General features: G+C 52.1%; 43 protein-coding genes and 1 pseudogene (2 of these 44 cut by a window edge). 12 read left to right on the top strand and 32 right to left on the bottom strand.

Translation table 11 applies throughout. From position 1 onward, the window contains the following. Positions 1 to 974, top strand: a pseudogene (gene ppk1 / locus SK36_RS04165) (polyphosphate kinase 1); its annotated part reaches 1,090 nt to the left of the window's first position; the annotation flags it as partial. Between the two features lie 131 nt (positions 975 to 1,105). Next, positions 1,106 to 2,647, top strand: a complete 1,542-nt coding sequence (ppx, locus tag SK36_RS04160; RefSeq protein ID WP_045446089.1) for an exopolyphosphatase — start codon at positions 1,106 to 1,108, stop codon at positions 2,645 to 2,647. On the opposite strand, the gene SK36_RS04155 is transcribed toward ppx, so the two are convergent. Further along, positions 2,627 to 4,897: a bifunctional diguanylate cyclase/phosphodiesterase gene (locus SK36_RS04155; RefSeq protein WP_048220836.1), complete on the bottom strand. Its 2,271-nt coding sequence runs from the start codon at positions 4,895 to 4,897 to the stop codon at positions 2,627 to 2,629. The genes ppx and SK36_RS04155 overlap by 21 nt on opposite strands. Before the next feature lie 355 nt (positions 4,898 to 5,252). Between SK36_RS04155 and SK36_RS04150 the strand changes: the two genes are divergently transcribed. After that, positions 5,253 to 5,444: a YfgG family protein gene (locus SK36_RS04150; RefSeq protein ID WP_048220835.1), complete on the top strand. Its 192-nt coding sequence runs from the start codon at positions 5,253 to 5,255 to the stop codon at positions 5,442 to 5,444. Between the two features lie 257 nt (positions 5,445 to 5,701). Here SK36_RS04150 and guaA read toward each other — a convergent pair whose 3' ends face one another. Beyond that, the gene (gene guaA / locus SK36_RS04145; protein WP_045446095.1) at positions 5,702 to 7,279 is read right to left on the bottom strand and encodes a glutamine-hydrolyzing GMP synthase; all 1,578 of its coding nucleotides are present in this window, start codon (positions 7,277 to 7,279) and stop codon (positions 5,702 to 5,704) included. A 63-nt stretch (positions 7,280 to 7,342) separates the two neighbouring features. Beyond that, positions 7,343 to 8,809 (bottom strand): IMP dehydrogenase, encoded by a 1,467-nt coding sequence (gene guaB, locus SK36_RS04140; RefSeq protein ID WP_045446098.1) that lies wholly within the window; start codon positions 8,807 to 8,809, stop codon positions 7,343 to 7,345. Between the two features lie 161 nt (positions 8,810 to 8,970). Between guaB and xseA the strand changes: the two genes are divergently transcribed. After that, positions 8,971 to 10,344: an exodeoxyribonuclease VII large subunit gene (xseA, locus tag SK36_RS04135; RefSeq protein ID WP_048220834.1), complete on the top strand. Its 1,374-nt coding sequence runs from the start codon at positions 8,971 to 8,973 to the stop codon at positions 10,342 to 10,344. Between the two features lie 18 nt (positions 10,345 to 10,362). Here the strand turns inward: xseA and SK36_RS04130 are convergent, their stop codons facing one another. The 16 genes from SK36_RS04130 to SK36_RS04055 all read right to left on the bottom strand — a co-directional run bounded on the left by SK36_RS04130 (position 10,363) and on the right by SK36_RS04055 (position 39,062). Continuing rightward, complete coding sequence (locus SK36_RS04130; RefSeq protein WP_048220833.1) at positions 10,363 to 15,897, bottom strand: adhesion domain-containing protein; 5,535 nt, start codon at positions 15,895 to 15,897, stop codon at positions 10,363 to 10,365. Positions 15,898 to 16,007: 110 nt separating this feature from the next. Further along, positions 16,008 to 16,973 carry a SinI family autotransporter-associated protein gene (locus SK36_RS04125; RefSeq protein WP_048220832.1) on the bottom strand — a complete coding sequence of 322 codons (966 nt, stop codon included), beginning with the start codon at positions 16,971 to 16,973 and terminating at the stop codon, positions 16,008 to 16,010. A gap of 55 nt (positions 16,974 to 17,028) precedes the next feature. Further along, positions 17,029 to 19,215: an intimin-like inverse autotransporter SinH gene (gene sinH / locus SK36_RS04120; protein WP_048220831.1), complete on the bottom strand. Its 2,187-nt coding sequence runs from the start codon at positions 19,213 to 19,215 to the stop codon at positions 17,029 to 17,031. A gap of 218 nt (positions 19,216 to 19,433) precedes the next feature. Then, positions 19,434 to 19,649, bottom strand: a complete 216-nt coding sequence (locus SK36_RS04115; RefSeq protein WP_045446115.1) for a zinc ribbon domain-containing protein — start codon at positions 19,647 to 19,649, stop codon at positions 19,434 to 19,436. Positions 19,650 to 19,700: 51 nt separating this feature from the next. After that, complete coding sequence (locus SK36_RS04110) at positions 19,701 to 20,783, bottom strand: Gfo/Idh/MocA family oxidoreductase (RefSeq protein ID WP_048220830.1); 1,083 nt, start codon at positions 20,781 to 20,783, stop codon at positions 19,701 to 19,703. Positions 20,784 to 20,846: 63 nt separating this feature from the next. Then, positions 20,847 to 22,388 (bottom strand): peptide MFS transporter, encoded by a 1,542-nt coding sequence (locus SK36_RS04105; RefSeq protein WP_045446122.1) that lies wholly within the window; start codon positions 22,386 to 22,388, stop codon positions 20,847 to 20,849. Positions 22,389 to 22,686: 298 nt separating this feature from the next. Next, a complete protein-coding gene (der, locus tag SK36_RS04100; protein WP_045449743.1) occupies positions 22,687 to 24,159 on the bottom strand; it encodes a ribosome biogenesis GTPase Der in 1,473 nt (490 codons plus the stop codon). Between the two features lie 117 nt (positions 24,160 to 24,276). Continuing rightward, a complete protein-coding gene (gene bamB, locus SK36_RS04095; RefSeq protein ID WP_045446125.1) occupies positions 24,277 to 25,455 on the bottom strand; it encodes an outer membrane protein assembly factor BamB in 1,179 nt (392 codons plus the stop codon). Between the two features lie 10 nt (positions 25,456 to 25,465). Next, positions 25,466 to 26,086 (bottom strand): YfgM family protein, encoded by a 621-nt coding sequence (locus tag SK36_RS04090; RefSeq protein WP_045446128.1) that lies wholly within the window; start codon positions 26,084 to 26,086, stop codon positions 25,466 to 25,468. Between the two features lie 13 nt (positions 26,087 to 26,099). Further along, positions 26,100 to 27,374, bottom strand: coding sequence for a histidine--tRNA ligase (gene hisS, locus SK36_RS04085; RefSeq protein ID WP_045446131.1), 1,275 nt, complete (start codon positions 27,372 to 27,374; stop codon positions 26,100 to 26,102). A 110-nt stretch (positions 27,375 to 27,484) separates the two neighbouring features. Beyond that, positions 27,485 to 28,603, bottom strand: a complete 1,119-nt coding sequence (ispG, locus tag SK36_RS04080; RefSeq protein WP_048220829.1) for a flavodoxin-dependent (E)-4-hydroxy-3-methylbut-2-enyl-diphosphate synthase — start codon at positions 28,601 to 28,603, stop codon at positions 27,485 to 27,487. A 26-nt stretch (positions 28,604 to 28,629) separates the two neighbouring features. After that, entirely contained in the window at positions 28,630 to 29,628 is a 999-nt protein-coding gene (gene rodZ / locus SK36_RS04075; RefSeq protein ID WP_045446137.1) for a cytoskeleton protein RodZ, read from the bottom strand. A 283-nt stretch (positions 29,629 to 29,911) separates the two neighbouring features. Further along, positions 29,912 to 31,078, bottom strand: coding sequence for a dual-specificity RNA methyltransferase RlmN (locus SK36_RS04070; RefSeq protein ID WP_045446140.1), 1,167 nt, complete (start codon positions 31,076 to 31,078; stop codon positions 29,912 to 29,914). A 169-nt stretch (positions 31,079 to 31,247) separates the two neighbouring features. After that, positions 31,248 to 31,679 (bottom strand): nucleoside-diphosphate kinase, encoded by a 432-nt coding sequence (ndk, locus tag SK36_RS04065; RefSeq protein WP_045446143.1) that lies wholly within the window; start codon positions 31,677 to 31,679, stop codon positions 31,248 to 31,250. A 138-nt stretch (positions 31,680 to 31,817) separates the two neighbouring features. Beyond that, positions 31,818 to 34,130 (bottom strand): peptidoglycan glycosyltransferase PbpC, encoded by a 2,313-nt coding sequence (gene pbpC / locus SK36_RS04060; protein WP_048220828.1) that lies wholly within the window; start codon positions 34,128 to 34,130, stop codon positions 31,818 to 31,820. Further along, positions 34,131 to 39,062, bottom strand: a complete 4,932-nt coding sequence (locus tag SK36_RS04055; RefSeq protein WP_048220826.1) for an alpha-2-macroglobulin family protein — start codon at positions 39,060 to 39,062, stop codon at positions 34,131 to 34,133. Positions 39,063 to 39,268: 206 nt separating this feature from the next. Between SK36_RS04055 and sseA the strand changes: the two genes are divergently transcribed. Together sseA and timP are read left to right on the top strand one after the other, a co-directional pair. Beyond that, entirely contained in the window at positions 39,269 to 40,120 is an 852-nt protein-coding gene (gene sseA, locus SK36_RS04050; RefSeq protein ID WP_048220825.1) for a 3-mercaptopyruvate sulfurtransferase, read from the top strand. A gap of 345 nt (positions 40,121 to 40,465) precedes the next feature. Further along, positions 40,466 to 40,594 carry a small toxic inner membrane protein TimP gene (timP, locus tag SK36_RS25200; RefSeq protein ID WP_442854982.1) on the top strand — a complete coding sequence of 43 codons (129 nt, stop codon included), beginning with the start codon at positions 40,466 to 40,468 and terminating at the stop codon, positions 40,592 to 40,594. Positions 40,595 to 40,630: 36 nt separating this feature from the next. Here the strand turns inward: timP and sseB are convergent, their stop codons facing one another. The 11 genes from sseB to trmJ all read right to left on the bottom strand — a co-directional run bounded on the left by sseB (position 40,631) and on the right by trmJ (position 49,352). Next, positions 40,631 to 41,407 carry an enhanced serine sensitivity protein SseB gene (gene sseB / locus SK36_RS04045; protein ID WP_048222551.1) on the bottom strand — a complete coding sequence of 259 codons (777 nt, stop codon included), beginning with the start codon at positions 41,405 to 41,407 and terminating at the stop codon, positions 40,631 to 40,633. 70 nt (positions 41,408 to 41,477) lie between these two features. Next, the gene (pepB, locus tag SK36_RS04040; RefSeq protein ID WP_048220823.1) at positions 41,478 to 42,761 is read right to left on the bottom strand and encodes an aminopeptidase PepB; all 1,284 of its coding nucleotides are present in this window, start codon (positions 42,759 to 42,761) and stop codon (positions 41,478 to 41,480) included. A 53-nt stretch (positions 42,762 to 42,814) separates the two neighbouring features. After that, positions 42,815 to 43,015: a Fe-S cluster assembly protein IscX gene (iscX, locus tag SK36_RS04035; RefSeq protein WP_045446157.1), complete on the bottom strand. Its 201-nt coding sequence runs from the start codon at positions 43,013 to 43,015 to the stop codon at positions 42,815 to 42,817. Positions 43,016 to 43,026: 11 nt separating this feature from the next. Next, positions 43,027 to 43,362, bottom strand: coding sequence for an ISC system 2Fe-2S type ferredoxin (gene fdx / locus SK36_RS04030; protein WP_042317595.1), 336 nt, complete (start codon positions 43,360 to 43,362; stop codon positions 43,027 to 43,029). 1 nt (position 43,363) lies between these two features. Continuing rightward, positions 43,364 to 45,214 carry a Fe-S protein assembly chaperone HscA gene (hscA, locus tag SK36_RS04025; protein WP_048220821.1) on the bottom strand — a complete coding sequence of 617 codons (1,851 nt, stop codon included), beginning with the start codon at positions 45,212 to 45,214 and terminating at the stop codon, positions 43,364 to 43,366. Between the two features lie 14 nt (positions 45,215 to 45,228). Further along, positions 45,229 to 45,744 carry a co-chaperone HscB gene (hscB, locus tag SK36_RS04020; protein ID WP_048220820.1) on the bottom strand — a complete coding sequence of 172 codons (516 nt, stop codon included), beginning with the start codon at positions 45,742 to 45,744 and terminating at the stop codon, positions 45,229 to 45,231. A 108-nt stretch (positions 45,745 to 45,852) separates the two neighbouring features. After that, the gene (iscA, locus tag SK36_RS04015; protein WP_003037681.1) at positions 45,853 to 46,176 is read right to left on the bottom strand and encodes an iron-sulfur cluster assembly protein IscA; all 324 of its coding nucleotides are present in this window, start codon (positions 46,174 to 46,176) and stop codon (positions 45,853 to 45,855) included. 20 nt (positions 46,177 to 46,196) lie between these two features. Next, positions 46,197 to 46,583: a Fe-S cluster assembly scaffold IscU gene (iscU, locus tag SK36_RS04010; RefSeq protein ID WP_002913991.1), complete on the bottom strand. Its 387-nt coding sequence runs from the start codon at positions 46,581 to 46,583 to the stop codon at positions 46,197 to 46,199. Positions 46,584 to 46,606: 23 nt separating this feature from the next. Then, complete coding sequence (iscS, locus tag SK36_RS04005) at positions 46,607 to 47,821, bottom strand: cysteine desulfurase (RefSeq protein WP_045446170.1); 1,215 nt, start codon at positions 47,819 to 47,821, stop codon at positions 46,607 to 46,609. A 112-nt stretch (positions 47,822 to 47,933) separates the two neighbouring features. After that, positions 47,934 to 48,425, bottom strand: coding sequence for a Fe-S cluster assembly transcriptional regulator IscR (gene iscR, locus SK36_RS04000; RefSeq protein ID WP_003037674.1), 492 nt, complete (start codon positions 48,423 to 48,425; stop codon positions 47,934 to 47,936). Positions 48,426 to 48,620: 195 nt separating this feature from the next. Further along, a complete protein-coding gene (gene trmJ / locus SK36_RS03995) occupies positions 48,621 to 49,352 on the bottom strand; it encodes a tRNA (cytosine(32)/uridine(32)-2'-O)-methyltransferase TrmJ (protein ID WP_048220818.1) in 732 nt (243 codons plus the stop codon). A gap of 118 nt (positions 49,353 to 49,470) precedes the next feature. Between trmJ and suhB the strand changes: the two genes are divergently transcribed. Continuing rightward, complete coding sequence (suhB, locus tag SK36_RS03990) at positions 49,471 to 50,274, top strand: inositol-1-monophosphatase (RefSeq protein ID WP_045446176.1); 804 nt, start codon at positions 49,471 to 49,473, stop codon at positions 50,272 to 50,274. Between the two features lie 58 nt (positions 50,275 to 50,332). Here the strand turns inward: suhB and SK36_RS03985 are convergent, their stop codons facing one another. Both SK36_RS03985 and SK36_RS03980 read right to left on the bottom strand, forming a co-directional pair. Beyond that, positions 50,333 to 51,313, bottom strand: coding sequence for a nickel/cobalt transporter (locus SK36_RS03985; protein ID WP_048220817.1), 981 nt, complete (start codon positions 51,311 to 51,313; stop codon positions 50,333 to 50,335). Continuing rightward, positions 51,304 to 51,942 (bottom strand): DUF1007 family protein, encoded by a 639-nt coding sequence (locus SK36_RS03980; RefSeq protein ID WP_048220816.1) that lies wholly within the window; start codon positions 51,940 to 51,942, stop codon positions 51,304 to 51,306. The genes SK36_RS03985 and SK36_RS03980 overlap by 10 nt, the downstream gene beginning before the upstream one ends. Positions 51,943 to 52,364: 422 nt before the next feature. Here SK36_RS03980 and SK36_RS03975 point away from each other — a divergent pair, with 422 nt between their 5' ends. The 5 genes from SK36_RS03975 to SK36_RS03955 all read left to right on the top strand — a co-directional run. Then, complete coding sequence (locus SK36_RS03975) at positions 52,365 to 53,348, top strand: autoinducer 2 ABC transporter substrate-binding protein (protein WP_045446184.1); 984 nt, start codon at positions 52,365 to 52,367, stop codon at positions 53,346 to 53,348. Between the two features lie 102 nt (positions 53,349 to 53,450). Next, complete coding sequence (locus tag SK36_RS03970; protein ID WP_045446187.1) at positions 53,451 to 54,959, top strand: sugar ABC transporter ATP-binding protein; 1,509 nt, start codon at positions 53,451 to 53,453, stop codon at positions 54,957 to 54,959. Continuing rightward, complete coding sequence (locus SK36_RS03965; protein WP_045446190.1) at positions 54,952 to 55,941, top strand: ABC transporter permease; 990 nt, start codon at positions 54,952 to 54,954, stop codon at positions 55,939 to 55,941. Before SK36_RS03970 ends, SK36_RS03965 begins: the two co-directional genes overlap by 8 nt. A gap of 1 nt (position 55,942) precedes the next feature. Beyond that, positions 55,943 to 56,896, top strand: a complete 954-nt coding sequence (locus SK36_RS03960) for an ABC transporter permease (protein ID WP_048220815.1) — start codon at positions 55,943 to 55,945, stop codon at positions 56,894 to 56,896. Between the two features lie 17 nt (positions 56,897 to 56,913). Beyond that, positions 56,914 to 57,671 carry the 5' portion of an FGGY-family carbohydrate kinase gene (locus SK36_RS03955; RefSeq protein WP_048220814.1) on the top strand. The gene runs 880 nt beyond the window's last position, so the window shows 758 of its 1,638 coding nt (coding positions 1–758); it begins with the start codon at positions 56,914 to 56,916; its stop codon lies beyond the right edge, outside the window.

Raw genomic sequence — 57,671 nt, 5'->3', positions numbered from 1 at the left:
CGAGCGTGCTGGCGATAAAAATTAACATCTATCGCGTGGCAAAAGACTCTCGCATCATCGACGCGATGATTCATGCCGCTCACAACAGTAAAAAAGTCACCGTGGTGGTGGAATTGCAGGCGCGTTTTGATGAAGAAGCTAACATTCACTGGGCCAAGCGTCTTACCGAAGCAGGCGTACATGTTATCTTCTCCGCGCCAGGGCTGAAAATTCACGCCAAGCTATTCCTGATCTCACGTAAAGAAGGCGATGAAGTCGTGCGCTACGCGCATATCGGGACGGGTAACTTCAACGAAAAAACGGCACGATTGTATACCGACTACTCTTTACTGACTGCCGATTCGCGCATTACCAACGAAGTCCGCCGGGTATTTAACTTTATTGAAAATCCGTATCGTCCGGTAACTTTCGATTACCTGCTGGTTTCCCCGCAAAACTCACGACGTCTGCTGTACGGAATGATCGATAAAGAGATTGCCAATGCACAGCAAGGTAAGCCTTCCGGCATCACGTTAAAACTGAATAACCTGGTTGATAAAGGCCTGGTTGACCGCCTCTATGCGGCATCAGGCTCAGGTGTGCAGGTCAATTTGTTGATCCGCGGTATGTGCTCCCTGATCCCGAATCTGGAAGGTATCAGTGACAATATTCGCGTCATCAGTATCGTTGACCGCTACCTTGAACACGACCGGGTCTATATATTCGAAAACGGCGGTGATAAACAGGTTTACCTCTCCTCCGCAGACTGGATGACGAGAAACATCGATTATCGTATCGAAGTTGCCACACCGCTTCTCGATCCACGCCTTAAGCAACGCGTGCTGGATATTATAGAGATCCTGTTCAGCGATACGGTGAAAGCCCGTTACATTGATAAAGAACTGAGTAATCGCTACGTGCCACGTGGAAACCGCCGTAAGGTTCAGTCACAATTGGCGATTTATGACTACATCAAATCACTCGAGCAACCTGACACTAGCCTAAATAATTCAAGTTGTGGGAAGGCGGCAAATGAGAGAGTCCCCGGGAGCTTACGCCGGTAAGTGACTGGGGTGTAAGAAAGCAGCCAACACAAACACAACTTGAAGTATGACGGATAAACGCTATGCCAATACACGACAAGTCACCACGACCGCAGGAGTTTGCTGCGGTCGACCTTGGTTCAAATAGTTTTCATATGGTCATTGCCCGGGTAGTCGATGGCGCGATGCAAATTATCGGACGCCTGAAACAACGCGTACATCTGGCGGATGGGCTCGGCGAAGACAACAAGCTGAGCGAAGAGGCGATGGAGCGCGGATTAAGCTGTCTGTCATTATTCGCGGAACGTCTGCAGGGCTTTCCACCATCAAGCGTATGCATTGTGGGAACTCACACTTTGCGCCAGGCGCTGAATGCGACTGATTTTCTGAAGCGAGCAGAAAAGGTCATCCCCTACCCGATTGAAATTATCTCCGGTAACGAAGAAGCCCGACTGATATTTATGGGCGTTGAGCACACACAGCCGGAGAAAGGTCGCAAGCTGGTTATCGACATCGGCGGCGGTTCGACTGAACTGGTTATTGGGGAAGACTTCGAGCCGAAACTGGTCGAAAGCCGCCGTATGGGCTGCGTCAGTTTTGCTCAAATGTATTTCCCTGGCGGCACAATCAGCCGGGAAAATTTCCAGCGCGCGCGCATGGCGGCCGCGCAAAAACTTGAAACGTTAACCTGGCAGTTTCGTATTCAGGGCTGGAACGTGGCGCTGGGAGCCTCAGGCACGATCAAAGCGGCGCACGAAGTGCTGCTGGAAATGGGTGAAAAAGATGGTTTTATCACCCCCGAACGTCTGGACATGCTGACCAGCGAAGTGCTGAGACATTCCTCATTCGAAGCGCTCAGTATGCCTGGGTTATCCGAGGACAGAAAAGCTGTTTTTGTACCGGGCCTGGCTATCCTGTGTGGCGTTTTTGATGCGCTGGGTATCCGTGAACTTCGACTTTCTGATGGCGCACTGCGTGAAGGCGTGTTGTATGAGATGGAAGGACGTTTTCGCCATCAGGATGTACGTAGCCGCACCGCCAGCAGCCTGGCGAACCAGTACAATATCGACAGCGAACAAGCTCGTCGCGTGCTGGAAACCACCATGCAGATGTACGACCAGTGGCATGCACAGCAGCCCAAACTGGCCCATCCGCAACTGGAAGCATTGCTCAGATGGGCAGCCATGCTGCACGAGGTTGGGCTGAACATCAATCACAGCGGCCTGCACCGTCACTCGGCTTACATTCTGCAAAACAGCGACTTGCCGGGTTTCAACCAGGAACAGCAGTTGATGATGGCGACGTTAGTTCGCTACCATCGTAAAGCCGTAAAGCTGGATGATTTACCACGCTTTACGTTGTTCAAGAAGAAACAGTTTCTGCCGTTGATCCAACTATTACGACTGGGTGTATTGCTGAATAATCAGCGTCAGGCGACTACAACGCCGCCGACACTTACGCTGGTAACTGACGAAAATCACTGGACATTACGCTTCCCGCACGACTGGTTCAGCCAGAACGCGCTCGTCCTGCTCGATCTGGAAAAGGAGCAGCAGTACTGGGAAGCCGTAACAGGCTGGCGTCTTAAGATCGAGGAAGAAAGCTCACCCGATATCGCAGCGTGAATTTTCAGCAGGTGTCAGCGCGTCTGACACCTGTTCCTCCAGAATCTCATTCAGCGGCAACGGTTTGCCAATCAGATAGCCCTGCATGTAATCAATGCCCAGAGAAATCACAGCGCTGCGAAGCTCTTCGGTTTCGACATACTCCGCAACCACCATCATTCTTTTCATCCGCGCCAGATGACAAATCGAAGCAACAATTTGGTAATCAAGGCTGTTCGAGACAATATTACGAATGAAGCTGCCGTCAATCTTCAGGATATCGGCACTCACGTCTTTAAGCCGCGCATAGCTGGCATAACCAGTACCAAAGTCATCAATCGCAATCTGACACCCCAATACCTGTAATTGCAGCAATGTTGCCTGGGCCTGTTCCGCATTGGTTAGGGCGTTACTTTCCGTTATCTCAAAAACCAGTTGCCACGCTTCAATCTGATATTTCTCCAGCAATTTAGCGATATCGGATGGAAGGCGGGCACGACACACTGATGTTGGAGACAAATTGATAGCAAAACGACGGGCTGGAATGCTTTCCCGATTTTGAGCCATAAATTTCAGTGTGTTTTCAATTACCCAAAGGTCAATACTGGATGACAGCCCAAACTCATGAGCTGCGGGTAAAAAACAATCAGGAGGAATGGTTTCCCCCTCCTCCCCCTTAAGCCGTAGCAAGATTTCATGATACATATCACCGCGTACACCCAAAATCGGCTGCGCCATCAGGAAAAAGTGATCATGCTCCAGCGCCTGCTGAAGTCGGTTCATCATTGCTACTTTATCTTTCAGATCTCGCTGCAAATTCATGGCACCACGTCGCTGCAAATTTTCAGGCGTATTGGTGACAAGGGAGAAATCGGCGATGGTACTCAGTTCGCCTAATAGTAGGTAGATATGACTGACCGGAGAGCGTACATAACAGTAGCTCATCCCGACCTGCGGCTGTAGAGCCATACCATCCCAGATAAAGCGGAATTGCTTGATATGCTTATCAAGTGCCTCAATACGTCGCTGGTGTGATTCGGTAGTAAGACGCAAAACAAGGTCGTGTCCGGACATCTGGTATACACATTCATCGGGTGCCAGTTGTTCGGTGATCCAGTGAGAAAGCTTCTGCTTGTACTGAATGCGGAGCATAACGCCATAGTTTTTCCCGAGTAGCTCTAACCCCGGCACGCGCAAATAGCAGAGTGCTGACCATGGCGTACTCTTTAACGCCCGGTTTAAAGCTCGAAGATTAGGGATATGTACTACAGGATCCAGATAAGCAAGGCGGCGGGCCCGAGCGCTGACAATTCGCTGACGTGTCGCCAGCACTGCCATGTAACATACGATAAAAGAAAAAACCAGGTAGCTCGAGGAGGTGATCGCAAGCTGTGTATCGTAGCCGGGATACCAAGGCATATAGCGCTGATAATAATGAATTGCAGCAATCAGTATTACAGCCCAAGCTAACGAAATAAATCTATAACCGTAACGCATTGCCCCCCACAACATAACAGGCAATAAGAGCGACAGGGTATAATTCGTGCTAAATATTGAGCTATTATCATTTAATGGCATACACAGCAATACCATTAACGCAGCCAATATTATCAACCAGATAGCGAACTCTTTTTTTGATACTTTAGTATCAAATTGCAGCTTTAACTGAGAAAAATAGCTACGCAAATACAGTGGATTACGCGCAGTTCGGATAATAAAATAACACATTGGAACACCGATGAGATTCCCCACCAGCAATGCCTGATAGTTAATGAGTGTCGTAATATTAAAAGGCATAACTCCCATCATGCCGGATTTACTTTCATACACGCCAACAAACGCAGCAAACTGAAAGAGTATCAGGAATAACGTAGCCGGGCAGAAAACCTGCCAAAACATGCGCGGGAGCATCAGATGAGAGTCACCATGAGCAACATTGTTGCGTCGTGGGGAAAACACCCGATACCCACCCCAACTGAGTACAACTGTGATTATAAAGTGCGTGATAATTGAAAACGTTTCAGACAGACCTAACTGTGAATATTTAGACCAGAAAATAGCAATGATAATTCCCGGCAATGCTGCCAGGCCAAAAAATAGCATCAGACTAATCATCAGTGCTAAAGGCAGATAAAAAAGGACAATATTACCGGTACTAATATGTGCGTAAGTATTTGCTGAGCTCAATAAAGGCAGCAGCAAGGAAGGTAAGATGAGAGGTAATGCCCACCATTTATCTCTAATGCGAATATAGTTTTTATTGAGTTTCATAGATGCTCAGTAGGATCCTTCACATCCTGAAGGAGTTTCAGACAGGTATCCCACCTGACTTTAAAAAATGATGTTTAGTTCATCACAACGACCCTCAATTTTAGTTATCGCTTACGGATGGCATTTGATATGTATCAAAAAAAATATCCCTCATTAATCATTTATTACTTTTTTTCTTTTTTATTTTCGTTAATTCATTATTAATGCAAATAATAAAATTATGTTCCATAACATAAAAAGATAAAACAACCGACGCATTTTTACATTTTACATAATGATGAATTGACCATTCCCTCACAGTGTGCCTTAATGTAAGTATCGCCCACACTGTTGGGTACATTTGAAGGAACCTTTTGTGAGTCAGGCTACCAGTATGCGAAAACGACATCGATTTAACAGTCGCATGATCCGTATCATATTGCTTATCAGTTTTCTCTTCTTCTTCGGACGCTTCGTCTACTCTGCCATCGGTGCCTGGCATCATCACCAGGATAAAAAAGAAGCGCAACAGTCTTCACTCTCCGTAGAAACGCCTGCTCAACGCTAACTTTTGTTGACTGCCCCCCGTGAGAAAATTGGCGGCTTAATACCGCCTGAACACTTTTTTGTTACGCCTTTCAGCCTCAACCAGCACCAGACGCCAGCGTTACTAAATACTCACCCCCTGTGAATCTACTCCTCATATTTCGATGTGGTGTTGGTATTACGACGGCAACGAAGGCGCGCTGAAATTAAAAAGCCCTCTGTTTTTACAGAGGGCTTTAAGCGTGTTACTACCTGTTCAGAATCAGGTAAAAGTAGGTGTTATTCCCACTCAATCGTAGCTGGCGGCTTACCGCTAATGTCATACACTACGCGAGAAATACCGTTCACTTCGTTGATGATACGGTTGGAAACACGGCCTAAGAAATCATACGGCAGGTGCGCCCAGTGAGCGGTCATAAAGTCGATAGTTTCAACAGCACGCAGGGAAACAACCCAGTCGTACTTACGGCCATCGCCCATAACGCCAACCGAACGAACCGGCAGGAACACAGTGAACGCCTGGCTTACCTTGTTGTACAGGTCAGCTTTGTGCAGCTCTTCAATGAAGATAGCATCCGCACGACGCAGCAGGTCGCAGTACTCTTTCTTCACTTCGCCCAGTACGCGCACGCCCAGACCTGGCCCCGGGAACGGGTGACGGTACAGCATGTCGTACGGCAGACCCAGCTCCAGACCAATCTTACGCACTTCGTCTTTGAACAGCTCTTTCAGCGGTTCAACGAGGCCCATTTTCATCTCTTTCGGCAAACCGCCCACGTTGTGGTGAGATTTGATAACGTGTGCTTTACCGGTTGCAGAAGCGGCAGATTCAATCACGTCAGGGTAGATTGTCCCCTGCGCCAGCCACTTCACGTCTTCCAGACGCAGGGCTTCTTCGTCAAACACTTCGACGAATACGCGACCGATGATTTTACGTTTAGCTTCTGGATCGTTCTCGCCTTTCAGTGCGCTCAGGAAGCGTTCTTCTGCCGGGACGTGAACGATATTCAGACCAAAGTGGTCACCAAACATGTCCATCACCTGCTCAGCTTCATTCAGGCGCAGCAGGCCGTTATCAACAAATACGCAGGTCAGGTTCTTACCGATTGCACGGTGCAACAGCATTGCAGTAACGGAGGAGTCAACACCGCCGGACAGGCCGAGGATCACTTTATCGTCGCCAACCTGCTCACGAATACGGGCAACGGCGTCATCAATGATTTTTGCCGGCGTCCATAGAGCTTCACACTGGCAGATATCGCGAACAAAACGCTCCAGCATACGCAGGCCCTGACGGGTGTGGGTAACTTCCGGGTGGAACTGCACGCCGTAAAAACGTTTTTCTTCGTTTGCCATAATAGCGAACGGACAGGTTTCAGTGCTGGCAACGGTGACGAAGTCAGAAGGAATTGCCGTCACTTTATCGCCGTGGCTCATCCACACGTCCAGCAGCGGTTTGCCGTCTGCTGTCAGGGAGTCTTCGATGCCGTGGATCAGGGCACTGTCGGTTTTCACTTCCACCTGCGCATAGCCGAACTCACGCTCGGTTGAGCTTTCTACATGACCACCAAGCTGCATCGCCATGGTCTGCATACCGTAACAGACACCAAATACCGGTACACCAGCTTCGAACACGTACTGCGGCGCGCGCGGACTGTTGTCTTCGGTGGTGCTCTCAGGCCCGCCAGAAAGAATAATACCGCTAGGGTTGAATTCGCGAATTTGTGCTTCCGTAACATCCCATGCCCACAGTTCACAGTAGACGCCCAGTTCACGTACGCGACGAGCCACCAACTGAGTGTATTGCGATCCGAAATCCAGGATGAGAATGCGATGTTTATGAATATTGTCTGTCATTGACGCTAATTCCGAGGCAAGTGAAACAAATTCGCCTGGCATATAGCCAGGCGCGGAAACATATCAGGAGCCCATGCGGTAGTTAGGGGACTCTTTGGTGATGGTCACATCGTGAACGTGACTTTCCTGAATACCGGCACCACTGATGCGTACAAATTCTGCTTTAGTGCGCAGCTCGTCGATAGTACCACAACCGGTCAGGCCCATACAGGAGCGCAGGCCGCCCATCTGCTGGTGGATGATCTCTTTCAGGCGGCCTTTATATGCTACGCGACCTTCTATACCTTCCGGAACCAGTTTGTCAGCGGCGTTATCGCTCTGGAAATAACGGTCGGAAGACCCTTTGGACATCGCACCCAGAGAACCCATACCACGGTAAGATTTGTAAGAACGGCCCTGGTACAGTTCAATCTCGCCCGGGGATTCTTCAGTACCTGCCAGCATGGAGCCAACCATGACAGCAGCAGCACCAGCGGCGATAGCTTTGGCGATATCGCCAGAGAAACGGATACCACCGTCGGCGATAACCGGAATACCAGTGCCTTCCAGCGCTTCAACTGCGTCAGAAACCGCAGTAATCTGCGGAACACCTACGCCGGTAACAATACGAGTAGTACAGATAGAGCCAGGACCGATCCCTACCTTCACTGCGCTTACTCCAGCCTCTGCCAGGGCGCGTGCACCTGCGCCAGTCGCTACGTTACCGCCGATGATTTGCAGATTCGGGTATTTGGCACGCGTTTCGCGAATACGCTGCAACACACCTTCAGAATGGCCGTGAGAGGAGTCAATCAGCAGAACGTCAACGCCCGCGGCAACCAGCGCGTCAACACGCTCTTCGTTACCTGCGCCAGCACCTACTGCAGCACCTACACGCAGACGACCATGCTCATCTTTACAGGCGTTAGGTTTACGCTCAGCTTTCTGGAAATCTTTTACGGTGATCATGCCAATCAGGTGGAAACCATCGTCAACAACCAACGCTTTCTCAACGCGTTTTTCGTGCATTTTGGCAAATACAACATCACGCGCTTCACCTTCGCGCACAGTCACCAGACGCTCTTTCGGCGTCATGTAAACACTAACTGGCTGGTTGAGGTCGGTTACAAAACGCACGTCGCGACCGGTGATGATACCGACAAGTTCGTTATCTTCAGTCACAACCGGGTAGCCCGCAAAACCGTTACGCTCAGTCAGTTCTTTCACTTCGCGCAGAGTTGTGGTTGGCAATACAGTCTGAGGATCAGTCACTACGCCTGATTCATGTTTCTTCACACGGCGAACTTCTTCCGCCTGGCGCTCAATGGACATGTTTTTGTGGATAAAACCGATGCCGCCTTCCTGTGCCAGTGCAATTGCAAGGCGCGCTTCAGTCACGGTATCCATGGCTGCGGAGAGCATAGGAATATTCAGACGAATGGTTTTCGTCAGCTGCGTGCTGAGATCAGCAGTATTCGGCAGAACGGTGGAATGAGCGGGAACGAGGAGGACGTCGTCAAACGTCAGGGCTTCTTTGGCAATACGTAGCATGGGCAATATCTCGACCAGAGTGGTTAATAAATATTGCCGTGGCATTATACAGAGCGTAACCGATTGCATCCACACTTTTTTGCAAAAAAACCTTGCGATCCCCTGTGGGCGGGTTACTATCGATTGAATAACCTGCTGATTTAGAATTTGATCCCGCTCACATGTTATCCTCCCAGACCTCTTCAATTTTTACCGTAAGTCGCCTTAACCAGACGGTGCGTCTGCTGCTCGAGCAAGAAATGGGGCAGGTATGGATCAGCGGCGAAATATCTAACTTTACCCAGCCCTCATCAGGTCACTGGTACTTCACCTTAAAAGACGATGGTGCCCAGGTACGCTGTGCGATGTTCCGCAACAGCAACCGCCGTGTAACCTTTCGCCCGCAGCACGGACAGCAGGTGCTGGTTCGCGCCAACATTACGTTGTATGAACCGCGCGGCGACTATCAGATTATTGTTGAAAGCATGCAGCCTGCAGGTGAAGGCTTGTTACAGCAAAAATATGAGCAACTCAAAGCCAAACTTCAGGCTGAAGGGCTGTTCGATCAGCAGCATAAGCAACCTCTGCCCTCTCCGGCCCATTGCGTCGGCGTGATCACCTCGAAAACCGGGGCCGCATTGCACGATATTCTCCACGTGTTGAAACGACGCGATCCTTCCCTGCCCGTTATCATCTATCCGACTGCCGTTCAGGGTGATGAAGCGCCTGCTCAAATCGTTCGCGCCATTGAACTGGCGAATGCGCGTAGCGAGTGCGACGTATTGATCGTTGGTCGGGGCGGCGGTTCGCTGGAAGATTTATGGAGCTTTAACGACGAACGTGTAGCACGGGCAATTTTTGCCAGCCGCATTCCGGTAGTCAGCGCCGTCGGCCATGAAACCGATGTAACCATAGCCGATTTTGTTGGTGACCTGCGTGCGCCAACGCCGTCAGCCGCCGCCGAAGTGGTAAGCCGCAACCAGCAGGAATTACTACGCCAGGTGCAGTCCGCACAACAGCGTCTGGAAATGGCGATGGATTATTTTCTCGCTAATCGCAGTCGTCGCTTTACCCAGATTCATCACCGCTTACAGCAACAACACCCTCAGCTACGCCTGGCACGTCAGCAAACCACGCTGGATCGCCTGCAAAAACGCATGAGTTTTGCGCTGGAAAACCAACTCAAACGCGCCAGTCAGCAACAGCTGCGACTGGCACAGCGACTGAACCAGCAAAACCCGCAGCCGCGTATTCATCGCGGGCAGACGCGTATCCAACAGCTCGAGTATCGTCTGGCAGAGCTCGTCCGCGCACAAATGAGTGCAACACGCGAACGTTTTGGCAATGCGGTAACACATCTGGAAGCCGTCAGCCCACTGGCAACGCTGGCGCGAGGATACAGTGTCACTACCGCAACGGACGGAAAGGCTCTGACAAAAGCGAAGCAGGTAAAACCCGGCGAAACGCTCACAACACGCCTTAGCGATGGCTGGGTGGAAAGCGAGGTGAAAAAAATCACCCCGCTCAAAAAACCACGTTCGCGCAAAGTAAGCTAAATTCACTGACCGTAAACGTTACTGTATGCAGGTGGCGAAACCTTTGTCCGTTGCCGGATGAACAATGCAGTTCTCCGTCCCGTTGGACTCATTGTATCCACAGAAGTAACTCGAACTCGTCGTATTAGATAAATAGGGATAGCTCGGCGTTGTTGGCCAGCCAGTGCTACTCATCTGGTTGTGCAAGGCGTTCAAGTCGTTGATATCAGGTGCATCGCTCAAGCTGCCACATTGCGCAGCCAAATCGTACTGACCGGTATTGTGGGTATAGGCCAGCACCCAGTGCTCATTATCCAGATTCAGGCTGAGCGGCGCGGTAAAGCCTGAGCGCATTTCAGAGGTCAGTAATGGACGATGCAACTGTTTGCCATTTACTGTAACCGTATCCGGCATGTGTCCCCAGAAATTTGCCGACGCTACGTTCGGGCTGGTGACCACGGTAAAAATGGCGTCCAGCGTCGCGTTAATACTGGCGTTATTATCGAGCGTAACTTTCAGCGTCGTTTTATACCCCGGCGTATTGTTCTGCTTAATCGTAAAGGTCGCCGTACCGTCTGCTCCGGTAGTACCTTTTACTGAGTTACCGCTGTCGGCAAGTGTAACCGCAGCACCGGATGGCGGCTGAACGGTGAGATCGTCCATCGCATCTACGTCGCCGTACAGCGTTTCTCCCACATTTCGGGGCAAGGCATCACCACGCGTCAGAGTAAAGGCGACATTTGGCACCGTTTTCCCGGCACTATCTTTCACCGTTACGGTGACAGGCAGAGCGTCTCCTTTTTTCGCTTTCGCAGCCTGAGTACCTGTATCAAACGCCGTCGAAGTCAGTTCAATCATTTCCGCTTTAGGATGTGGATCCACCAGACAAAGAATCAGGTTTGTGATTGTCGTACTGATATCCCGCCGCCACTTACCGTCAATGAAACTGATAGACTGGTTATCCCATTTACTTCCCGATTGCATCTGGTCATACGCCCACCAGTTAGCGCCTGTGAAAAGCGGTAACCCCAGGTCAGTTTCTATCTTCGAGTTCGGGTGATCGTTATACAAAACCTGTAGTTCACTGCGCAGCGGCTGATACTCCTCGCTACACCCTGACTGGCTGCTGTCTGATTTATCGACTCCCGACGGCTTCGCCCAATCCTCACGATTAATAGTGATAAAGGATGCCCCCGACAGTTCAGCTTTAAGCTGCGGACGTCGGAACTTCACGCCAGCGCTACTGGTGAACGTTTCCGGCATATGACCCCAGAAGTTCGCTTTTGGGGTGTCCGGGCTTGTGAGCGTGGTAAAAACGGCGCTTAGTGTTTGCGATGCAGCACTTCCATCATCCAGTGTCGCCTGCAGTGGTATTCTGACACCCTGCCCCCTGCCAGTCTGGTAAACGTCCAGCATGACGGTACCGTCGGGGCCGGAAACACCGTAAAAATTATCGTCGGTCAACAATCCAACGATCTGACTGGCATTATCTGTGACCCAGATAAGCACTGACTGATAATCATGCCATTCAACGCCCTGGCGGTTTACCGCTACGCCATGATTAATCATGAAGGGCGCATTTCCCAAAAGGTTGCCCTTACTGTCACGCGTGGTCACCTTAAAGACTGCGCGCTCATGGTTGTCTGGTTCATCGGTTTTGACTTTAACCACATCGTAGCCGTCAATTTTAACCGCATCACTCGAAGTCAGCTCAACCTTTGCCACCATCAAATTAGCGGTGGTCTGGCAGGTCATATACCTCATGTCACTTGCAGACAGGACGGTACTGGTTGCATTACTGAGCTGGACACTTTTGTATCGACGATCCCCTGAATTTGCGGGATTCGCCGAGCTGGAGCCATAGCTTTTCAGGACAGGCCAGCCATCAACCTCATGCCCTCTCCAGCTACCTGATAAACCTGACAGCGAATCCACATTGGGAATATATGCCGCCCCGCAGCCACCATTGCTGCTCTTCTCCGCCTGCGCTTCGGTAAACAGCGCCCAGATTTCGTTATCTTCCTCCGGCCCTTTACGTTTATTGCCGGGATTACCCGTAAGTTCAGCAAATAATATTGGGCGCTTAAAAATTATACCGTCTGCCACTAACGTTTGCGGCATATGGCCCCACATTTTCGCTTTACTGGTATCCGGGCTGGTGGGCACGGTGAAAATAGTATCTATGGAGGCTTTTTTGGTCGGATCAGAGTAAAGCGTAGCAGTGATAGCCGTTTTGGTGCCGTGGGTGTCTGGCCGGGTAATAGTAAGAATTTTGCTACCATCATTGCCAGTTATGCTGGTGTAGAGCGTTGCAACATCGTTCAGCGAAGTTCCTTCCACCACCACCGGAGCAACAATGCCGTCACCGCTACCGGCAATGTGTTTTTCATTGGATCGGGTATATCCATCGCCACGATTAAGGGTAAATGGCATATCCGGCATCGGATTGCCTGCCGCATCTTTTATCGTCACCTTCACCTGTAACGTTTCGCCCTTTTTAAGCTTCGCGGCGTTCAGTGAACTACTCCACTGCGCCTGATCCACCACCTCCAGGGTGATGTTCTGAGCAGAGGGATTCGCGGTGGTCAGACAGCTCATATAGACGGGTGAGCTGTTGTTATTTACCAGCGTGCCGTTGTTCAGCCAGGTGGCGTAGAGATGCGGTACTTTATCGGCTGGTGTGCTACTCCAGTATTCCTCGCGTTGGGTCGGCCAGCCATGTACGGCCTGAATGGCGTTATTGCTGTTGGCATCGTATAGCGCGGCCAGCTGCGTTCTGCCCGGTACCTTATTCGGTTCGCAACCGCCTGCAGAGATATCTTCGATATCTGCCTGCGCAACACGCGCCCAGATTTCATTATTTTCGGTTAGCGAACTCTGCTCGCCTGCCACTTCTGAGGCTAATTTCGGGCGTTCAAAGGTCAGGGAGCCGACATGAATGGTGTCATCCATATGCCCCCACATTTGCGCGCCGGAAACATCCGGGCTGGTTGGGACGGTAAAAACGACGGAGTAATTAACGGTATTCGGCAGGGAGGAATTGACCGGCATAACGGTAAGCGGTGTTCTTAAACCCACCCCCTGCGGCTGTTCAATTTCTATCGTAGCGATCCCCTGCGCATCTGTGGAGCCGGAATAGACTGTTGATGTCTCCCCGGTACCGTACTGTGTGCCGTTCACGGTGATAACACCACTGGTCGGATCGGTGTAGCCTGACGCCTGACCAGCCCGATCAAGCCCCATTCCTTTGGTAATCGTAAAAGCCGCATTAGGGACTGGCGCATTATTGGCAGCATTGACGGTATGCACCGTCATAGTGATTTTTTCACCGACCTTCGCTTTGGCAAGTTTTGAGTCCGGCGCAGTGTCTTTGTCGGTATCGACGACCACTTTCGCTATCAGCTCGTCGGCAGAACAGGTGAGGTAGTTTGGCTTAAGCCCTGAATAGGAATCGACCGCCCCGCTCCCCAGGTCAACGGAGACATGCGTGTCAGGTTGCGCCACAGCCGTCAGATAATCCTGCTTTGCCGTCGGCCAGCCGTGTTCGGTACTGATGGTGTTTTCCTGGTGATCTGCATATAAGCTTTCCAGAGAGCGTTGTTCAGGAATATCTCCGGCACCGCATTCTGTCTCCATGCTGGAGCCTTGATCAAACAGCGCCCAGTCCTCGTTATTTTCACGCACCGAACCGACTTCGTTAGTCGTTTCATCCACCAAACGTGGGCGTTTGTAGAGATGACCCGCTTCCATAATCCCATTGCCCATATGTCCCCACATTCGGGCATATGAGCTGTCCGGGCTGGTGACGACGGTGAAGATCACGTCTTTTACGTCCGTGGCGGTAAAGTTGCTGCGCATCTTCGCCGTGATATGCGTTTTTACCCCAGCGCCACCGGCGTTCGTCAGCAGCACAGTCGCCTGGCCATTGACGTCGGTCATCCCCTCATAGTTGTGCTCGTCCATCTTCCGCAAATTACTGTCGCCCGTGAGCTGTACCGGGTGAATCTCCCAGTCCGGACTGGTTTCGCCCTTGCGGTTGACGCCATCATCCAGATGCAGCGAGAAGTAGTAGTATGACAGCGGCTGATTGTTATCTTTCTTATCGGTAATGGACAGACGCATGGCAACCTGTTCGCCCACCTGCACTTTCGTCGCCTGTAGACTCTTATCATACTGTTCCAGCGTCAGCGTAAGCTCCGGCTCGACATCAGGCTCCGTTTTATCCACGCAGCTCACGATGAACTTTGTGCTGTCCGGCTTTTGCGCTTCGCTGCGGTCAGACACGTCTGCCGCATGATGCTGCCCGGTCATACCAGCCAGAGATGACCAGTAGTAGTTACCCTGCATCGGCCAGCCTGCGACTTCCTGAATGGAGGTCGGAACCACCGTTGCCAGCGCGCCGAACTGGCGCATCCCTGGCAGAATAGCGCAGTGTTTATCAGCCCCGCTCCAGATAAATGTCGACCAGGTTTCGTTGTGATCCTCAACCGTACCGTCTTCATTGCTCACTTCAACCGCCAGTTTCGGGCGGGTAAAGGTGTACTGCTGCGCCGCCAATGTGTCTTCCATATGGCCCCACATGTTAGCCTGCGATACATCGGGGCTGGTAAGGACGGTGAAGATCACTGCTGTTTCGCTGGTCTGTGCGATCCCCGGCAAATGGACATTCAGAGATGTTTTAACCCCCGGACCATTCTGCTGCGTCACCTTCACCATCGCCACACCACTGGCATTGGTAGTGCCATGATATTCCGTCGCGGAGGTGGTCAGCTCCGTGGTCTCCAGCATTACCGGCCCGGCATTGTTCACCACACCCTGACGGTTTTTTGCATCACCGCGCTTGATGATAAATGGAATATTGCCCGCGGGATTTCCCTGGCAATCTTTCGTGGTGACGATCAACGTAATGGCATCACCGACTTTGGCTTTCGCAGCGTTAAGCGTGTCGTCATAGCCAGCAACGTTCACGGTAACCAGATCGCCCTGCGCTGGCGCAATATTCAACGTCACCAGCTTTTCGCTGAGTACAACCGGACCTTGATTTGGTGTACCGGTCAACGTGAACAGATCCAGCGAGGGTAAGCTTTCATTCGGATCAAACTGTGGGATCGCTGCCAGTTTATGTCCTGCCAGATTTTGTGCGCAGAAGGAACGATCCGGCCGGGGTTGCGGGTTGAGCGGTACATCCGGCGTAGCGGCTTCAGTCCAGACCAGTGAAACAGCGGGCAGAGTCTGATTTGCCCAACGTAGCATGGGTGGACTACCGAAGATGTCGCCCTCCGTATCGCGCGGGTTAATAAGCACCATACTGGTAGCCGTTGCATCTACGCTAAAGTCCCTGGGCATTGCATCAAAAGCGACCGCGTGCTCTGTGGTGGGATCAAGTTGGACGCTGCCCTGATAGACCGGCACGCTGGCACTATCGGCAAAGGGGCTGGTGCCGCTGATCACCCCGGTTGAAATCCCTGGTTGTATCCATTGCCCTCCTTTTAACGCCGCCTGTGAAGGGAATATCACCGCAGGAGTAAGCAACAAAAAAATCATCCATTTAGCAAGCTTCTGATACCCATCCATGAGTAAAAACCACCTTTTCATCATCTTTGTTCAATACGTTTTGATTAGAGGCTTTCGCTAAGCAAAACGTATGGAAAATGCCATCCCATAAGGGATGACATTTATTGATGTTACTTGCGCTGGAAATCGATAGACAAACCGTAGCCCTGAACACCGTCGTTGCCAATGGTGATGCCATCTCCGGTATAATCGAAAGCAGCCTTCGCTTCGGCATTGGTAAGCGGAATAACCAGATCCTGGTTGTTGTTGCCAGGATTGACCAACCCACCCGCTGTACCCAACTGCAAGCTGGTGCCGGTGAACCGCCAGCGATAGTTATACTGGTTGGTAACCTCTTCGCCCGTATCGTATTTATCAGGCGTTCCCCCCGCTTTATCTTTCCACAGCAGGACCTTATAGGTGGTATTGGTTTTAAGTTTGGTGGTTGTGCCAAGCAGGTTGGTGGTTGAGCCGGTTTCATAGATAACAGCATGCACTGCATCATCAAATACCGGGCCTTCTGGGATATCATCGCTGTCCGATCCCCCACCCGTATTGGCTGACAAATCGTTCAGCAAAATCTCCTGTGCCACATTAGGATCGCCGGTGGTGGTTGTCGGTGTTATTTTGATACCGATATAGCGATCTGCATCCGCGTCTACAATCGTGTAGCTATCGCTGCCTTTCGAACCGATCTCCTGAGGATCTGCACCAGACTGATCGCTGTAACTCATCCACTGCACGGTTGCTTTTGTCGCTGTGTTATTGTTATCCAGGTCACCCTGCTCATCGCCAATGGCCCAGTTTATCGTCACTTTGTCGCCGACATGGAACTGCCTGTCACCTTCAGAGCTGGCTGTACGACTGCCGCGATCAACAGTAACAGTGACATGCGCTTTATCAGTATCGGCAATATCTGTCGCGCTTCGGGTGATCCACGGCACCGTCCCTTGAATGCTCCCGGTATTCTCTGTCACTGACTGCCATTGCCCGGCTTTCAGTTGCCCATCTGCCGCTATCGCTGGCACTGCACAATAACCCGCTAAAGCCAATGCCAGCGCGACTTTGGTCAAATGCTGTTTTGTTTCCTGCTGCATATTTACTCTCCTTAGTTAAACTTCAGCTGCTGGCCGATCGGCCATTACGCCCATTTCATCTCTTGCGATACATGACGCGCAGCCCATAGCCTTGCACCCCATCACCGGCCCCCGCACCAAACATCTGTGCTGCCTCTCGATTGCTGGCAGGAATAACCATATCTTTATTATCGGTATTAGCCTGGGCTCCCGTTTCACCATGCGCGCTCTGTCCGGTGAATTGCCAACGGTAGTCATATTGCGCCATTTCGTTGTCGCTTAATTTTTCTGACTGCTGGAAGTGACTATCTTTGTTGGCATCGCGCCAAAGAATAAAACGGTAGGTACTATCGAGAAGAAGAGGCTCTTTACTGCCGATTAAATTCACAGGTTTAGCCGCGCCAATCCGATAAATAAGCGCATTTAATTCCTCTGAGCCGGCATCAAAAAACGTCACATTGATATAGTTACTGTCGTTGTAAGGCTGTGCTTTAACTTTCCAGCGGAAAGTACCCGCCAGCGTACTGGCCAGTGTGAGAGTACCTTTCTCTTTATCTTGTGCCGCAATAAATACACAGGGCGTTTCACCTGGACAGGATTTCTTCGCCAGGCTGATTTTTTTATCGTTCGCGTCATACAGTTCCGGACTAAGGTTATCATCCGGCAAAGGATTCCCCTTGCTGTCAGTGCCATCACCAAAACTGTCGGTAACGTCAAGATCAACCACTACGCCATCGACACCATCTGCCTGAGCACGGGCATCATGGTTGTGATTGTTCTCATCCGGTACGCTGGAAATGTTATTGACGATAAGTTCGATTTTGCGATCCTGTTGAACGGTTATGTCAACCACGCCGGAGTTTTGTCGGTTGCCCTTTTCATCTTCCAGCGTCAACCGTACTCGCCAGGTATTGATCCTCTGCTGTTCCGCTTCGTCAGAACTGTACTGCCAGGCAGGCAGCGTCAAATTCCAGTGGTTATTGTTACCTTCGGTGATCGCCTCTTCTTTGATGACTGGCATAACCAACGTACGCGCGGCGTTGTTTTTCGCTTGCCAGGATGCAGCTATGATTTTGTAGTGATGGCTAATAAGCGCGTTGATCGTCCATTTGCATTTCTCCAGCCCGATGGCTTCTTCCGGGGAATCCTTAATCACACACTCCGGATGCGCATTAGTTGCATCAGCTTTCAGCCATAGCGTGACATCTAGTGGTGCTTTCTCACGATATTCCAGCACAATAAAATTGTTACGTTCGACAAAATCATGACGGCTCCCCTTTAGCGAATGAGATGCTTTTACATTGTCTGCATTGAGTTGATCTTTTAGAGGCACACCGAACTGGTAGCTCAGTGCAGCATTGATGGCGAGATCGTTGTTGTCACCCGTACCGGCTTTGTAATCCGTACTGATGGTCAGTAATGGAACAGGCTGATAGTTCAGGCCCAGCGTAATAGCCTGAGGATCCTTTTCTAAATTGTCGCTCCCGAAAAGGGCAACTTCATTACCGTAGTACTGCTCATAAATAATGTTGCCGCCAAACTGAGGATACGCGGGCAGCCAGGCTTCTGCGCGAACATCCCAGCCACGCGCCGGTCGCTCTTCATAGAAATCCAAATCTTCAGAATCTTTCCAGTCTGAAAGCGGGTGATAATAATTTCCGGAGAGTTTTAAATAATCTGCCCATGCTTCTGCGCCTAAACCAAGTCGACGATGCCCACGGGTAAAATCATAATCATAAAATATATTTGCACCCAGCAGCCATTCATTTAAATCATGTCTTACACCAACCCCCATATTTCCAATAGTACGATCATCTTTTCGCTGGGTTGAAAATTGACTGAAATAAACAGTACTCCGGGTCTCATACCAGGGAACGAAATAATCGATTGAAGAACCGTCCAGATCACCGCCTTCTCCAACAGACAAATTGGTTCGCACCTTACCATAAGGAGACATCAGCCCCTCAAGAGAGGATTGAGCCGTTGAGGTTATCTGCCCTTGCAGATAGCTTCTGGCCTGCGACTCCAGCGCTTCAGGAGTAAGGTTCGTAAATCCCTGTGTCGCAGACCCCATGACATAGTCGGCACTTTGCTCTTTAAGTGAACTTTTTTTGTGTTCTTGTTCTTCCTGCGTGGATTCACTTGCCAAATCGGGAAATGAATTATCAGAAGAGGACTCACCCTTGTTCGCAGATGTCTCCGGTACTGCATATGCCGCACCAGAAATGAGCATAAAAATAATAAAGCGCATCCATTGCACCATAATATATCCCTATGAATTAAGGCTTCCATTATTAATATGAAATTAATCAGCCTCATTAATATTATATTATGGAACTACGAAAACATGCACTTCAGAAAACCTAAATTAATTCTTAAAAATAACTAAACACGTTTTTTAAGATTATATTCATCCTTGTCCCGAAATATTCATAAAATGAATATTTCGGGACGTAATGACATCTGATTAAAATCATTCAGTCAACGTGCAATAAACTCCACACGTTTTTTAGAGATGAGCCCATGGCCATTCTGGCAAAAATAATCCACTGCACCGCAGGCTTTTAGTACCTGCAGTGGCTGATGGCACTCCGGGCAATGCGCCTCCAGTTGGACATCTTTATTGCAGCGCTCACAGTGTGCCACACCATTTTGTGGTTCCAGTTGAGCATGACAATCCGGGCAGTTAATCGACATGGAGACTCCTTACAGGGAATTCATTATTGCTTTGATATTAACACGATACACTTAATGTGGCCCACGCAACTGTTGCTGCAACGTTAGCAAGTGCTCGACTTCTTCAAGCCTGCGTTGTGTCGTGTGCCCCACCTCTTGCGGGCTGCGTTCAAACAGACTTTGCGCCCCCAGAATGTGCTCTGCCAGGCAATGAGCGTAAATCGTACCTGGAAGACTCCAGCGCAGCACAGTGTCACCATCAATAAGTTCAAGTACATCTTCTGCGCCACGTCGGTCATAGCTGATGATTCGTCCATCACTTAAATGAAGTCGCAAACCTTTTTGTCCACCAGCCGGACCCGCGTATTTGTTTAGCCAGATATCCAGCGCAATACCGCTAATTTGCCCCTGGATATGAGCCTCTCCCTCTGCGGTGTGCAGATCGCCCAGGCTGATATCACGTCCAGGACGGTCTTTGGCCTTCATAACTTGCAACGTGATGTCGTCATTTCCCCCCAGGTAACGCACTGTTTCACGCAGCATCGCCAGCACATGCGTACCAATATCCAGTATCACGCCATCCGGATGGCGAAGTTCGCGTGTATCCGGCTCACCAGTAGCAAAGTTGAGCGCTATTGGCTCCCCTGTTGCGTTAAATCCACTCGGCTCCTGCAAAAAACCTTCGATTCTGACGATGTCGGAAAAACGAGAGATAAGAGCCTGCGGGCGGTTATCACCGCGCCACTGCGGATCGAGTTTCCCCAATGCCAGTTGCATCGCGCCGGTGCGTGCCATCCAGTGATCGAGCGCCAACACACGAGACGCGACGCCGGGCATCGCAAGTAACGTTTTCAGTTTTTCTATTTGAGGAAGCGTAGCGACAATCGGTTTTTCGACCACTATGCGTGATATGGGTGAGGCCAGCGCCAGTTCAAGAACTTCAAGATGGTGAAGGGATGCGGTCGTGACAAACAACGTATCAAGAGGCTGGGTTAAAAGTTCAGCGAGTGACGAGCAGCGTGTCACACCTTCTGGCTGCTTTACAGGTTGCACATCAAATCCGAGACAACTGGCTGAATTCCCGAAGAGGTTTCGTATTGTGGGCAAATATGCCGTTTCAACCACTGCGCCAAGCCCAACAAACCCTAACAGCATGTACTCACCTCATCGATTGAATTGCCGGGGCATAACACCTGCCCCGACAAAGTTGAGGTTTTATCAGGTGTTGGTTGCCGGTTTAGTCTGCACATTCTCCAGCATGCGGCGTACCGGAACAATGAGAACAATCAGTACTGCGGCACAGATAAGCAGCGCAATGGAGCAGCGCGCAAACAGATCCGGCAGCATATCTAGCTGATCGGCCTTCACGTGACCACCAATCAGGCCCGCCGCCAGGTTACCCAGCGCACTGGCGCAGAACCACAGTCCCATCATCTGACCACGCATTCTTTCTGGTGCCAGCAGCGTCATAGTAGCCAGACCAATCGGACTCAGGCACAGTTCGCCGAGAGTCAGCATCAGGATACTGCCCACCAGCCAGAAAGGTGAAACGCCCGCACCACCGTTACTCAGCACGTTTTCCGCCGCCATCATCATCAGACCAAAGCCCGCCGCAGCACAGAGAATGCCAATAACGAATTTGGTGATACTGCTCGGGCGAATGTTCATGCTGGCCAGCTTCGGCCACGCCCAGCTGAACACGGGTGCCAGCAGGATGATAAACAGCGCATTGATCGACTGGAACCAGACAGCCGGTATTTCAAAATCGCCAATCATACGGTTAGTGTAGTCGTTGGCGAACAGGTTGAATGAGGTTGGCTTTTGCTCGAACGCCGACCAGAAGAATGCAGCAGAAATCAGCAGAATAAAGCAAACCAGCAGTCTGGCACGCTCTTTACGGTTCAATCCGGCAAAGAAGAACAGGTAGATAAAGTAGAGGGCAACGGATGCCGCAATCACGTACACCAGCATGCTGGCTACTGCGACCGGGTTAATCACAATCACGCCCTGGGCGATCAACGTAACAACAATTGCCACACCTGCTGCCAGTGCCAGCAACCACGCGCCCACACCTTTTCTCTTCACCACCGGACTGTTCCAGGTGGAATCCAGTCCGACTTCACTGTCGTAACGTGTCATTGCTGGCACAGCAAAGATACGGAAGATGAGCAATGCTACCAGCATCCCTATCCCGCCAATACCAAAGCCCCAGTGCCAGCCATGGCTTTTAATCAGCCAGCCGGAGATCAATGGAGCAATGAAGGAGCCTATGTTGATGCCCATGTAGAACAGTGAAAAACCGCCGTCACGTCGCGCATCGCCTTTTTTGTACAGCGTACCGACCATAACAGAGATACAGGTCTTGAACAGGCCGGAGCCGAGCACGATGAACATCAGGCCGATAAAGAACAGGTTGTCACCCATTACGGCTGAGAGCGCAATCGACAGGTGGCCAAGCGCAATCAGGATAGAACCATACCAGACTGCTTTCTGCTGACCGAGCCAGTTATCCGCCAGCCACCCGCCAGGCAACGCGGCGAGATACATGGTGCCGGCAAAGATACCGACAATCGCTGAGGCATTTTCACGTGCCAGCCCCATGCCGCCATCATAAACGGTGGCGGCCATAAACAGGATCAGTAGCGGACGAATACCGTAAAACGAAAAACGTTCCCACATCTCAGTGAAGAACAGTGAGCCGAGCGGATAAGGATGACCGAGGAACGTTCGGCTTTCTTTTTGATTAACAGAGGATTGCATAATTCTCCCGAAAAGGTATGTCGTTGTGCTTATAAACACCGCGATGTACGCCAGCCAGTTACTTATCTGGCCGATTTTTTACATGCGGCGAAGAATAATTTAACCATTTGATAACCTGATGCTAGTTTTGTCTAGTACCAACCCCAGGACTTTAAGATGAAAATTCGACAATTGTCTACTTTCTTAGATTTAAACTTGGCGAATGAAGAATAGTGTTTGACATCGCGTAGACAAAAATACGTTTTAAAAAAACAAAAAAAAACCGCGACGAGCGCGGTTTTTTCGAACTCAGCAAATATTATTTGCTTTTCTTAATGTGCTTAATCAAACGCTTACGTTTACGCATCTGGGTTGGGGTCAGTGTATTACGTTTGTTCGCAAACGGGTTTTCCCCTTCTTTGAACTGAATACGGATCGGCGTCCCCATCACTTCCAGTGACTTACGGAAGTAGTTCATCAGATAGCGTTTGTAAGAATCTGGCAGATCTTTCACCTGGTTGCCATGAATCACCACAATCGGCGGGTTATAGCCACCGGCGTGAGCATATTTCAGCTTCACACGACGTCCACGTACCAGCGGTGGCTGATGATCTTCTGCCGCCATGGTCATGATGCGAGTCAGCATTGCGGTACTGACGCGACGCGTTGAGCTGTCATACGCTTCACGTACGGATTCAAACAGGTTACCCACACCGCTACCGTGTAGCGCAGAGATGAAGTGTACGCGCGCAAAATCGATAAAGCCCAGACGGAAGTCCAGCGTCTCTTTTACCTGCTCTTTCACTTCCTGCGTCAGGCCGTCCCATTTGTTGACGACAATGACAAGTGAGCGCCCACTATTGAGGATAAAGCCGAGCAGCGACAAGTCCTGGTCAGAGATACCTTCGCGTGCGTCAATCACCAACATCACTACGTTGGCGTCTTCAATCGCCTGCAGCGTCTTGATAACGGAGAACTTTTCTACCGCTTCAGTAATTTTACCGCGCTTACGAACACCTGCGGTGTCAATCAGCACATATTCACGACCATCACGTTCCATCGGGATATAAATACTGTCGCGCGTCGTTCCCGGCATGTCGTAAACCACAACGCGGTCTTCGCCCAGAATACGGTTAGTAAGTGTGGACTTACCTACGTTAGGACGGCCAACAATCGCCAGTTTAATCGGCAAATCTTGCGGGTTGAAATCATCTTCTGGCTCCTCTTCACCGTTTTCTTCAGCTTCGAGTTTTGCCCAGTACTCCGCATCTTCATCGACTTCTTCCTGAGGAGCTACGTCATCCATCCACGGCAGCAGAACATGTTCCAGCAGACTGAGAACACCACGACCATGGGAAGCCGCGATCGGGTGGATTTCACCCAGGCCCAGCGAATAGAAATCGACAACCGCCTGGTCCGGATCGAGCCCGTCAGTCTTATTGGCGACGAGGAAAGTGGGTTTCTGGCGGGAACGCAGATGTTTGGCAATGGCTTCGTCTGCCGGCATCAGTCCAGCACGAGCATCCACCATGAACAGCACAACGTCAGCTTCTTCAATGGCTAACAATGACTGTTCAGCCATTCGGGTTTCGACACCGTCTTCAGTGCCGTCAATACCGCCGGTATCAATACAGATAAACTCGCGGCCTTCAATTTCCGCACGACCGTACTTACGGTCACGAGTCAGACCCGGGAAATCCGCAACCAGCGCATCTCGGGTGCGAGTTAGACGGTTAAATAACGTGGATTTGCCAACGTTAGGGCGCCCGACAAGCGCGACCACAGGTACCATGTTTAAAGCCTCATTTAAAAAATCATCAGACAACGGACGCATTTTTGCGCCGTTGTTAAAAACAGTAAAACGGCCCCTGCACCAGGAGCCGTTTTTCAAAGCGAGCGGCCGGGACGATTAACGCGTAATGGAATACAGCGTACCGTCTTTCGCCTGGATGAGCAGTTTACCATCAGCCGAAACGGGTTCGGTCAGGAAGCCTGAGCTATCAACTTTCTGCTGGGCCACAAAACGACCGTCATCAACGTTAATCCAGTGCAGATAGCCTTCGCTATCACCCACGACTAAGTTGCCATTGTACAGCACCGGAGACGTCAGCAGACGGTGCAGCAGATCGCTTTGCGTCCACAGCGTTACGCCGCCGTCAGTAGTTAACGCCAGCACGCGGTCATTCTGATCAACCAGATAGATACGGTTTCCATCAACGATGAAGTCATTCACTGACCCCAATTCGCGTTTCCACATAATCTGACCGCTGCGCAGATCAAGCGCCGTCAGGTTACCATTATAAGCCAAGGCGTAAACAACGCCATTGACGATAACCGGCGTGGTATCAACGTCACTCAGACGATCGATTTCAGTTGGACCCGTTGCCTGAGAAATACGCTGCTGCCAAATCATCTGGCCTTGCTGCATCAGCACGGCACTCACACGACCGTTATCCCCACCCACAATGGCTGCGCCAAAAGCGGTTGCTGGGGCTGACTCGCCGCGTAAAGAAAGGGAAGGCATGTCCAGGTTAACGGTCCATTTAATGGCACCATCCGCTTCATTTAACGCCTGTAGTTGACCATTGCTGGTATGAATCAGCACCACGCCATCGCTGACAACCGGACGAGACAGGGCTTCACCGGCGACTTTCGTCTGCCACGCCGTAGTACCATCGCTGGTATTCAATGCGTAAACCTGTGCTTTTTCGCTACCGATATAAACATGACCACCGGATACCGTCACACCACCGGAAAGCTGTGCTGACGTTCTGGAGAACCAGCCGTCTTTCTCCGCCAGATTGACGGACCAGACTTCTTTACCATCGGCCGCGTTCAATGCTTTAACTACACCAGTTCGATCGGCAGCATAAACGACGTCATCCGCCAGCGCAGGATGAAGATTAGAATAGAAATCACCAATACCGTTGCCTACAGAGGTGCTCCAGGCTGTAGACGGAGTAAACTGATTTTCGACCACCGGTAATGGGGACATCTTAACGACATCTTCTTCGCCACTAAACAGTGAACAGCCGCTCAATAGGGTAACGGAAAGCAGCCCTGGCAGAAGTAATTTACGCAATTGCATCGGGTCCCTCTCAGATGGACAAATTATTGATTTTCATCTGCATCATTTCGCTCAGAGCAGGAGAGGCATCGCTTTTCACGCCAGCTTCCCATGCGCTACGCGCACCTTGTTTATCGCCTTTGCTCAGCAACGCTTCACCACGCAGATCGGCCACGATAGCCACCCACCCTTCGCCTTTAACAGCATCGAGTGTTTTCAGCGCAGTATCGGCTTGTTTAAGCTGAACCTGCACGCGTGCAAGACGCAGATTAATCACCGCTTTGAGATTCTCATCGCTGGTGGCCGCCAGTCCTTGTTGCAATTGGGTAGCGGCTTTCTCAAGTTCATTTTGGTCAACAAACTGCTGCGCAAGTTCCATTGAAGCTAACGCGCCGTATGTATTTTTGTTCTCCGCGGCAAATTTCTCTGCTGCAGGAATACTATCCGGTTTACCTGCGCTTACCGCAGTCACCGTATTTTGATATGCCAGAGAAGCAGAGCGTGCGGACTCCGTCTGATGGCTGGTCCAGTAACGCCAGCCGACCAGCGCGCCAACCCCTAAAATTACCCCAACAGCCAGTGCTTTGCCGTTTTCAGCAAAGAAGCGTTTAACCGCATCAACCTGGTCGTTTTCGTTCTCGTAAATTTCCACGCTGTCCTTCTCCTTAGCCCAGTAAAGTGCGCAAATGCGTGGCAACGCTATCCTGCGCTACTGCCGTTTGCTCACCAGAGCGCAAATCCTTCACTACAACAGTACCGTCAGCCACCTCGGACTCACCCAGTACCAGTGCAACGCGGGCGCCCCACTTATCGGCGCGGGCAAACTGTTTCTTAAAGTTGCCGCCACCGTGGTTGGTCATCAGTTTCACACCGGGAACTTCATCACGCAGACGTTCAGCCAGCGTCATTGCCGCCGACTGTGTATCCACGCCCGAAGCGACCAGGTATATATCGACAACAGGGGAAGCAATAAATTCCGGATTAACTGCCTGAACTAACAAAACAAGTCGTTCCAGACCCATGGCAAAACCCACTGCCGGAGTCGCACGACCGCCAAGTTGCTCTACCAGGCCATCGTAACGTCCACCCGCACACACGGTACCCTGCGAACCCAGGCTGCTGGTTACCCATTCAAACACGGTGCGGTTGTAGTAGTCGAGGCCACGAACCAGGCGCTGGTTAACGGTGTAGGCAATTCCAGCAGATTCAAGCAGCTTGCACAGACCCGCGAAATGCTCGCGAGAGTCGTCATCCAGGTAGTCACCCAGTGCAGGAGCATCATTAAGCAGGGCCTGTACTTCAGGGTTTTTAGAGTCCAGCACGCGCAGCGGATTGGTATACATGCGACGCTTACAGTCTTCGTCCAGCTTTTCTTTATGCTGCTCCAGGTAGGCCACCAGTGCATCGCGGTAATTTGCACGCGCTTCGAGTGAACCGATAGAGTTCAGCTCCAGGCTAACATGCTCGGATATACCCAGCGCGCGCCACCAGCGAGCTGTCAGCATAATCAGCTCTGCATCGATGTCCGGACCTTGCAGGCCAAACACTTCGACACCCAACTGATGGAATTGGCGATAGCGTCCTTTTTGCGGACGTTCGTGACGGAACATCGGCCCGATGTACCACAGACGCTGTTCCTGATTGTACAGGAGACCATGTTCGATGCCGGCGCGTACGCAGCCCGCGGTTCCTTCAGGACGCAGAGTCAGGCTGTCGCCATTACGGTCCTCAAAGGTATACATCTCTTTTTCAACCACGTCGGTAACTTCACCGATCGCACGTTTGAATAACGGGGTCTGCTCTACAATCGGCAAGCGGATTTCACTGTAACCGTAGCTACCGAGCACGTTTTTGAGTGTGCCTTCAATGCGCTGCCAGATGGCGGTTTCGCCAGGCAGATAATCGTTCATGCCGCGAATGGCTTGAATGTTTTTTGCCACGTTTATTCTCTTTATGAATATAAAAATGAACCCTCAACGCTAACCCGAATACTACGGGCGCCATGCGGGTTCAATCATACACGGGAAGCACGCCGCTTCCCATCACGTTATTATTTTTCAACCTGCTGCACATCAATTCGACGCGTTTCATCCAGGATGCTGGCTTTGGCACGAATGCGGGCTTCAAGCTGCGTAATCATATCGTCGTTATCGATACGATCCTTACGCACGCCGTCTTCATACAGGCCGCTTTTCTTGTTGCCGCCAGTTACGCCCAGCGTCGAAACCAGTGCTTCACCAGGTCCATTTACCACACAACCGATAATCGAAACATCCATTGGTGTGATGATATCTTCCAGACGTTGCTCCAGCGCGTTAACCGTACCAATGACGTCAAATTCCTGACGGGAACAGGTTGGACAGGCGATAAAGTTGATCCCGCGCGCGCGGATGCGCAGCGATTTCAGAATATCGAATCCCACTTTGATCTCTTCGACCGGATCGGCTGCCAGAGAGACTCGCAGCGTGTCGCCGATCCCTTCGGACAACAACAATCCAAGTCCGATCGCAGATTTAACCGAACCACTGCGCGCGCCACCGGCTTCGGTGATCCCAAGATGCAACGGCTGATCGATCTGTTTCGCCAGCAGACGATAGGATTCTACCGCGAGGAAAACGTCCGAAGCTTTAACGCTGACCTTGAACTGGTCGAAGTTCAGACGATCGAGATGATCCACATGACGCATAGCTGATTCCAGCAACGCCTGCGGCGTAGGTTCGCCGTATTTTTCCTGTAGATCTTTTTCCAGCGATCCGGCATTTACGCCAATACGGATAGGAATATTTTTATCACGAGCGCAATCCACCACCATGCGGATACGCTCTTCGTTACCAATATTGCCAGGGTTGATACGCAAGCAATCGACGCCGTATTCCGCCACCTTCAGCGCAATGCGATAGTCGAAGTGAATATCGGCAACCAGCGGGACAGATACCTGCTGTTTGATGAGCTTGAACGCTTCGGCGGCATCCATTGTCGGTACTGAGACACGAACAATGTCAGCGCCTACGCGTTCCAGCGCTTTGATTTGATTGACCGTCGCCGCCACATCAGTGGTGCGTGTGTTCGTCATAGACTGTACGGCGATGGGTGCGCCATCGCCAATCGGCACATTCCCAACGTAAATGCGTGTCGATTTTCTACGTTGAATTGGAGCCTGGTTATGCATTAAAAAATCTCCCGCATTGCCGTCTGTTACTGAGCCGGTGATTGTTCGGCATTAACGGTCAGACGCGCAACCTGGTTAGTTCTGATAAAACGACTCAGGTCGACAGGTTTACCCTGATACTGAATCTGCACTGCTGCCGGAGCACCAATTTTCAGTTTGTACGGTGCCTGGCCAGTAAGATTTAAATTGCCATCTTTACGCTGCATGCCGCTAAACAGTTTTTTACCGGTCGCGTCCGTAACTTCCAGCCAGCAGTCGGCGGTAAAGTTCATTACCAGGGCATTAGCATCAGCAGCAGGTGTTGTGACACCCGCCTGATCAGTAGGCAACGGCGCAGCTGTATCTGGCGCAGCAGGGGCTGTGGTCGCAGTATCAACATTCGCCTGAGAAGGTGCCACAACAGCATTTTGCGAAGCATCTGTAGCAGGTGCTGGTGTCGTAGCAGCATCAGGCGTTTGCGCTGAACCGGCTACTGCACTCTCTTCCTGAACCGGGGTATTATCCTGGCTTGCTGCTGCGCTGGTATCCAGCGGCACGCTTTGTGCATTATCTTTACCGGCATTCAACTCAGCAGAAGACTGATCGGCCATCGTGGTGATCTCTTCCTGCTGCGCTTTATGGTTCTGCCACCACCAGGCACCTGTCAGTCCTACAACGACGAACAGCACCAGCCAGGTAAAGGTCATTAACCAGCCGTCACGTTTTTTACGACGTTTACCCAGCGAAAAGCTTTGCATCGGGGCAACTTTGGCTGGGCGAATCGGAGCCTGTTTTTCCAGCCCTGGCAACAGTTCTTCTTCAGGAATATGCACCAGACGCGCATAGGAACGGATATATCCACGCAGGAATGTTGAAGCAAGATCGGCTGGCGCCTTATCTTCTTCAATATCACGTACCGTGGAAACCTTCAGGCAAAGTCGCTCCGCGACTGCCTGCTGGCTGAATCCGAGTTGTTCACGGGCATTGCGCAGACGAACGCCGGTGGTTAGTGCTTCATTTTTGTCGTGCGTGGCTTCAGTATTCATTCGCTACAGCTGCGTAAATTGGGGTTCTGATGCCGGTGAGTCACAATGCTCACCCACACCGCGAAACATCTGGTCAGTTAACCTTAGTCTGACAGTATAAAACGGTCTGACTATCAATGACAAAACAGCGTAAACCTGAGGGCTAAACTCTTGTTGCGCCGCTACATACTGCCTTAAAGTCGACAAAAACGCACCGTTATTATTGTCGAGGCAGCGACAACAAAGAACCTCATGTACTTATATCGCACTACGGCACATTAATTATACCGTAGTGCGCTCAACATCAAACGGTCTTGATATCGATAGACTCACCCTGCATACGCTTACGCAGAGTACGCTTGGTGCGATCAATAACATCACCCGCCAGCTGACCACAGGCTGCATCAATGTCGTCACCACGTGTTTTACGCACAATGGTCGTGAAACCATAGCTCATCAACACTTTGGAGAAACGATCGATACGGCTATTGGAGCTACGGCCATACGGCGCGCCAGGGAACGGGTTCCATGGGATCAGGTTGATCTTACACGGCGTATCTTTCAGCAATTCGGCAAGCTGATGGGCATGTTCGGTACCATCGTTGATGTGATCCAACATCACATACTCAATCGTAACGCGCCCCTGGTTCGCATTGGATTTCTCCAGATAACGACGCACAGCCCCCAGGAACGTTTCAATATTGTATTTTTTGTTGATCGGCACAATCTCGTCACGAATTTCATCGTTCGGCGCATGCAAAGAGATCGCCAGCGCAACGTCAATCATATCACCCAGCTTATCCAGCGCAGGTACAACGCCTGAAGTAGACAGCGTCACGCGGCGTTTTGACAGGCCAAAACCGAAGTCATCAAGCATGATTTCCATTGCCGGTACCACGTTAGTCAGATTGAGCAGCGGTTCACCCATGCCCATCATCACTACGTTGGTAATCGGGCGCACGCCCGTCGCTTTCACCGCCCCGACGATCTTCGCCGCGCGCCAGACCTGACCAATGATTTCCGATACTCGCAGGTTGCGGTTAAAGCCCTGCTGAGCCGTAGAGCAGAATTTGCACTCTAACGCACAACCAACTTGTGAAGAAACACACAGGGTAGCGCGGTCATCTTCCGGGATGTAGACCGTTTCAACGCGCTGATCGCCAACCGCGATGGCCCATTTGATGGTGCCATCAGACGAACGTTGTTCTTCAACAACTTCAGGCGCACGAATTTCAGCCACTTCTTTCAGCTTGTTACGCAGCACTTTATTGATGTCAGTCATGTCATCAAAGTTGTCGCTGCAATAGTGGTACATCCATTTCATGACCTGATCGGCACGAAACGGCTTTTCGCCCATCTCTTTGAAGAATTCGCGCATCTGCTGACGATTCAGATCCAGCAGGTTAATTTTTCCATTTTTATTTGGAACCGCAGCAATGGCGACTTCAGAGGTGTTAACTAATTCAGACATAATATTTTCCGGCCTCGTTGTTACACGTTATGGCCCGTGGAGGGTTAAAAAGAAACGCCCCGGCAAGCGGTCTGCTCTTCCGGGGCGTTGCATTGTACAAAGTCTGGCGCAGGGATGCCACGTTTGCACGAAGCATTAGCGAAAATAATATGTAAACGAACCCGTTAAATTAACGAGTACGAGCGCACACTTCGCCTTCACCGAAGAAATAGGCAATTTCGCGCGCGGCAGATTCTACCGAGTCGGAACCGTGAGTGCCGTTCTCGGTGAAACTGTCAGCGTAGTCCGCACGCAGGGTACCCGCCAGCGCATTCGCCGGATTGGTAGCGCCCAGCAGATCACGATGACGCTGGACGGCATTCTCGCTTTCCAGCACGGAAACAACAATTGGACCAGAGGTCATGAATTCAACCAGACCGTCAAAGAACGGCTTACCGTCGTGCTCGGCATAGAAACCACGAGCCTGCTCAACGGTCAGGTGCAGCATTTTAGTACCGACAATTTTGAACCCTGCAGCTTCAAAGCGCGCAAAGATGTTCCCAATAACGTTTTTTGCCACCGCATTTGGTTTGATGATGGAAAAAGTACGTTCAATAGCCATGATTACCTCTGAAAAAAGATGTTTTGTTGTGGTTTACCTGGCGCGGATTATAAAGAGCATCCCGGCAGTTGACTATTGACGAAGGTAACATTTCTTTAAAATAAGATGAATTTTAGCAACAACCGCTATCAAACGAGTCTATTGCAAAGAAAATCTCACCGCCGTAACCTGCCCGGCATCATCCATGACCAGCAACTGATATTCCCCTTTAACCGCCAACCGCAAGGTAAGAGAGCGTCCTCGCTCCTCCAGTCGATCGCCGTTAAGAAACCACCAGCGCTCACCTGCTCCACCGCTGATATACACCGGTACTGAGACCTCCGGTGAACCGGGTAAGCGCTTCACAATCGCGCCATCACGCACACCTGTCAACTGGAGCGGTAACAAAGCGTCCTGTCCCAGCGGAGGACAAATTGATGAAACTGGCGGTAGCCGTGCAGTACGGCGTTCAGAAGGTGGTAGCCAGGATTCCAGTGGTAAAGGCCAGACGATTAACGTTTGTTCATGCGCCTGTTCGCAATCCGCAGCCACTCGTTTTCCCGCCTCATCTAACCAGACTGGAAAACGGATACCACTGACCCCTTCCTGCTCAGGTAATAACAGCGTGGGCGGTTGGCTGCCATCCAGTAGCCAGGTGGCTAAGCGACGACGACAGTTGCTATCACCGGCTGGAAGCGATTGCCCCCCAGGCCAGCACACCACACCACGGCTGACAGAATCTGGACGTGGATCTTCAGGCTGATTCGCCCCGCGCGCCAGCAGCAGATTATTAACCTGATTCAGCAAAGGCACAGCACTGGCAAAACCGAATTGCCCGACCACCGGAGTACCATCCGGTCTGCCAGTCCAGATACCCATCACATATCGTGCGTTAACACCAATCGCCCACGCATCGCGATAGCCGTAGCTGGTACCGGTTTTCCATGCCAGCGGCACAACTCTGCTCAGGGCATTATCCGGTAACGGCTGGGCTTCATCCGCCATAATCCGACGAATGATCCATGCCGCCCCCGGTGACATCAGCGGACGTTCCAGCAGTGGGTCGTCTGGTTGCAAGCGCAATGTCCCCGCTTTGCCATGCCGGGCAAATGCGCTGTACGCCGCCGCCATGTCATCAAGCCTTGCACCTGCACCTCCCAGGATCAACGAAAGATTCGGCACCGCTCCGGTTGGTAAGTACAACGGTAAACCGACGTTACGCAATTTAGCGGCAAATCGCTTCGGGCCATAGGCTTCAAGCACCTGGACAGCAGGTAAATTCAGCGAACGTACCAACGCCTCGCTCATGCTCACTGGGCCATGAAAACCGCTGTCAAAATTACCGGGACGATAATCCCCTGTACGTCGCGGTACGTCCTGCAACAGGGAAGCCGGATGAATCAGTCCCTCATCCAACGCCAGACCATAGACAAAGGGTTTAAGCACCGAGCCTGGCGAGCGAATCGCATTCACCATATCCACATGACCAAAGCGGGCGTCGTCATTCATATCCACTGACCCCACCCAGCCACGGACGCTCATATCGGTATGATCAACGACAATCATTGCCAGCGAACTGCGCGCCGGAAGCCGTCCTTTCCAGTTTTGCGCCAGTTCTTCCAGTTGGCGTTGCAGTCCTGCATCCAGCGTGGTCACAATTTTGTCACGCTGACTTTTGCCCAACATCATGCGCGAGAATAATGGTGCTAATTGCGGCATCTGTCTTGGTGCCAGCCAGACCGGTTCTTCACGGGATTCCTGCACCTGCTTAGCTGACCAGATACCCTGCGTCGCCATGCGCTCGAGCACTTTATTGCGCGCGGCTTCGGCACGATCCGGCCAACGATCGGGGCGCAGACGACTTGGTGCCTGTGGCAGAACAGCCAGTAAAGCAGCGTCGGAGTAACTCAGTTGCGCAGGTGATTTGCCAAGATACGCCCAGCTTGCCGCGCCGACCCCCTGAAGCGTGCCGCCAAACGGCGCACGGTTCAGATACAGTGTCAGAATGTCATTTTTGGAGAGATGCCACTCAAGCTGGAGTGCGCGCCAGAGTTGGCGAAACTTGCCGCCAAAGGTGCGCGGATGAGGATCGAGCAGCCTGGCCACCTGCATGGTGAGCGTGCTGCCACCAGAAATCACTCGCCCCGACGAGAGATCTTGCCAGGCAGCGCGGAGCACTGATAACGGATTGACGCCGGGATGTTTCCAGAACCAGCGATCTTCATAGTTGATCAACGCCTCAAGGTAACGGGGCGATACTTCATCAATGGTTACCGGATAACGCCAGATACCCTCAGCGTCGGCAAAGCGCCACAGCGGCGTACCGTCATGCGCCACCACCACGCGTGCCGGGTTGACCTCAGTGAGCGGCAGTGGCCAGATTTTGTCTGCACCCCAGACAACTGCCGCCATCAAAAGCGGTGCGGCTGCCAGCCAAAGCCAGCGGCCGCGTTTACCAACCCAGCGCATCATTTACGGTCTGACAATCAGTGGTCCCTCTGCCGTACCGGTGGCTCGCCATTGCGGAACATACATCGATTCCACCTGCGGGACGGGAACCTGATACGTTCCCGGCGTTACCGCTCGCGCCAGATACACCAACGTGACCGGTTGCCCTTCGTTGACAGCCACTGCAGCGACAAAGCGATCGTCACGGAATTCAACGTGCTGGATATCCGCCTGCTGCATCTGATTAAGCAGATTCTGCACTTCGCTTGCGCTGTCCTGCAGACTCGCGCTGCCGTTAGCCAGATTCTGGTTTTCCAGCTCCAGTCCGGCAGGCAGTAAATCAACCACCAGTGCATCCGGTACATTCTGGTTAGCTTTCACCGTCAGCCATACCAGCACCAGTTCCCCACTACGCAATGTCGAGAGTGATTTACTTTGTCCATCCGTACCCAGCACCTGACGCTCAATACTCAGCACATTGCTTGCCGGCAGCGGTGAAGTTTGCGGATAACCACTCACATCCAGGCGCAGCCACAGCGGCAGATTCCCCGTATTGGTTACCGTCAGGGTGGATAACTGGTCGGCATCCAGATTATGGGTTTTCGATTTTTCACCTGCCAACGGTTGTTCAGAGAGCGAGGTCTGCGCCTGCCAGGTTCCCGGCAGATCCTGTAGGGTACGCGCGGCCAGGAACAGCGCGTTATTTTCCTGAGTTGAGAGCCAACGTTGACCAAAAGCCTGTTCCGACAACGTATTCAACAACGTGTTCTGCACATCAGGTTTAAGCTTGTTCTCTTCCAGCAATGCCAGCATCAGTGCATTATCACGAAGCTGACTGCCGTAATCCGCCATCCACTGTTGTGCATCGCGACGCGGAGTATTCAGCGCCAGCGTCAACGCCTGTTCACTGCGATTCGCATCACCCATGTTTTTCAGCGCAATCCCCAGTTGCAGCAACGGTAAACCGGAAGCGGCCTGAGCACGACGCTCCCAAATCTCACGCAGTGCGCCAAGCGGTGCTTTTTGCTGACGAGCCAGTACCAGCGCGGCGTATGCCTGCACGGCAAATTTGCTTGCCGGTGTATCGTCGGTGTAGCGAATCGACATCATGCCCGGATCCTGCAAATAGCGCAGCAGTCGTTCGTTACCCCGGTTAATCACTTCTGCCGGAACGCTGTAGCCTTGTTCGTTAGCGCGAACGAGGAAATCCATCACATACGCGCTCAGCCAGTACTCTTCAGGACCGTTCTTGTCCCACAGAGCAAAACCTCCGTTGTCACGCTGCATTTGCAGTAACCGGGAAATACCAATCTCAACCGCTGCACGACGCTTCTCATCACTATCGCCAGCAATCCCTAACGCCTTCAGTTGCGCGGCATTGGTATACAAAGACGGGAATAATCCGCTTGCCGTTTGCTCCAGGCAACCGTACGGATAGGCTTTTAGTTCACGGATGTAGCGTGCCAGATTTAGCGGCGGCTTACCGCTGAACAGTAGTTGCCCCTGCATGGTTACAGGGGAAAAATTGATCAGTTCCTCCCCCGGGATCTGCCACGTTTCACCAGGTTGCAGCGCCACGCCATTATTGATGGTCTGCGCCGGGAATGCCGGACGAACACCAATCTTCCACTGCTTATGCTGAGCCGGGAGCGTTTCTCCTGGCAACACCAGACCACTGATAACCGCCTGAATATCGCCATCGCCAAACCCTTCCAGCGCCCGCACCGGGATAAACAACGTAGTACGCACTCCCGGGGCAAGATTCACCGGCGCAGGGGCCTGACCAATCAGCTCCAGTAATCCACTGGCGGTAAGCTTGATATTCAGCGTCTGCGGCCTGTCAGTCAGGTTAGTCACATCCAGCGTCAGGCGCGAACTATCGCCTCCGGCTAAAAAGCGCGGCATATTCAGTTCGGCAATGACCGGCGCGGCGACAATCACTTTACTTTCGCTACTGCCAAAATCATCCGCCGTCCAGGCCTGGGCCATCACCCGCAGTTCACCGTTAAAATCACCAATCGGCAACGTCACCGTGCCTTCACCCTGATCGTTGAGTATTACCGGCAACGCCTGTTGTGCCACGATATTGATGTGATTGACCGGCGGTTTACCGCCACGTTTTAACTCATCGCCATCGCCACCAAAACGCAGCGCCGCCAGACGGCCCTGCCCTTCGATCACCTGACCATAAATATCGTAAATATCCGCCCCATAGCGTTTCTGCCCGAAAAACGCCTGCCATGGATCCGGCGTGGTGTAGTCCGTAATATTCAACACTCCGCTGTCCACCGCAGAAACCAGTACGTTAACTTGTTTTGGCACTGCACCGTTTTTAACACTGGCCTTCACTTTAACGGTCAGAGGCTGATTTGGACGCATTTTGGCAGGGTTATCCAGCGTCAAATCAAGACGGCGGTTTTCATCACCCAACGGCAGATGCAGCAATCCGACTGCGCGTTTTGGTGTTGCAGAACGCGATTTGTCACCAGGACGAATTACCAGTGCACTGAGATAAAGGTCGTGTCGATTCCAGGTTTTATCGACCGGGATAGAGAGATCCAGTCCATCAGCAGGTACATCTATCTCTTGCCACCACAGTGGCCCCTCGCTGGATTCCACCATCGCGTAGCCTTTGCCAGCGGTTGGCGCAGCGATGTGTAACTTAATGGTATCGCCAGGACGATAGTTGGGTTTATCCAGTTTCAGCGTTACGCGATCGGGACGCACCGCACCGCTACCATCGCTGTTATCCTGCCAGCTGTATCCGGCCCAGAAGCGCACGCTGCTCACCGTATCGTTCGGCGCTTTGACCTCCAGACGGTAAGCCCCCCACTCAACCGGGAAGCTAACCTTACCGGTTTCATCGGCCTTAAGATCCAGCGTCTGTTCACCTTCAACCAGATCCTTTTGATCAAATTGTGATTGCCACCCCTCGCCTTCTGACCAGTTCCAGTAGTAATCCCGGCGTTCACGAATCAAACGAACCTGTAAACCTGAAACGGCTTTTTTCGATCCCCGGGCATCAGCATACACAACATCAAAAGCTGCATTGCTGTCTTCATCAACAATGGGCTGATTAACGGTGGTATCCGTACGGTAGTCATATACAGATTTCGCTGCAAATTGTGGCCTGATGCCCGGCAGAATATCGGCAGGCCAGACAGACTGTTCGACCCGGCGCGTCACCGGACGACCGCCCGATTCCAGCAAACTCGCCTGCAAAATAACCTGTAGAGGGGAGTGCGCTTCTTGCCACTGGCTATTCGTTACCACTTCACCACGACCGTTTTCATCCAGCGTGAGCTGAACTTCATCCAGGCTGCGGGAGAGGTTTTCTTCGGCAATATTACCAAACTGGAATCCTGGCAATGCCGGCACCGCCTCACGCAGTGGCCGCAGGAAAAGCTGTCCCTGCAAGGCATTGCCATTCGCTGGCGCACCGTACAGATAGTAACCAACAACCGAGAACTTCACGTCGTCAGTCGGCGCTATCGGCATCTTGCTGGCGGTGAGATTGAGCGCCATCCGCTCTGGCATAAAATCTTCGACGTGGAAATCCCACATCCGCGCATGGTTATCCCCGGTGTTTGCCCGGATATGCCACATTCCGGTTGGCGCGCTACTGTCCAGCGGCCAGCTCAGACGGTAAAGACCGTTCTCTGGCTGGCTGACTACGGTGCGTAACACCTGTCCATCGGGTTTTATCACTTCCAGTTTAATCGGTTGATCGGGCAACGTTTTGCCGTCGCTGTCGCGCAGCAATCCATTAAGTATCACCGTTTCACCAGGACGATAAAGATCGCGCGGGCCGAACATGAAGAACTGTTTGCTGTATCCCGGCGCGCCCGCAATATCAAATTCAGCCAAATCCAGAGCGGGCAACTTCAGATCCAACAGCGTGGTTTGCCCGTCTTTGCGCGCCAGCAGTAACGCCGCTTCTTTATCGGTCTCAAGCTTAACGTGTCCCTGTGCATCAGTGGTCGCCTGCGCCAGCGTCTGCCCTTTCTCATTCAGCAAGGTGACATCAATTCCCTGCTGGGAAGCTCCATTTTCCAGGCTCTGGGTAAAGACATCCAATTGGTTGTGGTAACGGTGTGCGGAAACACCAATGTCGCTGAGGGTGAACAGCGTGGCGGCATTGCTGTAGTTGTAATGCCCGGCCTGATTCATCACCGCAACGTAAACGCCTGCCTGCTGCAACGGTTTGATATCGCCCAGCGGCAACAACAGTTTCTCACGGGTATTGCGCGCAGGATTGAGGTCAAAGCGCCCGGTATAGACCAGTTCGGCCATCTTCAGAAGATTGTCTGACTCCCAGTTGGACAGGGAGTTGCGGTATTCCCACTGGCTGATAAACGCACCGAGCGACTCCGGCTTCACGCGAAAGAAGTTCACGTCCACACTATCGACATTCAGCGCCATCACCGGCAGCCCTTCGATAACTTTACCCGGCAACAGAGAACCACGACTGGCAAATCCTACGCTCGGCTGGACGTCGCGCGTGGTGATGTTTTTTTCATAATCGATGCCAAATGTTGCCTTATTCAGCGCCAGCAAATTACGCTCAATGGTCACCACCAGTTCGCGGTTAGGTTCCAGATGACGTAAACGCAATTCTTTCAGATTTGGCGCCAGTTCCCAGGCACCATCAACTTTGCCGTTTTTCTTATCAACAACGTGCACGACACGGGAAAAGTCCTGCTCTGGATCGAGCGGAATGGAGAAGGTCAGCACCAACGTCGCCGCACCGTCTAACTGAACTTCAGAGGCATCGAGCAGCGTCAACGCCTTACCCTGACTTTGCTGCGTCAGTTTCTGTAACTGGGCCTTATCTTTTGCCGGGGCGGTTTGCGGGGCTGGTGCATCATTTTTCCCGTCCGTCGGCGGCTTATCGTTATTATCGCACCCCACCAGCGCCAACATCAGCATACAGGCCGCTACGCGTATATATTTCATTTTTCATCCCTGGCCGTAGTGGCCTGTTAGCTACGTAGAACAACTATTATGCGTGAGATTTCAGGTTGTGGAAGCCAGTAACTCGTCCGCGTAGTCTAAATTTTCGTGATTAATGTGGATCCGCCTGACAAATCAGCCTCTTTTACTTGTCCCTTTCAGGTAAACATCCGACAATTTGCCGAAACCTGGTAAAAATGGAGATGCCTATGACCACCGCCTTCTTTGTCGCTGCCGACTGGCTTATCGAACATATTGACGATCCGGAAATACAAATTCTTGATGCCCGTATGGCACCGCCAGGACAGGAAGATCGCGATGTTGGCGAAGAGTATCGTTCTGGCCATATTCCCGGCGCGATCTTTTTTGATATCGAAGCACTCTCCGACCATACATCACCGTTACCGCATATGATGCCGCGCCCGGAAGCTTTCGCCGTCGCCATGCGCGAGTCTGGTATTCATCAGGATAAACATTTGGTGATCTACGACGAAGGCAATCTGTTCTCTGCCCCGCGCGCATGGTGGATGCTGAGGACATTTGGCGTAGAAAATGTCTCTATTCTGGCGGGCGGTCTGGCGGGCTGGCAGCGTGATGAGCTACCGCTGCAGGAAGGAATCGTTGATTTACCAGAGGGTGAGTTTGACGTGGCGTTTACACCAGAAGCTGTAGTTAAGGTGACCGATGTCCTGTTGGCCAGCCATGAAAAAACGGCACAGATCGTGGATGCCCGTCCGGCTGCACGTTTTAATGCACAGATTGACGAACCGCGTCCTGGCCTGAAGCGCGGCCATGTTCCCGGTGCACTGAACGTACCGTGGACAGAACTGGTTCGTGACGGGGAATTAAAAACAACCGACGAGCTGGATGCCATTTTCTTTAGCCACGGCGTCAGTTTCGACAGACCAATCATTGCCAGTTGTGGTTCCGGCGTTACGGCTGCTGTCGTGGTGCTGGCGTTTGCTACTCTTGGCGTCCCCAACGTGGCGTTGTATGACGGCGCGTGGAGTGAATGGGGCGCTCGATCCGATTTACCCGTTGAACCGGCTGAAGCTAAATAAAATCTGATTTACTCGCCTGTTTCGCCCACAAAAAAACCGCTCATTTCGATTTGAGCGGTTTTTTTGTGCTGGTCCGGTTCGCGGCCTTCCCAGCAAACTATGTTGCCATAGCAACGCAGACACACCGTAGTGAATTAATAATCGCGTTTCAGGCGGATTATGTCAAGTTGATTAGCTGGGAAACTATTCAATGTTTGGGGTATTATCTTTCCCGGCCCTTTTCGCCGCCTCGCAAGCGGGCACTGGTTTAGGAAAAGGACATTCCATGGCCGTAAGCGCAGGCACACCGTAGTGCTTGCTATCGCGGCATTATCGCCAGTGGTGCTGTCGTGATGCGGTCTTCGCATGGACCGCACAATGAAGATACGGTACGTCTGTATCGTGCTTGTTGTTTCTGGTGCGTTGTATCTTCACGGAGATCGGGGTGACGCTGCTCATCCCGCCTTCATAAGTTATAACGTTCAGGGCAAGTAAGCCAGGCAGCCGCCCTTCGGGGCGGCTTTCCTTTAATCAGATAATTCGATTCTGTTTAAAATCGCGCAAGAAACCGCCCCAGCGGCGCTCATAGAACGGTGCGATGTGCTCAGTAATAAAGTGGCTGACCCCTTTCTCACCTTTCTTCACCTGGCAGATATCAACAGGTTCATCCCCCGGTAACGTGTCAGTTGCTACGCTACCTGTTGCAAGAATAATCTCTTCAATATCACCATCGGCTTCAATGCCAATCAGCAGGTTAGGCTGGGCATCTGCACTTTCTTTAATTGAGCAAAGAAACGCGCGTTTAACCGGCTTAATGGTCTTAAACAACGTAGTCAGCGAGTCAATCATCTGCGCAGGAGGCTCCGCGACTTCAGAGAGGATCAGCGATTCACCGCCTTCCAGTACTTCCTGGGTACTCAGTGGATTGCCTTCCTCTCCCATCAACAAGCTGATCTCGCGCGGCATAAATTCTTTGCCCGTCGGCAGCTTGGCATTGAGAAACAGCGTCTCGCCCAGCGTCATTTCAAACAGTGTACGCACCGGCATGACGACAAACGCCTGCTCATCTTCAACGGCCTGTTGCAGCGCTTCAAGGGAGGTGAAAAACGGGATTACAGTAGTGCCGTCTTCTTTTTCCCAGTGCTGCAAATCCAGCGCACTGTCTTCAACCACCGCCTCACCTTCTGCGGCTGTACCCGGTACCCAGACGGTAGACTCCAGCAAAGTGCGAAAAAATGCCGGACGATGCGCAGGCTCTGTCGCGGCTTTTTCCAGCAACGTTTCTAATTCGTTTTTTGTTTCAGACATAAGAACCACAAATTGGATGAATACGTGCAAGCCGGATGCGCGAAACGCCATCCGGCAATACAGTCATAAGTTACGCGGTTAACAGGTTAGCAATCGTGCGTACACCCAGCCCGGTCGCTCCCGCAGACCATTGCTCAACCGGCGCTTTACGATAAGTTGCAGAGCAGTCGATATGCAACCAGCCTTGCTGATAGTTTTCGACGAAGTGTGACAGGAACCCCGCAGCGGTACTCGCACCTGCTGGATAGGCAGCACTACCGGTATTATTCAGTTCCGCAAAATTAGACGGCAACTGACCCCGGTGGAATTCCGCCAGCGGCAGACGCCAGAACGGTTCGTTTTCCTCAGCAGCGCTTGCCAGCAGGCGAGCCGCTAACTTGTCATCAAAGCTAAACAGCGCGTGATAATCATTACCTAACGCCGTTTTCGCTGCACCTGTCAGGGTAGCGGCATCAATAATCAGCTCCGGCTTCTGCGCACTGGCGTCAATTAAACCATCCGCCAGTACCAGACGCCCTTCAGCGTCAGTGTTCATCACTTCAACATTTTTGCCGTTGCGATAGCGAATGATATCGCCCAGCTTGAACGCGTTACCGCTAATCAGGTTATCCGCACAGCACAGGTACAGCTTCACACGTTTGTTCAGACCACGGGTGATTGCAAACGCCAGCGCGCCGGTCACCGTTGCCGCACCGCCCATGTCAGACTTCATGGAGTCCATAAACGCGCTTTGTTTGATGCTGTAACCACCGGAGTCAAAGGTAATCCCTTTGCCGACCAGGCAGGCATAGACAGGCGCTTCTTTATCGCCTGTCGGGTTGTAGTCCAGCGCCAGCAGTACCGGCGGGCGTTCAGAACCCCGGCCAACCGTATGTAGTCCCATATAATTCTGTTCGCGCAGATCTTCACCTTTGGTGATGCGATAAGAAACGTTATCACACGCCACGCTGCACAGCAGGTCAACAGCACGCTGCGCCAGTTGTTCCGGGCCAAGCTCTTCTGCCGGGGCATTGATGGTGTCTCGTACCCAGTCAATGATTTTCAGGCGGCTGTCCAGCTCTTTGCGCTGCGCCTCATCCAGGGTTGCCCATTCAACTTTGCGGCTGCCTTTAGGCCCTTTGTAGCCTTGCCAGAATGCCCAGCTACGCTCGATATCCCAGCCTTCGCCGTCAAGTTGGGCATGTTTGATACCCAGACCATCAATTTTACGCGCGGCACGCTGAATAAGCCCCAGATCATCTTTTCCATTAAGGTGCAGGGTAATGCCGTCATTATTAATACTGTATGTCGCCTTTTCACCCCAGCGAGCATCGGCCGGTTGCGTGGAAAGCGTAATTTTCATGGCTTCTGTCATTTTATTTATCCTTATTAGCAAACGGGCCGCCATATGGCAGCCCGTTATGTGACTTACTCTGCTTCATCTAACCAGACTAGCAGAATCGCCTCCAGAATTTTTTCATTGGATGCGCCAGGGTCGTCATCAAATTCCTCAAGATCGCAGATCCACTGATGAAGATCGGTGAAACGAACGGTCTTAGGATCGAGATCGGGGAACGCATCATACAGCGCCTCACCGATTTCGCGGCTATCGGTCCACTTCAGTCCCATACTACCCTCTGTTAATGCTCACGTGCATGATTGATTGTGTAACGTGGGATTTCGACCACTAAATCATCCCCGGTGACGCGCGCCTGACAGCTTAAACGGCTCTCCGGCTCCAGCCCCCAGGCTTTATCCAGCATGTCGTCTTCTTCTTCCGTACTTTCCGGTAAAGAGTCAAAACCTTCACGTACGATGCAGTGACAGGTAGTGCAGGCACAGGATTTTTCACAGGCGTGTTCAATCTCAATGCCGTTACGCAGGGCAACGTCGAGAATAGTTTCGCCGGTCTCAGCTTCCAGAACTGCGCCATCGGGACAGAGATCCTGATGAGGCAAAATAACAATCTTTGGCATATTAAACCTCGTCCACGGAATGGCCTTTCAGCGCGCTACGGACGGATTTATCCATACGGCGAGCGGCGAATTCCTGGGTTTGTTTGTCTACGTTTTTAATGGCTTGTTCGATAGCGTCAACATCGTCGCCCTGTGCAACCTCGCTCAAATGCGCGGCGGCGGCGTCGATAGCCTGACGTTCTGCGGCGCTTAACAGCGCGGCATCAGCAGCGAGCGCACCGGATAAACTTTCCAGCACACGTGCCGCTTCGACTTTTTGTTCTGCCAACATGCGGGCTTTGACATCCTGCTCGGCAAAACTCATCGAATCCTGAATCATTGAGGCGATTTCACCGTCGGTCAATCCGTAGGATGGTTTGACCTGGATGGAGGATTCCACGCCAGTGGATTTCTCCATGGCGGTCACGCTTAGCAGTCCGTCCGCATCGACCTGGAAGGTGACGCGGATATGCGCGCCGCCTGCTGGCAGCGCCGGAATACCACGCAGCGCAAAACGCGCCAGTGAACGGCAGTCCTGCACCAGCTCACGCTCGCCCTGCATCACGTGGATGGACATCGCGGTTTGACCGTCTTTAAAGGTGGTGAAATCCTGTGCGCGCGCCACCGGAATAGTGGTGTTACGCGGGATCACTTTTTCCACCAGACCGCCCATGGTTTCAAGCCCCAGGGACAGTGGGATAACGTCCAGCAACAGCATTTCGCTGTCTGGTTTATTCCCGACCAGAATATCAGCCTGGATTGCCGCGCCGATGGCGACCACTTTATCCGGATCAATAGAAGTCAGCGGCGTACGGCCAAAGAATTCACCCACGCGCTCACGCACCAGCGGTACGCGCGTTGAACCACCGACCATCACAACTTCCAGTACGTCCTGCGCCTCAACGCCGGCATCTTTCAGTGCGCGACGGCAGGCCAGCAGCGTGCGCTTAACCAGTGCGGAAATCAGTTCATTAAAGGTTTCGCGGGTGATTTCACCCTGCCAACCCGCCACGTTGACCGTCACGGACCCGGCGTCGCTGAGCGCAATTTTAGCGGCAATGGCGGCATCCAGCAGTTCACGCTGCACGCGATTATCGCTGCGATCGGCAACGCCCGCCTGCTCGCGAATGTAATCAGCCAGCAGGTGGTCGAAGTCGTCGCCGCCGAGCGCGGAATCACCACCGGTCGCCAGTACTTCGAACACGCCACGGCTCAGACGCAGAATAGAAATATCAAAAGTACCGCCACCGAGGTCATAAACGGCAATCACACCTTCCTGACCGGAATCCAGGCCATAGGCGATTGCCGCAGCTGTCGGTTCGTTCAACAGGCGCAGCACGTGCAAGCCAGCCAGGCGCGCGGCGTCTTTCGTCCCCTGACGCTGAGCATCATCAAAGTAAGCCGGAACAGTGATCACCACGCCATCCAGTTCGCCGGACAGCGCTTCGGTCGCCCGCGCGGCCAGCGCTTTCAGTATGTCGGCTGAGACGCGTACCGGATTGAGCAAACCGGCAGCGGTTTCGATCATCGGCAAGCCGTTTTCGCTCGCCTGGAACGAATAAGGTAGATGCGGGTAGCGCGCCTGGATATCCGCCAGCGAGCGGCCCATCATACGTTTTACCGAGCTAACAGTGTTTGCCGTATCAAGCGCAGCGTTGGCACGAGCATCGTAACCAACCGAATACCCCTGCTGCTGATAGTGAACCACTGACGGCAACAGGTGGCGACCTTCGTGGTCAGCCAGCGTTTCGGCCTGGCCGCTGCGTACGGTCGCGACCAGAGAGTTGGTGGTGCCTAAGTCGATGCCTGCCGCCAGACGACGCTGGTGTGGCGCAGCGCTCAGACCAGGCTCACTAATTTGTAATAAGGCCATTTTCGCTTCCGAAATTAAAAATCGAGCAGTTTTTCTTCGAGTTGTTCTGCACTGCTTCGCAGTTTATCGAGAAAACGCAGTTTACGCACGGTATCTGCCGCCACGTCCCACACCTCGCTATCCAGCTGTTCCACCATCAGTTGATGACGAACGGTGTACATGTCATTGATGCGTTTCATCAATACATCCAGACGTTCACTGTCTTTTGCCTGTTCAATTTCATCCAGCTCTTCGCGCAGTTCGAGCTGCTCCATCAGGAACGCGGTATCACGCACCGTATGCTGCTCGCTTTGGATATCAAAGCCGTGTAAAGACAGTAAATATTCGGCGCGCATCAAGGGATGGCGCAGCGTTTGCCAGGCCTGGTTGATAGTGGCGGACTGCGAAACAGCAGCGAGTTGTTCCGCCTGGGAACCGCTGGCGAATTTATCAGGATGATACTGACGTTGTAGATCCTGAAAACGTAGGCTCAGCGCCTGAGTATCGAGCTGATAACGGGCCGGTAAGCCAAAGAGGGTGAAGTAGTCCATAACATTCTCAGGGCATCGATTCTCTGTTGTTCGATGTGGCAAAACCAGAGAGTCAGGTAAAACAAACCCCACGCGCAGGCGACCACGGTGGGGTTATCGGTAAGCGCGTTACACGTGGAAGCTTTCGCCGCACCCACATTCGTCTTTCACGTTCGGGTTGGTGAACTTAAACCCTTCGTTCAGACCTTCTTTGACGAAGTCTAACTGCGTACCGTCGAGGAATTGCAGGCTCTTGCCGTCGACCACAACTTTAACGCCTTTGTCTTCAAACACGGTATCTTCAGCCGCCGGCTCGTCAACAAATTCCAGTACATAGGCCATACCTGAGCAGCCGGAGGTTCTCACGCCCAGACGCAGACCAAACCCTTTACCGCGGTTTGCCAGGAAGGTATTTACACGCGCTGCTGCACTGTCGCTTAAGGTAATCGACATAATAAAACCTCAACTCTTAATTATTTTGCTTCACGTTTGCTTTTGTAATCCGCAATCGCGGCTTTGATCGCGTCTTCAGCCAGAATAGAACAGTGAATTTTCACTGGTGGCAGTTCAAGCTCGTCAGCGATATCGGTATTTTTAATCGCCTGTGCTTCGTCCAGTGATTTCCCTTTCACCCATTCGGTGACCAGAGAACTGGAGGCAATCGCGGAACCGCAGCCATAAGTCTTGAAACGCGCGTCTTCAATGATACCCTCATTGTTGACTTTGATCTGCAACTTCATCACGTCGCCACAAGCAGGTGCACCCACCATGCCGCTGCCCACGTTCTCGTCGCTATTGTCAAAAGAGCCCACGTTACGTGGATTCTCGTAATGATCGATTACTTTTTCGCTGTAAGCCATGATGAATTCTCCTTATCTACCGATTAGTGATGTGACCATTCAATGCTGTTCAGGTCCACGCCCTGTTTGAACATTTCCCACAGCGGAGAAAGGTCACGCAGACGGCCGATGGAGTTGCGAACCAGATTGATGGTGTAGTCAATCTCTTCTTCGGTAGTAAAACGACCTAAAGAGAAACGGATTGAGCTGTGTGCCAGCTCGTCAGTCATACCCAGCGCGCGCAGCACGTAGGATGGTTCCAGACTTGCAGAAGTACAAGCAGAACCGGAGGATACAGCCAGATCTTTCAGCGCCATAATCAACGACTCACCTTCAACAAAGTTGAAGCTGACGTTGAGAATGTTCGGAGCGCCATGCTCGAGATCACCGTTGAGGTACACCTCTTCCATATCTTTAACGCCGTTCCACAGACGGTTACGCAGACCGCGCAGACGCGCCATCTCGGTTTCCATCTCTTCTTTCGCGATACGGTAAGCTTCGCCCATACCGACGATCTGGTGAACAGGCAGAGTACCGGAACGCATGCCGCGCTCGTGACCACCACCGTGCATCTGTGCTTCGATACGGATACGCGGTTTACGACGAACGTACAGCGCACCAATACCTTTCGGGCCATAAATTTTGTGGCCGGAGAAGGACATCAGATCCACTTTCAACTGGCTCAGATCGATAGGCAGTTTGCCCACACTCTGAGTTGCGTCAACGTGGTAGATGATACCGCGCGCACGGCACATTTCGCCGATAGTCGCGATATCCTGTACCACACCGATTTCGTTGTTCACGTGCATGATAGAAACCAGAATGGTGTCATCACGCATCGCCGCTTCAAGCTCTTTCAGATCGATGATGCCGTTGCGCTGTGGGGCGAGGTAAGTCACTTCAAACCCTTCACGCTCCAGTTGACGACAGGTGTCCAGCACGGCTTTGTGTTCCGTTTTGCTGGTGATGATGTGCTTGCCTTTTTTCTGATAAAAGTTGGCAGCACCTTTAATCGCCAGGTTGTCGGATTCAGTCGCACCAGAGGTAAAGACGATTTCACGCGGATCGGCACCGACCAGATCAGCAATCTGATTACGGGCGATATCTACCGCTTCTTCTGCTTGCCAGCCGAAACGGTGTGAACGAGAGGCCGGGTTACCAAAGGTTCCGTCCAGGGTCAAAAACTGCATCATTTTCTCGGCAACACGCGGGTCCACCGGCGTGGTTGCGGAGTAATCGAGATAGATCGGTAATTTCATTGCTCTATAAACTCCGTACATCGCTTCAATGCAAGGAATCAGGCAACCGGCTGGATGTACGACCGAGTTAACGGGGTGTGCAACACCCCGGCCTGATTCTGAAATACTATTATTAAGCGCGTAACTTAACGTCGATCGCGTCTTGTGCACGGTTAGTGCGTGGAGCGTCATGCGTGTGCTGGCGACCAGACACATCCAGTACTTCCTGGTTATTCACCAGTTCACCTAAGGTTATGTTGTTGAGGAAACCGGTCAGACGGTCACTCAAATCACGCCACAGCGCATGTGTCAGGCACTTATCACCACCCTGACAACCACCTTTGCCCTGGCAACGAGTGGCGTCAACCGACTCGTCAACAGCGCTGATTACTTCACCTACTGCGATGCTACCTGCATCTTTACCCAGCAGATACCCGCCTCCTGGTCCACGTACGCTGGAAACCAGACCGTTTTTACGCAAACGGGAGAACAGCTGCTCCAGATATGACAGGGAAATTCCCTGACGTTCAGAAATATCAGCCAACGGTACCGGGCCCGTTTCGGAGTTGAGCGCAACGTCCAACATTGCGGTCACGGCATAACGCCCTTTTGATGTCAGTCTCATGTCTTACTTAGCCTCAAACTCGCCCCTGCCCGGGGTTTTTTATTGTAAAATGGGGGTATTGCATAGCAGGGGCAAGTCTGACATTCCCGACTAAATCAGTCAACTATTTACTTGACTAATTTAGTCAAGTATTTAACTTTCAGTGCGCTATTCTTAGCGCCGGATAAGCGCAGCGCCATCCGGCATTAAAGCGGTCTATTTTCCTTTATTCTGCTGCTCAATAGATGCAAGCATTCCACGCAGAATATTCAGCTCCTGGCTCTCCGGGCGCGCACGGGTAAACAGACGGCGCAGTTTATTCATTACCTGCCCCGGATGGTTCTCACGAATAAAGCCCGTCGACAACAGCGTCTGTTCCAGATGACCGTAAAAACGTTCTAAATCATCCACCAACGGATACTGAGTTTCTTCATAGTCCGCAGCCTTACCGCTTTCCTGCGTTGCCAGCCAGGCCATGCGCACTTCATAAGAAATGACCTGCACTGCCATCGCCAGATTAAGCGAACTGTATTCCGGGTTAGCAGCAATGGCGACGTGATAATGACATTTCTGCAGTTCGTCGTTGGTCAACCCAACGCGCTCACGACCAAAGACCAGCGCCACAGGAGTATTCGCCGCTTCAGCGACGCTTTTTAATCCGCATTCGCGTGGGTCAAGCATCGGCCACGGTAATGTACGCGAACGCGCACTGGTACCGACAACCAGACTGCAACCGGCCAGCGCTTCATCAAGCGTGTCAACGATTTGCGCATTGCCAATCACATCACTGGCACCAGCCGCCAGGGCGATGGCCTGGGAGTCCGGTTTTACCAGTGGATTTACCAGCCACAGATTGGTTAAACCCATGGTTTTCATGGCACGGGCGACAGAACCCATATTGCCAGTGTGAGAAGTCTCCACCAGCACAATTCGAATATTTTGCAGCATTGTATTTCTTCAGCTTAAGATTATTCGGCCATATTATCATAAAACGAAGACATATTCCGAACTCGCTGCTATACTCTGCGCCGTTTTCCCGTTCTTTAACATCCAGTGAGAGAGACCGATGCATCCGATGCTGACCATCGCCGTGCGCGCAGCGCGCAAGGCGGGTAATGTAATTGCCAAACACTACGAAACGCCTGACTCTGTAGAAACCAGCCAGAAAGGCAGCAATGATTTCGTGACTAACGTCGATAAAGCCGCAGAAGCGATTATTATCGAAACGATCCGCAAATCTTACCCACAGCACACCATCATCACCGAAGAAAGCGGTGAACATGTTGGTGAAGATCTGGATGTTCAATGGGTTATCGATCCACTGGATGGCACTACCAACTTCGTAAAACGTCTGCCGCACTTCGCGGTATCCATCGCAGTACGCATCAAAGGCCGAACTGAAGTCGCTGTTGTTTACGATCCAATGCGTAACGAACTCTTCACCGCAACTCGCGGCCAGGGCGCACAGCTGAATGGTTACCGTCTGCGTGGTAGCACCGCTCGCGATCTGGACGGCACTATCATCGCTACTGGTTTCCCGTTTAAAGCGAAGCAACACGCCGCCTCTTACATGAAGATCCTTGGCAAAATGTTTACCGAGTGCGCTGACTTCCGTCGCACCGGCTCTGCTGCGCTGGATCTGGCCTATGTTGCCGCCGCTCGTGTTGACGGTTACTTCGAAATCGGCCTTAAGCCGTGGGATTTTGCCGCAGGTGAACTGATTGCTCGTGAAGCAGGCGCACTGGTGTGCGACTTCACCGGTGGTCATAACTACATGTCAACCGGCAACATCGTTGCAGGCAATCCGCGCGTCGTTAAAGCTATGCTGGCGAACATGCGTGACGAACTGAGTGATGCGCTGAAGCGTTAATCTCAGCAGTGCCCGGTGGCGTTACCGCCTGCCGGGCCTGAAAACTATCCGGCACTTTTCAAAACGGTCTTAATCCCCTGCCAACCGGTACTGCACTTACCCACATCACCACGGCAGCAACAATCAACACCGCCCCCCCGGCTAATGCCAGCGTGCTCCAGCCGACCTGACGCCATAACACCGGTGCCTTATTTCTACTGAGCCTCACCGCCAGCGTACGGAAAAAGTGTACCAGTAATGCCAGAGAAGAAATGGTAAGGGATGTTCCCGCCGCCATTGCCAACGCCGATGCCATTCCCCAGCTAAATACACCAACCACTTTACTGAACAGCAACACCATAATCGCCCCGGAACACGGGCGCATACCCATTGAGAGAATAATCATCATCCGGGCGCGCCAGTCATCACCGCTCTGTATCTGTTCAGGGTCAGGTAAATGCTGATGCCCACAACCACAACCGTCGTGATGTACATGATGGGCCGTGAAGGAGGTAAATTTGGGGCGACGCAACAGCTTGCTTAATTTTTTCAGCGCCCGCCAGCACAGCAAAACGCCCAGTATGCCCACCAGCGCATAACTCCCCTTTTCCAGCCAGAAACTGCTCATGTGTAGCTGTCGAGCCGGCAATTGCAGAACTGTCAGCACCGCAACCACCAGCCCAATCGCTACCAGCCCCTGTAATAAGGAAGAGGCGAGCGTCAGTCCGATACTCGATTTAAGCTTAGAAGGGTGCGTCGCCAACCAGGTGGTGATGACGATTTTTCCATGCCCCGGCCCCAGCGCGTGCAATACTCCATAAACAAAACTAAACAACAGCAACGAACCACCTGCCTGGGTGGGGCTGGCGGCGACGGCTTTAAGCAAGCCACTCATTTGCTGATTGACCTCACGCTGCCAGAGAATACTTTTCACCATGACCTGCGGCCAGGCATGCCATAACCACAGCCCACCGCCTGTCGCCAGCAGCCAAAACACGACCAGCGGCCACAGTGTCAGCCAGCGGCGGCCGGATATGCGTTGTTGCCAGATTACTGACATTCCACCGTTACCTTCTGTGCAAACTGTTTACCCAAATCCATATCCTCCGGCGGCGCATCTTCTTTATCCAGCGACTGCGCAAAACTCAGCGTTTCTTCATCAGGCGTTGGCGTGTGCACGCTAATCCGGCATTGCTTGCTTATGGCCGGCGCCAGGGTGGCATCGCTGTCTTTGTCATAGCTCATATCCACGTAATAGGTTGGATCAAACGTGGATATGACATAGGTCTGTCCACCCAGCGGCTGCGGTTCGGCCAGCGGCAAAACAAACGTCAGCACCGCCTGGTGTTCCTTACGCTCCATGCCATATTCTGTCGGGCGATTTTTAAATTTTACCTTTTGCCCGGCATGCCACACTTCGGTGAAGTAGTGTTGTCCGAGTACATTCGCCATCACTTCTGCCGCCAGTTTTTTCCACACTTCATCTCCCGGTTTGGCATTGCCCGCGTCATATAGCAGGTCGGCCGAGGTGATTTCGTCCATTGTCCAGCGCATTTTCAACGCCACAAACTGGTTATTTTCGCTGACTATCTCGGTTTTCAGATGAATAAAGCTATGCGGATGCGCGCCAGCACTAAAGGACAGAACAGCGAGAAGCAACGTTATGGCAATATGTTTAACGCGTTGCATGAGTTCTCCACGATAAAAATACAGGCCGCCACAATCGCAATGATGACGTCTTTGGCGAAAGTGTGGTGAGCATACCATTGAACGGAAGAATATTTAGCCCCTCTTTGTGGTCTCGATTCAGTTCTCAATTTTGAAATTTTGTTTCCCGACGATAAAGGCAAAAATGCTTCCATGAGGCACTAGCTTAAGGAAAATGATAATCAATTGTTAATTAATGGTTTCTCTTTAATTGTTTATTAACAAATAATTGAAGTGCATGAATGCTCAACCATTCATATTTAACCAAAATTTAACCATTATTTATCTAAAAAATCACAAAAACGGGCACAGATCACATTTACCAAACTTATGATTCATTCCCTCTTCCATTCGTTGTTAACTTCACGCCGTGACATGCCCTGCCCCCTACTAAAGGTACAACTATGAAATTCAAACTCGCATTACTCAGTGCAACCCTGGTTTCTGCATGCATGTTGTCCGGTACGTCCTTTGCGGCGGAAAAATATGAGATTGCTGTGGTTGCTAAAGTCACCGGTATTCCATGGTTTAACCGCATGGAAACTGGCGTCAATGAAGCAGCAAAAAAATTGGATGTAAATGCTTACCAGACCGGTCCTTCTACGCCGGATCCGGCTCAACAAGTAAAAGTGATTGAAGATCTGATCGCCAAAAACGTCAACGCGATAATCGTAGTGCCGAATGACGCCAAGGTCCTTGAGCCTGTCCTGAAAAAAGCTCGCGAGAAAGGCATTGTCGTTCTGACCCACGAATCCCCGGACGAGCAAATTGGTCAGTGGGATATCGAAACCATCGACAGTGAAAAATACGCACAGGCCAACGTCGATGAGCTGGCAAAAAATATGGGCGGCAAAGGCGGTTATGCCATCTATGTAGGCTCGCTGACGGTGCCGCTGCATAACGCATGGGCTGACTACGCGATTAAATATCAGAAAGAAAAATACCCTGAGATGTTTGAAGTCACTTCGCGCCTGCCAGTAGCGGAGAGTATCGATAAATCCTACTCCACTACGCTGGATCTGATGAAAACCTATCCGCAGATGAAAGGCATCATTGGTTTCGGCTCACTGGGTCCTATCGGAGCAGGTCAGGCCGTTCAGAAAAAACGTGCTAAAGACAAGATTGCCGTTGTTGGTATCGCCATGCCAGCACAGGCTGCACCTTACCTGATGCGCGGCGATATCAAAAAAGCGCTGCTGTGGGATCCGAAAGACGCTGGCTACGCACTGGTCACGGTTGCAGATCAACTGTTGCAGGGTAAAGAAGTCAACGCCGATCTGAGTATCGATAGTTTAGGGAAAGCCGATGTCGACATGGAGAAAAAAGTGATCCGCTTTAACAAGATCCTCGAAGTCACCAAAGATAACGCACAATCACTCGGTTTCTAAGGCCTTAGCCAACACCAGGGAACCTCACGCCGACCGCCTGGTCGGCGTTATCCACAAAACTAACACTCAGCGTCCAGCAGGACGCTCGCAGGGGTATTGTCCATGACAGACACCACCGCATTTATCACTCTTGAGAATATCAGCAAACAATTCCCGGGCGTGCTGGCGCTGGATAACGTGAATCTGACGCTGAAAAAAGGCGAAGTTCACTGTCTGGCAGGTCAGAACGGCTGTGGCAAAAGTACCATTATTAAAGTGATCTCCGGGGTTTATCATCCTGAAAAAGGTGCGCAGATTTTACTCGACGGCAAATTGTTCCACCACCTGACGCCACAGCTGTCTTCACATTACGGCATTCAGGTTATTTATCAGGACCTGTCGTTATTTCCAAATTTTAGCGTCGCGGAAAATATTGCGGTCAACCGCTACCTGCCGGGTGGTGATATCTGGGTGCGTCGCGGGTCCATGAAGCAACAGGCTCTGGCCGCAATGAAGCGTATCGGTGTGACCATCGATCCTGATAAAAAAGTCGAAAAACTCTCTATTGCCGATCGCCAGTTAGTGGCTATTTGTCGGGCAATTGCTGCCGACGCCCGTCTGGTGATCATGGATGAACCAACCGCCTCCCTGACCCGCCAGGAAGTGAATGGTCTGCTGCGGGTAGTCAACGAATTAAAAGCAGCCGGGATCTGCGTTGTCTTTGTCAGCCATCGCCTTGATGAAGTGATGGAAGTCGCAGACCGTATCAGCGTAATGCGCGACGGTAAGCTGGTGGGGACTTTCCCTGCCAGTGAACTTGACAGTCACGAACTGGCCTTCCTGATGACCGGACAGCGCTTCCACTACAGCCCGTTGCCAGAGAAACCGCCCGTCGAACAGGAACCGTTACTGGAACTGCGCGATCTCAGTCGTAGAGGAAAATACCAAAATATCAATCTGTCTCTGCGTAGCGGTGAGATTGTTTCCATTGTCGGCCTGCTGGGAGCCGGGAGAACCGAGCTATGCCTGAGCCTGTTCGGCATGACGCATCCTGAAAGCGGTGAGATCCGTATTAACGGTCAGCCGGTTCAGCTTCGCAATAACCACGACGCTATTAAACACGGGATCGGCTATGTCTCGGAAGATCGCCTGACGCAAGGGCTGATCATGGAGCAGTCGATCTACGACAACACCATCGTCACCGTATTTGACCAACTGCACACTCGCAGCGGTCTGCTCGATCATCGCAAAGCGCAGAAGCTGGTCTCTGATTTGATCCGCGAGCTGAACATTAAAGTCTCCGATCCGCATCTGCCAGTGAAAACACTTTCCGGCGGCAATGCCCAGCGCATTGCCATTGCCAAATGGGTGGCGACTAATCCGCGCATCCTGATCCTTGACTCACCAACCGTTGGCGTGGACATCGCTAACAAAGAGGGCATTTACCAGATCGCCCGCGATCTGGCCGAACAGGGAATGGCTGTGCTAATGATTTGCGATGAAATTCCGGAAGCGTATTACAACAGCCACCGCGTGCTGGTGATGCGCCGCGGCAAGCTGGTGGCGGAATTTAATCCTCATCACTGTAGTGAAGAGGAGATTGCTGAAGTGGTTGAGGTAATCAATGAATAGTATGCGTATCTCCCGTTTGATCGGGCAACATGAGTTCTGGCTGGGGCTGCTGGTGGTTGCCCTTGCCGTCGGACTGAGCGTCAGCACCGATGAGTTCCTGTCACTGGGGAACCTGACGGACGTCGCCACCAGCTACGCCATTCTCGGCATCCTTGCCTGTGGGCTGTTTGTGGTACTGATTTCCGGCGGAATCGATATTTCATTCCCTGCTATGACCGCCATTGCCCAATACGCGATGGCCAGTTGGGTTATCGGCCACGGCGGCAACTTCGCACTGGCGCTGGTTATCGCGATTGCTGTCGGTCTACTGCTCGGGCTTATCAACGGTTTTCTGGTCTACTGGCTGCGTGTTCCGGCGATCATCATTACCATTGCCACGCTGAACGTCTACTACGGTCTGCTGGTTTACACAACGAAGGGCACCTGGCTGTACGGTTTTCCAGACTGGTTTATGAACGGTATCAACTGGTTCTCGTTCACTGCTGCGGACGGCTACGACTACGGCCTTACTCTTCCCTTGTTGTGTCTGGCAGCAGTGATTATTTTTACTGCCGTGCTAATGAACTATACCCGCCTCGGTCGCCAGGTTTACGCCATGGGCGGCAACCGCGACGCGGCTTCACGCCTGGGGCTGAACCTACTGAAGCTGCATTTCTACGTGTATGGCTATATGGGTATTCTCGCAGGCATCGCCGCAGTGGTTCAGGCACAAATCACTCAATCGGTCGCTCCCAATTCACTGCTCGGCTTTGAGCTAACCGTTCTGGCGGCGGTCGTTCTCGGCGGAACCAGCATGAGCGGCGGGCGCGGTACGCTGACGGGAACTCTGCTCGGCGTTGTCCTGTTGGCTTTCTTACAAAATGGCCTGACGCTGCTGAGCGTCTCCTCTTACTGGCACACTGTTTTCAGCGGCGCCATTATCCTGGTCAGTATTAGCGCCACGGCCTGGAACGAAAAACGCAAACTGGCAAAGGAGCTTTGAGATGAAAACATTCGCCAGATTTTTACCCAGTGATGCCATCATTCGCCTGCAATGCGTCATTATTGTGGTCGTGGCGCTGGTTTTCTCGGCCCTGCTGGGTAGCCGCTTTTTCAGCGTCGCTAACTTCCAGTCTATTGGCTCACAATTACCGATCCTCGGGATGCTGGCGCTCGGGATGGGCATGACCATGCTGACTGGGGGCATTAACCTGTCGATTATTGCCGGTGCTAACGCCTGCTCGCTGGTAATGGCTGCGGTGATTGTCACCCACCCGGATAATCCAATATTTCTGGTTCTCGCTCTGCTGGCGGGCGCCGCGGTAGCAGTTGCCATTGGCACACTGAACGGCGCGCTGATCGCCTGGGTGGGCGTTTCACCGATTCTCGCCACCCTCGGCACGATGACGCTTATCTCAGGGCTGAATATTCTGCTCTCCAACGGGACGGTGATCTCCGGATTCCCGCCGGTCATTCAATATCTCGGTAATGCCACCATTGCCGGTATCCCCGTGGCGCTATTGCTCTTTTTCCTGGTTGCCATATTGCTGTGGGTACTGCTGGAGCACACCACGCTGGGACGCAGCCTGTATCTTGTCGGCTCCAATGAACAGGCTACCCGCTACAGCGGTGTGAATACCGTTCGCGTACAAATTTCCGTGTATGTCATATCTGCTCTGCTCGGCTGGGTAGCGGCCATTCTGATGATGGCGAAATTCAACTCGGCAAAAGCCGGATACGGTGAATCATACCTGCTGGTAACCATCCTCGCCTCCGTGCTTGGCGGTATCAATCCGGATGGTGGCTTTGGGCGCATTATCGGCCTGGTGCTGGCGCTCATTGTGCTGCAAATGCTGGAAAGCGGCCTTAACTTGCTGGGGATCAGTAGCTATCTGACGATGGCTCTCTGGGGCGCAGTACTGATCCTCTTTATCGCATTACAGAATCGTAAAGCCTGATTTCAGGAGAAAAAATTATGGCAAGTTACTTTATTGGTGTGGATGTCGGAACCGGAAGCGCCCGCGCAGGGGTATTTGATCTCAACGGCAGGATGGTCGGGCAGGCCAGTCGGGCCATTGAGATCTACCGTCCGCAAGCTGATTTCGTTGAGCAGTCCTCTGATAATATCTGGCAGGCTGTGTGTAACGCGGTTCGCGACGCGATTAACCAGTCAGATATAAACCCTATCCAGGTTAAAGGTCTGGGTTTCGACGCTACCTGTTCACTGGTGGTTCTGGATAAAGAAGGTAAGCCGCTGACTATCAGCCCTTCCGGGCGCAGCGAGCAGAACATTATTGTGTGGATGGATCACCGGGCCATTACCCAGGCCGAGCGTATTAACGCCCTGCACCATCGGGTGCTGGACTACGTCGGAGGAATTATTTCTCCGGAAATGCAGACCCCGAAACTGCTATGGCTGAAACAGCATATGCCCAACACCTGGGCAAACGCGGGTTACTATTTTGATCTGCCTGATTTCCTGACCTGGCGCGCCACCGGAGATGACACGCGCTCACTGTGTTCAACCGTGTGCAAATGGACCTACATGGGCCATGAAGACAAATGGGACGCCAGCTATTTCCGCCAGATTGGGCTGGAAGACCTGCTGGAGCACGATGCCGCCAAAATTGGTCGTTACGTGAAAACCATGGGCGAACCGCTCGGGCACGGGCTGTCAGCACGTGCCGCCAGCGAACTGGGTCTGATCCCGGGGACTGCGGTCAGCGTATCAAT

Source organism: Citrobacter sp. MGH106 (assembly GCF_001037495.1).
Classification (GTDB): Bacteria; Pseudomonadota; Gammaproteobacteria; order Enterobacterales; family Enterobacteriaceae; genus Citrobacter; species Citrobacter murliniae.
This window is presented reverse-complemented; position numbering and strand designations above follow the sequence as displayed.

Coding starts and splice junctions, on each gene's coding strand:
- guaA (WP_045446095.1), bottom strand. CDS start 7,279: ATGACAGACAATATTCATAAACATCGCATTCTCATCCTGGATTTCGGA.
- SK36_RS03965 (WP_045446190.1), top strand. CDS start 54,952: ATGAATAGTATGCGTATCTCCCGTTTGATCGGGCAACATGAGTTCTGG.
- SK36_RS04155 (WP_048220836.1), bottom strand. CDS start 4,897: ATGAAACTCAATAAAAACTATATTCGCATTAGAGATAAATGGTGGGCA.
- SK36_RS04055 (WP_048220826.1), bottom strand. CDS start 39,062: ATGAAATATATACGCGTAGCGGCCTGTATGCTGATGTTGGCGCTGGTG.
- SK36_RS04110 (WP_048220830.1), bottom strand. CDS start 20,783: ATGCTGTTAGGGTTTGTTGGGCTTGGCGCAGTGGTTGAAACGGCATAT.
- hscA (WP_048220821.1), bottom strand. CDS start 45,214: ATGGCCTTATTACAAATTAGTGAGCCTGGTCTGAGCGCTGCGCCACAC.
- iscR (WP_003037674.1), bottom strand. CDS start 48,425: ATGAGACTGACATCAAAAGGGCGTTATGCCGTGACCGCAATGTTGGAC.
- SK36_RS04130 (WP_048220833.1), bottom strand. CDS start 15,897: ATGGATGGGTATCAGAAGCTTGCTAAATGGATGATTTTTTTGTTGCTT.
- ndk (WP_045446143.1), bottom strand. CDS start 31,679: ATGGCTATTGAACGTACTTTTTCCATCATCAAACCAAATGCGGTGGCA.
- pbpC (WP_048220828.1), bottom strand. CDS start 34,130: ATGATGCGCTGGGTTGGTAAACGCGGCCGCTGGCTTTGGCTGGCAGCC.
- pepB (WP_048220823.1), bottom strand. CDS start 42,761: ATGACAGAAGCCATGAAAATTACGCTTTCCACGCAACCGGCCGATGCT.
- bamB (WP_045446125.1), bottom strand. CDS start 25,455: ATGCAATTGCGTAAATTACTTCTGCCAGGGCTGCTTTCCGTTACCCTA.
- SK36_RS04115 (WP_045446115.1), bottom strand. CDS start 19,649: ATGTCGATTAACTGCCCGGATTGTCATGCTCAACTGGAACCACAAAAT.
- rodZ (WP_045446137.1), bottom strand. CDS start 29,628: ATGAATACTGAAGCCACGCACGACAAAAATGAAGCACTAACCACCGGC.
- SK36_RS03985 (WP_048220817.1), bottom strand. CDS start 51,313: ATGTCAGTAATCTGGCAACAACGCATATCCGGCCGCCGCTGGCTGACA.
- SK36_RS03960 (WP_048220815.1), top strand. CDS start 55,943: ATGAAAACATTCGCCAGATTTTTACCCAGTGATGCCATCATTCGCCTG.
- hscB (WP_048220820.1), bottom strand. CDS start 45,744: ATGGACTACTTCACCCTCTTTGGCTTACCGGCCCGTTATCAGCTCGAT.
- iscU (WP_002913991.1), bottom strand. CDS start 46,583: ATGGCTTACAGCGAAAAAGTAATCGATCATTACGAGAATCCACGTAAC.
- timP (WP_442854982.1), top strand. CDS start 40,466: ATGGACCGCACAATGAAGATACGGTACGTCTGTATCGTGCTTGTTGTT.
- iscS (WP_045446170.1), bottom strand. CDS start 47,821: ATGAAATTACCGATCTATCTCGATTACTCCGCAACCACGCCGGTGGAC.
- iscX (WP_045446157.1), bottom strand. CDS start 43,015: ATGGGACTGAAGTGGACCGATAGCCGCGAAATCGGTGAGGCGCTGTAT.
- sinH (WP_048220831.1), bottom strand. CDS start 19,215: ATGGTGCAATGGATGCGCTTTATTATTTTTATGCTCATTTCTGGTGCG.
- xseA (WP_048220834.1), top strand. CDS start 8,971: ATGTTATCCTCCCAGACCTCTTCAATTTTTACCGTAAGTCGCCTTAAC.
- fdx (WP_042317595.1), bottom strand. CDS start 43,362: ATGCCAAAGATTGTTATTTTGCCTCATCAGGATCTCTGTCCCGATGGC.
- sseB (WP_048222551.1), bottom strand. CDS start 41,407: ATGTCTGAAACAAAAAACGAATTAGAAACGTTGCTGGAAAAAGCCGCG.
- trmJ (WP_048220818.1), bottom strand. CDS start 49,352: ATGCTGCAAAATATTCGAATTGTGCTGGTGGAGACTTCTCACACTGGC.
- SK36_RS03980 (WP_048220816.1), bottom strand. CDS start 51,942: ATGCAACGCGTTAAACATATTGCCATAACGTTGCTTCTCGCTGTTCTG.
- sseA (WP_048220825.1), top strand. CDS start 39,269: ATGACCACCGCCTTCTTTGTCGCTGCCGACTGGCTTATCGAACATATT.
- der (WP_045449743.1), bottom strand. CDS start 24,159: ATGGTACCTGTGGTCGCGCTTGTCGGGCGCCCTAACGTTGGCAAATCC.
- suhB (WP_045446176.1), top strand. CDS start 49,471: ATGCATCCGATGCTGACCATCGCCGTGCGCGCAGCGCGCAAGGCGGGT.
- SK36_RS04105 (WP_045446122.1), bottom strand. CDS start 22,388: ATGCAATCCTCTGTTAATCAAAAAGAAAGCCGAACGTTCCTCGGTCAT.
- ispG (WP_048220829.1), bottom strand. CDS start 28,603: ATGCATAACCAGGCTCCAATTCAACGTAGAAAATCGACACGCATTTAC.
- SK36_RS04070 (WP_045446140.1), bottom strand. CDS start 31,078: ATGTCTGAATTAGTTAACACCTCTGAAGTCGCCATTGCTGCGGTTCCA.
- ppx (WP_045446089.1), top strand. CDS start 1,106: ATGCCAATACACGACAAGTCACCACGACCGCAGGAGTTTGCTGCGGTC.
- SK36_RS03975 (WP_045446184.1), top strand. CDS start 52,365: ATGAAATTCAAACTCGCATTACTCAGTGCAACCCTGGTTTCTGCATGC.
- iscA (WP_003037681.1), bottom strand. CDS start 46,176: ATGTCGATTACCTTAAGCGACAGTGCAGCAGCGCGTGTAAATACCTTC.
- guaB (WP_045446098.1), bottom strand. CDS start 8,809: ATGCTACGTATTGCCAAAGAAGCCCTGACGTTTGACGACGTCCTCCTC.
- SK36_RS03970 (WP_045446187.1), top strand. CDS start 53,451: ATGACAGACACCACCGCATTTATCACTCTTGAGAATATCAGCAAACAA.
- SK36_RS04125 (WP_048220832.1), bottom strand. CDS start 16,973: ATGCAGCAGGAAACAAAACAGCATTTGACCAAAGTCGCGCTGGCATTG.